Origin of the sequence: Arenimonas sp. MALMAid1274 (assembly GCF_049195245.1) — a bacterium.
Taxonomy (GTDB): domain Bacteria; phylum Pseudomonadota; class Gammaproteobacteria; order Xanthomonadales; family Xanthomonadaceae; genus Arenimonas.
In genome coordinates this window covers 113,958-170,320 of record NZ_JBMIRR010000021.1, presented here as the reverse complement: position 1 = coordinate 170,320, position 56,363 = coordinate 113,958, and the positions used below count along the sequence as shown (strand labels likewise).

48 protein-coding genes, 1 tRNA gene and 3 pseudogenes (2 of these 52 cut by a window edge) are annotated in these 56,363 nt (G+C 70.5%); 25 read left to right on the top strand and 27 right to left on the bottom strand.

The genetic code is table 11. The features are described 5' to 3' along the window. Positions 1-2,184: the 3' portion of a UvrD-helicase domain-containing protein gene (locus ACOQFR_RS02210; protein ID WP_421378043.1), read on the top strand. Its footprint begins 1,326 nt before the window's first position; only the last 2,184 of its 3,510 coding nucleotides appear in the window; the start codon falls outside the window, past its left edge; the stop codon is at positions 2,182-2,184. After that, positions 2,181-3,896: an exodeoxyribonuclease V subunit alpha gene (gene recD, locus ACOQFR_RS02205; RefSeq protein ID WP_421378041.1), complete on the top strand. Its 1,716-nt coding sequence runs from the start codon at positions 2,181-2,183 to the stop codon at positions 3,894-3,896. Before ACOQFR_RS02210 ends, recD begins: the two co-directional genes overlap by 4 nt. An 18-nt stretch (positions 3,897-3,914) precedes the next feature. Here the strand turns inward: recD and ACOQFR_RS02200 are convergent, their stop codons facing one another. After that, positions 3,915-4,310: a hypothetical protein gene (locus ACOQFR_RS02200; protein WP_421378039.1), complete on the bottom strand. Its 396-nt coding sequence runs from the start codon at positions 4,308-4,310 to the stop codon at positions 3,915-3,917. Between the two features lie 91 nt (positions 4,311-4,401). On the opposite strand from ACOQFR_RS02200, the gene ACOQFR_RS02195 reads away from it, so the two are divergent. From ACOQFR_RS02195 to ACOQFR_RS02180, 4 genes are all read left to right on the top strand, one after another. Continuing rightward, positions 4,402-5,028, top strand: coding sequence for a glutathione S-transferase family protein (locus ACOQFR_RS02195; RefSeq protein ID WP_421378037.1), 627 nt, complete (start codon positions 4,402-4,404; stop codon positions 5,026-5,028). Between the two features lie 96 nt (positions 5,029-5,124). Continuing rightward, positions 5,125-7,734: a Fe/S-dependent 2-methylisocitrate dehydratase AcnD gene (acnD, locus tag ACOQFR_RS02190; protein WP_421378035.1), complete on the top strand. Its 2,610-nt coding sequence runs from the start codon at positions 5,125-5,127 to the stop codon at positions 7,732-7,734. Between the two features lie 29 nt (positions 7,735-7,763). Continuing rightward, positions 7,764-8,948 (top strand): 2-methylaconitate cis-trans isomerase PrpF, encoded by a 1,185-nt coding sequence (prpF, locus tag ACOQFR_RS02185; RefSeq protein WP_421378033.1) that lies wholly within the window; start codon positions 7,764-7,766, stop codon positions 8,946-8,948. Beyond that, entirely contained in the window at positions 8,948-9,487 is a 540-nt protein-coding gene (locus ACOQFR_RS02180; protein WP_421378031.1) for a hypothetical protein, read from the top strand. Before prpF ends, ACOQFR_RS02180 begins: the two co-directional genes overlap by 1 nt. A 27-nt stretch (positions 9,488-9,514) precedes the next feature. Here ACOQFR_RS02180 and ACOQFR_RS02175 read toward each other — a convergent pair whose 3' ends face one another. Next, a complete protein-coding gene (locus tag ACOQFR_RS02175) occupies positions 9,515-10,396 on the bottom strand; it encodes an SDR family NAD(P)-dependent oxidoreductase (protein WP_421378029.1) in 882 nt (293 codons plus the stop codon). A 226-nt stretch (positions 10,397-10,622) separates the two neighbouring features. On the opposite strand from ACOQFR_RS02175, the gene ACOQFR_RS02170 reads away from it, so the two are divergent. The 6 genes from ACOQFR_RS02170 to ACOQFR_RS02145 all read left to right on the top strand — a co-directional run bounded on the left by ACOQFR_RS02170 (position 10,623) and on the right by ACOQFR_RS02145 (position 17,051). After that, positions 10,623-11,867: an HlyD family secretion protein gene (locus ACOQFR_RS02170; protein ID WP_421378026.1), complete on the top strand. Its 1,245-nt coding sequence runs from the start codon at positions 10,623-10,625 to the stop codon at positions 11,865-11,867. Further along, complete coding sequence (locus ACOQFR_RS02165) at positions 11,864-13,987, top strand: peptidase domain-containing ABC transporter (protein ID WP_421378024.1); 2,124 nt, start codon at positions 11,864-11,866, stop codon at positions 13,985-13,987. Before ACOQFR_RS02170 ends, ACOQFR_RS02165 begins: the two co-directional genes overlap by 4 nt. 167 nt (positions 13,988-14,154) lie before the next feature. Next, on the top strand, positions 14,155-14,577 hold the full coding sequence (locus ACOQFR_RS02160; protein ID WP_421378022.1) for a YciI family protein: 423 nt from the start codon (positions 14,155-14,157) through the stop codon (positions 14,575-14,577). Between the two features lie 13 nt (positions 14,578-14,590). After that, positions 14,591-15,853 (top strand): RNA polymerase sigma factor, encoded by a 1,263-nt coding sequence (locus ACOQFR_RS02155; protein WP_421378020.1) that lies wholly within the window; start codon positions 14,591-14,593, stop codon positions 15,851-15,853. A gap of 43 nt (positions 15,854-15,896) precedes the next feature. Then, positions 15,897-16,304, top strand: coding sequence for a VOC family protein (locus ACOQFR_RS02150; protein WP_421378018.1), 408 nt, complete (start codon positions 15,897-15,899; stop codon positions 16,302-16,304). Between the two features lie 57 nt (positions 16,305-16,361). Beyond that, entirely contained in the window at positions 16,362-17,051 is a 690-nt protein-coding gene (locus ACOQFR_RS02145) for an SDR family oxidoreductase (protein WP_421378016.1), read from the top strand. Between the two features lie 44 nt (positions 17,052-17,095). On the opposite strand, the gene ACOQFR_RS02140 is transcribed toward ACOQFR_RS02145, so the two are convergent. Then, positions 17,096-18,295, bottom strand: coding sequence for a hypothetical protein (locus ACOQFR_RS02140; RefSeq protein WP_421378014.1), 1,200 nt, complete (start codon positions 18,293-18,295; stop codon positions 17,096-17,098). A 119-nt stretch (positions 18,296-18,414) separates the two neighbouring features. After that, positions 18,415-18,491 (bottom strand) — tRNA-Met (locus tag ACOQFR_RS02135). A gap of 143 nt (positions 18,492-18,634) precedes the next feature. Here ACOQFR_RS02135 and ACOQFR_RS02130 point away from each other — a divergent pair. From ACOQFR_RS02130 to bfr, 3 genes are all read left to right on the top strand, one after another. Then, a complete protein-coding gene (locus tag ACOQFR_RS02130) occupies positions 18,635-19,192 on the top strand; it encodes an RNA pyrophosphohydrolase (protein WP_421378012.1) in 558 nt (185 codons plus the stop codon). A 95-nt stretch (positions 19,193-19,287) separates the two neighbouring features. Continuing rightward, a complete protein-coding gene (locus ACOQFR_RS02125) occupies positions 19,288-19,491 on the top strand; it encodes a (2Fe-2S)-binding protein (protein WP_421378010.1) in 204 nt (67 codons plus the stop codon). 129 nt (positions 19,492-19,620) lie between these two features. Next, on the top strand, positions 19,621-20,091 hold the full coding sequence (gene bfr, locus ACOQFR_RS02120) for a bacterioferritin (protein WP_421378008.1): 471 nt from the start codon (positions 19,621-19,623) through the stop codon (positions 20,089-20,091). A gap of 124 nt (positions 20,092-20,215) precedes the next feature. Here bfr and ACOQFR_RS02115 read toward each other — a convergent pair whose 3' ends face one another. The 3 genes from ACOQFR_RS02115 to ACOQFR_RS02105 all read right to left on the bottom strand — a co-directional run bounded on the left by ACOQFR_RS02115 (position 20,216) and on the right by ACOQFR_RS02105 (position 26,319). Next, positions 20,216-22,831 carry an ATP-binding protein gene (locus ACOQFR_RS02115; RefSeq protein ID WP_421378006.1) on the bottom strand — a complete coding sequence of 872 codons (2,616 nt, stop codon included), beginning with the start codon at positions 22,829-22,831 and terminating at the stop codon, positions 20,216-20,218. 1 nt (position 22,832) lies between these two features. After that, positions 22,833-25,601: an EAL domain-containing protein gene (locus tag ACOQFR_RS02110; RefSeq protein WP_421378004.1), complete on the bottom strand. Its 2,769-nt coding sequence runs from the start codon at positions 25,599-25,601 to the stop codon at positions 22,833-22,835. A gap of 118 nt (positions 25,602-25,719) precedes the next feature. Further along, a complete protein-coding gene (locus tag ACOQFR_RS02105) occupies positions 25,720-26,319 on the bottom strand; it encodes a DUF4126 domain-containing protein (RefSeq protein WP_421378002.1) in 600 nt (199 codons plus the stop codon). Positions 26,320-26,424: 105 nt separating this feature from the next. Between ACOQFR_RS02105 and ACOQFR_RS02100 the strand changes: the two genes are divergently transcribed. The 6 genes from ACOQFR_RS02100 to ACOQFR_RS02075 all read left to right on the top strand — a co-directional run bounded on the left by ACOQFR_RS02100 (position 26,425) and on the right by ACOQFR_RS02075 (position 30,270). Next, positions 26,425-27,156, top strand: coding sequence for a DUF6776 family protein (locus ACOQFR_RS02100; RefSeq protein ID WP_421377999.1), 732 nt, complete (start codon positions 26,425-26,427; stop codon positions 27,154-27,156). Position 27,157: 1 nt separating this feature from the next. After that, entirely contained in the window at positions 27,158-27,604 is a 447-nt protein-coding gene (locus ACOQFR_RS02095; protein WP_421377997.1) for a bactofilin family protein, read from the top strand. 32 nt (positions 27,605-27,636) lie between these two features. Beyond that, positions 27,637-27,996 (top strand): iron-sulfur cluster insertion protein ErpA, encoded by a 360-nt coding sequence (gene erpA / locus ACOQFR_RS02090; RefSeq protein WP_421377995.1) that lies wholly within the window; start codon positions 27,637-27,639, stop codon positions 27,994-27,996. Positions 27,997-28,006: 10 nt separating this feature from the next. After that, positions 28,007-28,918: an NAD(+) diphosphatase gene (gene nudC / locus ACOQFR_RS02085; RefSeq protein ID WP_421377993.1), complete on the top strand. Its 912-nt coding sequence runs from the start codon at positions 28,007-28,009 to the stop codon at positions 28,916-28,918. A 38-nt stretch (positions 28,919-28,956) separates the two neighbouring features. After that, positions 28,957-29,838, top strand: a complete 882-nt coding sequence (locus tag ACOQFR_RS02080; protein ID WP_421377991.1) for a hypothetical protein — start codon at positions 28,957-28,959, stop codon at positions 29,836-29,838. Positions 29,839-30,036: 198 nt separating this feature from the next. Continuing rightward, positions 30,037-30,270, top strand: a complete 234-nt coding sequence (locus ACOQFR_RS02075; protein ID WP_421377989.1) for a hypothetical protein — start codon at positions 30,037-30,039, stop codon at positions 30,268-30,270. Positions 30,271-30,434: 164 nt separating this feature from the next. On the opposite strand, the gene ACOQFR_RS02070 is transcribed toward ACOQFR_RS02075, so the two are convergent. From ACOQFR_RS02070 to ACOQFR_RS02055, 4 genes and pseudogenes are all read right to left on the bottom strand, one after another. Next, positions 30,435-32,324: an MFS transporter gene (locus ACOQFR_RS02070; RefSeq protein ID WP_421377987.1), complete on the bottom strand. Its 1,890-nt coding sequence runs from the start codon at positions 32,322-32,324 to the stop codon at positions 30,435-30,437. 159 nt (positions 32,325-32,483) lie between these two features. After that, positions 32,484-36,305: pseudogene (locus ACOQFR_RS02065) on the bottom strand (putative Ig domain-containing protein); the annotation flags it as partial. Between the two features lie 36 nt (positions 36,306-36,341). After that, positions 36,342-38,747: pseudogene (locus tag ACOQFR_RS02060) on the bottom strand (beta strand repeat-containing protein); the annotation flags it as partial. 33 nt (positions 38,748-38,780) lie between these two features. Beyond that, positions 38,781-39,029 (bottom strand): annotated as a pseudogene (locus tag ACOQFR_RS02055) (putative Ig domain-containing protein); the annotation flags it as partial. Between the two features lie 654 nt (positions 39,030-39,683). Here ACOQFR_RS02055 and ACOQFR_RS02050 point away from each other — a divergent pair. From ACOQFR_RS02050 to ACOQFR_RS02035, 4 genes are all read left to right on the top strand, one after another. Continuing rightward, a complete protein-coding gene (locus ACOQFR_RS02050) occupies positions 39,684-40,211 on the top strand; it encodes a phage tail protein (protein WP_421377985.1) in 528 nt (175 codons plus the stop codon). A 72-nt stretch (positions 40,212-40,283) separates the two neighbouring features. After that, the gene (locus tag ACOQFR_RS02045; protein ID WP_421377983.1) at positions 40,284-40,814 is read left to right on the top strand and encodes a phage tail protein; all 531 of its coding nucleotides are present in this window, start codon (positions 40,284-40,286) and stop codon (positions 40,812-40,814) included. A 71-nt stretch (positions 40,815-40,885) separates the two neighbouring features. Continuing rightward, on the top strand, positions 40,886-41,428 hold the full coding sequence (locus ACOQFR_RS02040; protein ID WP_421377981.1) for a phage tail protein: 543 nt from the start codon (positions 40,886-40,888) through the stop codon (positions 41,426-41,428). Beyond that, a complete protein-coding gene (locus tag ACOQFR_RS02035; protein ID WP_421377979.1) occupies positions 41,428-41,991 on the top strand; it encodes a GNAT family N-acetyltransferase in 564 nt (187 codons plus the stop codon). Before ACOQFR_RS02040 ends, ACOQFR_RS02035 begins: the two co-directional genes overlap by 1 nt. Here the strand turns inward: ACOQFR_RS02035 and ACOQFR_RS02030 are convergent. From ACOQFR_RS02030 to ACOQFR_RS01955, 16 genes are all read right to left on the bottom strand, one after another. Next, positions 41,984-42,274, bottom strand: coding sequence for a DUF6916 family protein (locus ACOQFR_RS02030; protein WP_421377977.1), 291 nt, complete (start codon positions 42,272-42,274; stop codon positions 41,984-41,986). The two genes, ACOQFR_RS02035 and ACOQFR_RS02030, sit on opposite strands and share 8 nt — an antisense overlap. A 10-nt stretch (positions 42,275-42,284) precedes the next feature. Continuing rightward, positions 42,285-43,910 (bottom strand): flavin monoamine oxidase family protein, encoded by a 1,626-nt coding sequence (locus tag ACOQFR_RS02025; RefSeq protein ID WP_421377975.1) that lies wholly within the window; start codon positions 43,908-43,910, stop codon positions 42,285-42,287. Between the two features lie 122 nt (positions 43,911-44,032). Beyond that, the gene (locus ACOQFR_RS02020) at positions 44,033-45,277 is read right to left on the bottom strand and encodes an Ig domain-containing protein (RefSeq protein ID WP_421377973.1); all 1,245 of its coding nucleotides are present in this window, start codon (positions 45,275-45,277) and stop codon (positions 44,033-44,035) included. Positions 45,278-45,293: 16 nt separating this feature from the next. Next, positions 45,294-45,788, bottom strand: a complete 495-nt coding sequence (locus tag ACOQFR_RS02015; RefSeq protein ID WP_421377971.1) for a hypothetical protein — start codon at positions 45,786-45,788, stop codon at positions 45,294-45,296. 22 nt (positions 45,789-45,810) lie between these two features. Next, on the bottom strand, positions 45,811-47,094 hold the full coding sequence (purD, locus tag ACOQFR_RS02010; RefSeq protein ID WP_421377969.1) for a phosphoribosylamine--glycine ligase: 1,284 nt from the start codon (positions 47,092-47,094) through the stop codon (positions 45,811-45,813). Between the two features lie 13 nt (positions 47,095-47,107). After that, positions 47,108-48,676, bottom strand: coding sequence for a bifunctional phosphoribosylaminoimidazolecarboxamide formyltransferase/IMP cyclohydrolase (gene purH / locus ACOQFR_RS02005; RefSeq protein WP_421377967.1), 1,569 nt, complete (start codon positions 48,674-48,676; stop codon positions 47,108-47,110). Between the two features lie 70 nt (positions 48,677-48,746). Then, positions 48,747-49,025, bottom strand: coding sequence for a DNA-binding transcriptional regulator Fis (gene fis / locus ACOQFR_RS02000; protein WP_421377965.1), 279 nt, complete (start codon positions 49,023-49,025; stop codon positions 48,747-48,749). A 120-nt stretch (positions 49,026-49,145) separates the two neighbouring features. Next, complete coding sequence (locus tag ACOQFR_RS01995) at positions 49,146-49,664, bottom strand: DUF3426 domain-containing protein (RefSeq protein ID WP_421377963.1); 519 nt, start codon at positions 49,662-49,664, stop codon at positions 49,146-49,148. Positions 49,665-49,715: 51 nt separating this feature from the next. Further along, positions 49,716-50,618: a 50S ribosomal protein L11 methyltransferase gene (gene prmA, locus ACOQFR_RS01990; protein WP_421377961.1), complete on the bottom strand. Its 903-nt coding sequence runs from the start codon at positions 50,616-50,618 to the stop codon at positions 49,716-49,718. 81 nt (positions 50,619-50,699) lie between these two features. Beyond that, positions 50,700-52,406 carry a phosphoethanolamine transferase gene (locus ACOQFR_RS01985; RefSeq protein ID WP_421377959.1) on the bottom strand — a complete coding sequence of 569 codons (1,707 nt, stop codon included), beginning with the start codon at positions 52,404-52,406 and terminating at the stop codon, positions 50,700-50,702. A gap of 60 nt (positions 52,407-52,466) precedes the next feature. Beyond that, entirely contained in the window at positions 52,467-53,273 is an 807-nt protein-coding gene (locus ACOQFR_RS01980; RefSeq protein WP_421377957.1) for an energy transducer TonB, read from the bottom strand. Further along, positions 53,260-54,627 carry an acetyl-CoA carboxylase biotin carboxylase subunit gene (gene accC / locus ACOQFR_RS01975; RefSeq protein WP_421377955.1) on the bottom strand — a complete coding sequence of 456 codons (1,368 nt, stop codon included), beginning with the start codon at positions 54,625-54,627 and terminating at the stop codon, positions 53,260-53,262. Before accC ends, ACOQFR_RS01980 begins: the two co-directional genes overlap by 14 nt. A 9-nt stretch (positions 54,628-54,636) precedes the next feature. Next, positions 54,637-55,110 (bottom strand): acetyl-CoA carboxylase biotin carboxyl carrier protein, encoded by a 474-nt coding sequence (gene accB, locus ACOQFR_RS01970; protein ID WP_421377953.1) that lies wholly within the window; start codon positions 55,108-55,110, stop codon positions 54,637-54,639. 44 nt (positions 55,111-55,154) lie between these two features. Continuing rightward, positions 55,155-55,616, bottom strand: a complete 462-nt coding sequence (gene aroQ, locus ACOQFR_RS01965) for a type II 3-dehydroquinate dehydratase (RefSeq protein ID WP_421377951.1) — start codon at positions 55,614-55,616, stop codon at positions 55,155-55,157. A gap of 119 nt (positions 55,617-55,735) precedes the next feature. After that, a complete protein-coding gene (locus ACOQFR_RS01960) occupies positions 55,736-56,290 on the bottom strand; it encodes a TlpA family protein disulfide reductase (protein WP_421377949.1) in 555 nt (184 codons plus the stop codon). Position 56,291: 1 nt separating this feature from the next. Then, a protein-coding gene (locus ACOQFR_RS01955; protein WP_421377947.1) for a protein-disulfide reductase DsbD family protein crosses the window boundary here: on the bottom strand, positions 56,292-56,363 show its 3' end. Its footprint extends 2,118 nt past the window's final position; the window shows 72 of its 2,190 coding nt (coding positions 2,119-2,190); the start codon falls outside the window, past its right edge; it ends in the stop codon at positions 56,292-56,294.

Genomic DNA, 56,363 nt, shown 5'->3' with positions numbered 1-56,363 from the left:
GGCTACGTGCAGGCCGTGAACCAGTGGTACGCGGCCGGCGGCGAAACGCTGGGGCGCTCGGGCAGCGAAGACGTGCGCTACCGGCCGGTGGCCGCCAGCGACCGTCGCGACAAGCAGCCCTACACCGTCGACGGCGTCGCGCTGGCGCAGCCGCTGCAGCTGCACTATCGCGCGCCGGCACCGGACGGACAGCCGCGGCGCCGGCGCGACGCACTGGTGGCCTGCGCCGACCAGATCGCCGGCATGCTGGCCGAGCGTCGCCACTGCATCGGCGCGCGCCCGCTGCGCCCCGGCGACATCGCCGTGCTGCTGCCCACCAACCGCGACATCGCCAGCCTGCGCGCCCTGCTGCAGGCGCGCCGCGTGCCCTGCGTCGGCGGTGCGCGCGACAGCGTGTTCGCCGGCGACATGGCCTTCGAGCTGCACCTGGTGCTGGCCGCAGTGCTGGACGCCGACAGCGAGCCCGCGCTGCGCGCCGCGCTGCTGACGCGCCTGTGGGGCGGCGACCTGGCGATGCTGGCGTCGCTGGATGCCCATTCCCCGCAGTGGCCGACGCTGTCGGCACGCCGCGCCGCGCTGCGCGAACGCTGGCAGCGCGACGGCGTGCTGGCGCTGTGCGGGCAGCTGGCGCGCGACGCCGCCCCGCGGCTGCTGGCGGCGCCGGGCGGCGAACGTGAGCTGGCCGACCTGCGGCAGCTGGGCGAGCTGCTGCAGCTGCGCGCCGAGCGCGGCGGCGGCCCGCGCGAGCTGCTGGCCTGGCTGGGGGCACAGCGCCGCGAGGAAGGCGATGCCGACAGCGCCGACGAACGCCAGCCGCGACTGGAGTCCGACGTGCGGCGCGTGCAGCTGATGACCCTGCACCGCAGCAAGGGCCTGGAGTTCAACGTGGTGTTGCTGCCGCTGATGTGGGCGCAGGTGGCCGGCAACCAGCCCACGCCTTACCTGGTGCCCTTGCCCGAAGGCGGGCGCCTGGCGGCGTTCGACGAAGCGGCGCGGCTGGCCGCGCGCTGGGAGCTGCAGGATGAACGCTTCCGCACGCTGTATGTCGCGCTCACCCGAGCGATCCACGCCTGCCATGTGTATGCCCTGGACCCGGAGCGCGGCACGGGCAACAGTTCCAAGCCCAAGGCCGACCCCGACCGCTCGCCGCTGGATGCGATGGTGGCGCGCGTACTGGCGGACGGCGCCGCGCCGGCGATGCCCCAGGTGGCCTGGCACGATGCGGGCTGGCCCGACGTGCCGGCCGCGATGCCGCTCGCGGCGGGCGATGCGTCGCCGCGGATCGCGCTGCCCGAGCCGACTGCCACCGCGCTGCGCCAGCGCCTGAGCTTCACCACGCTGGTGAGCGGCCATCGCCTGGCCGCCACCGAGGACGCGCCGGCACAGGACGAAGCCCTGGATGCCAGCGCCATCGAGGCTGTGCCGCCTGACGCAGAGCCGCATCCGGGGCTGCTGGCGCTGGCCAGCGTGCGCGGCGCCGCGTTCGGCAATGCGCTGCATGCGGCCTTCGAACACCGGCGCCACGACCTGCCGCTGGCGGAACAGCACCCGCTGCTGCGCCGCGAGCTGGAAGCTTCCGGCGTGCGCGCCGGCGAGGTTCCGCTGCCAATGCTGGTGCCGGTGCTGGCCCGGCGCATGGACGAGGCGCTGGCGGCGGAGCTGCTGCCCGGCTTGCGGCTCGGCGACGTGCCGGCGTCGCGCCAGCGTGCCGAAATGGCCTTCCACTTCCGTCTCGACGACGCCCGCCTGTCGCGGCTGCGCGAGGCCTGTGCCGCGCATGGCGACCCGGACCTGGTGCCGCCGCTGGCCGCCGAGCGCCTGCGCGGCCTGATGACCGGCAAGATCGACCTGGTGTTCGAACACGAAGGCCGCTTCCACGTGCTCGACTACAAGGGCAACTGGCTGGGCGAGCACACCGCCGACTACACCGGGCCGGCGCTGCGGGCGGCGATGGACCACAGCCACTACCGCCTGCAGGCCTTGCTTTACACCGTGGCCGTGCATCGTTTCCTGCGCCAGCGGCTGCCCGACTATTCGCCATCGCGGCACTTGGGCGACTACATCTACCTGTTCGTACGCGCGGCCGGCCTGGCCCCGGGTGCGGGCGTATACGCCGGCCGGTTCGATGATGCGCTGGTCGCGGCCGTGGATGCCGCGCTGTGCCAGGCCGGAGTGTCCGCATGAGCGCGCCCCGCTACGACGCCCGCGCGCCCGAGGCCGGCAGCGACGGCCCGCTGCACGAACGCGCGCTGGCGCGCGCGATCTCGCGCTGGGTGCTGGCCCATGGCGGCGGCGCACGGCTGGCGGAGCTGGCGGGCCGCGTCGCGGTGGCCGAGCTGTCCGGCGACACCGCCCTGGCGCCGCTGGATCCGCAGGCCTGCGACGCGCTGCGGCGCGAGCCGCTGGTCGGCGACGGCGGCACGCCTTCGTCCTTCGTGCTCGATGCCGACGGGCGCTTCTATCTCTGGCGCAACCACCAGCACGAGTCGGAAGTGGCGGCCGCCATCCGCGCGCGTCGTGCCGCGGGTGTCGCGCGGCCACTGGATCCGGACGTGCTGGCGACGCTGTTTCCCGACGGCGATCCCGCGCGCGACGGTGCGCAGCGGGCGGCCGTTGCGGCGGTGGGTGGCCGCCGTTTCTTCGTGCTCACCGGCGGCCCCGGCACCGGCAAGACCACCACGGTGCTGCGCATGCTGCTGCGCCTGCAGCGCGACGGCGCGGCGGGCGAGGGCATTGCCGTGGCCGCGCCCACCGGCAAGGCGGCGCAGCGGCTGGTGCAGTCGCTGCGGCAGGAATCGGCGCGCCTGCGCGCGCACCTGCCGGCCGACTGGCAGCCGGCGCTGGACGCGCTGCCGACGGGCGAGGCCCTCACCGTGCATCGCCTGCTCGGCTGGTCTCCCGCGCTCAACGCGTTCCGCCGCGGCCCGGCCTCGCCCATCGCCGCAGGCATCGTGGTGGTGGATGAAGCGTCCATGCTCGACCTGGCGCAGCTGCGCGCGCTGCTGCGCGCGCTGCGCGAAGACGCGGTGCTGGTGCTGGTGGGTGATGCCGACCAGCTCAACCCGGTCGGCGCGGGTTCGGTGTTGATGGACCTGGTGGCGGTGATGGAAGCCGAGGCCGCGCCCGACCTGGTGCGGCTGCAGCACAGCTTTCGCGCGCACGGTGCCCTGCAGCCTGTGAATCGCGCCGTGCGCGAGGGCGATGCGACGGCGCTGGCCGACGCGCTGGCGGCCGCGGGCGACCGCGCCCGGCTGCTGGCCCTGGAGTCCCCGGCCGCAGTGGCACGCGAGGCCCGGCGCTGGGCCGATGCCCTGGCCGATCGCGGCGCGCCGCCGGACGTGAGCGATGGCGAAAGTGCCGCGGCGGCGCTGCGCCTGCTGGCGCAGCATCAGCTGCTGTGCGCACTGCGCGACGGTCCTTACGGTGCCGACGCCCTCAACTCGATCATCGAGCGCCAGCTGCGCCAGCGCTGGCGCGTGCCCGGCGACCAGGACTGGTATCCGGGCCGCGTGGTGATGGTCACCCGCAACCACTACGGCGCGGGCCTGTTCAACGGCGACCTGGGCCTGTGCCTGCGCGACGGCGAGGGCCGGCTGCAGGTCTGGTTCGAGGACGAAGGCGGTGCACGCGCGTTCGCACCCGGGGCCCTGCCGGCGCATGACGCGGCCTGGGCCATCACCATCCACAAGAGCCAGGGCAGCGAGTACACGCACGCCACCGTGCTGCTGCCGCCGGATCCGGACCACCGCATCCTGTCGCGGCAGCTGCTGTACACGGCGCTGTCGCGCGCCAAGCAGTCGGTGGCGCTGTGGGCGCCGCGCGCCAGCGTGGACGCGGCGCTGTCGCGACCGGTGGCACGGTCGGGCGGGCTGGCATCGAAACTGCTGGCGCGCTGATGCGCGCCTGGCGAAGACTCAGGACGGACGTCGCGCGCGGGGGCCCAGCGCTTCGGCACCGACCGCGTACTGCAGCGCCAGCGACAGCCACGCACCCAGGGTGAACCAGGCCGGGAATTCGCCGGCCATGCCCTGCGTGGCCCACGCCATCGCCGCCACCATCAGCGCCAGCAGCAACCAGGCATGCGCGCGCGGCCAGCGTGGCGCCAGCCGCGTGAGCAGGGCGAAGGCGGTGATGCCCGCCAGCGTCAGCCAGGCCAGGTCCCAGGCCAGGCGGCCTGTGCCTCCGCGCGGCAGATCCAGCGCCGCGGCCAATTCTCCGCCCGCGACATTGCCGGCCCAGATCGCGGCGACGGCGCCGGCGAAAGCGAGCAGCGAGCGCAGCCACAGCAGGGGCAGGCGATACCAGGCCAAGGGCGGGAGTCCGGGCGGGTTGCCGCGATGCTAAACACGGTTGGCGGAACACGCCATTGCCCGGCCTCGACGCCGGCGGCAGACTCGTCGCATGGACGTGATCATCGGCCGCCAGGGGTCCCACTACACCCGCATGGTGCGCATGCTGGCGATCGAACTGGGCCTGGAAGTGGGCCTGGATCCGATCTACGACCTGCTCAGCGAAGACCCGTCGGTGTTCGGCGGCAATCCCGCGCTCAAGCTGCCGGCCCTGCGCCAGGGCCAGACCGTGGTGTGGGGCAGCCAGAATGCCTGCCGCGCGCTGGCCCGTTCCCTGCCCGAGGGCGAGGCGCGGGTGTTCTGGGCCGAGGACGCGCGCAGTGCGCTGCTGATGAATACGCACGAGATCGTCGCGCACACGATGGCCGTGCAGGTGGAAGTGGTCTTTCACGAAGTGGTGTCGCGACGGCCGCCGGATGCGGCCTCGCGCAAGCGCCGCGCCAGCCTGGAGAACTGCCTGGCCTGGCTGGAATCGCAGTGGCCGGCCATCCAGGCCGAACTGCCCGCCGACCGCATCCTCCTGGTCGAGCTAGGCCTGTTCGCGGTGCTGGAGCATTTTTCCTTCCGCAACCCGATGGACCTCACCGCGATGCCGCGGCTGCGGGCGTTCATGGCCAGCTTCGGGCAGCGGCCCTCGGCGCAGCGCACGCCCTACGTGGTGGACCAGCGCCCGGGCTGAGCCCGGCATGACCCGCGGCACGCGGGCTTGCGTGCGCGACATGACGGCCACCGCCCGGGTCCGGGATAATGGCGCATCCCCGCCACCGGTTGCCCCATGAACGCCGATTTCCGCACCCCGCTGCCCGGCACCTCGCTGGACCACTTCGATGCCCGCGCGGCGGTCAATGCCCTGCAGCCCGGCGCCTGGGACGGCCTGCCCTACGTGTCGCGCGTCTTGGCCGAAAACCTGGTGCGCCGCTGCGATCCCGCCACGCTGCAGGCCTCGCTGCGCCAGCTGGTCGAACGCCGCCGCGACCTCGACTTCCCGTGGTTCCCCGCGCGCGTGGTCTGCCACGACATCCTGGGCCAAACCGCGCTGGTGGACCTGGCCGGCCTGCGCGATGCCATCGCCGACCAGGGCGGCGACCCGGCCCAGGTGAACCCGGTGGTGCCGGTGCAGCTGATCGTGGACCACTCCCTGGCCGTGGAGTGCGGCGGCTTCGACCCCGATGCGTTCGCCAAGAACCGCGCCATCGAGGACCGCCGCAACGAAGACCGCTTCCACTTCATCGACTGGACCAAGCGCGCCTTCAAGAACGTGGACGTGATCCCGCCGGGCAACGGGATCATGCACCAGATCAACCTGGAGCGGATGAGCCCGGTGATCGGCGTCAGCGACGGCGTGGCGTATCCCGACACCTGCGTCGGCACCGACAGCCACACGCCGCACGTGGACGCGCTGGGCGTCATCGCCATCGGCGTGGGCGGCCTGGAGGCCGAGAACGTGATGCTGGGCCGCGCCTCGTGGATGCGCCTGCCCGACATCATCGGTGTCGAGCTCACCGGCAGGCCGCAGCCCGGCATCACCGCCACCGACATCGTGCTGGCGCTGACCGAATTCCTGCGCGCGGCCAAGGTGGTCGGCGCCTGGCTGGAGTTCCGCGGCGAAGGCGCCGCCGCGCTGACCCTGGGCGACCGCGCCACCATCTCCAACATGGCGCCCGAGTACGGCGCCACCGCAGCGATGTTCTACATCGACGGCAACACCATCGACTACCTGCGCCTCACCGGCCGCAGCGACGAGCAGGTGCGGCTGGTGGAAACCTACGCCCGGCACACCGGCCTGTGGGCCGACACCCTGGCCGGCGCGAAGTACGAGCGCACGCTGTCCTTCGACCTGGCCTCGGTGGGCCGCAACATGGCCGGCCCGTCCAATCCGCATGCGCGCGTGGCGACCGCCGACCTGGCCGCCAGGGGCATCGCCGGCAACCTCGACGCCGCCCGGGCGCAGGAAGTGCAGGGCCTGATGCCCGACGGCGCGGTGATCATCGCCGCCATCACCAGCTGCACCAACACCTCCAACCCGCGCAACGTGATCGCCGCCGGCCTGCTGGCGCGCAATGCCAACCGCGCGGGCCTCACGCGCAAGCCATGGGTGAAGAGCTCGCTGGCGCCCGGCTCAAAGACCGTGGCGCTGTACCTGGAAGCCGCGGGCCTGAAGCAGGAACTCGAGACGCTGGGCTTCGGCATCGTCGCCTTCGCCTGCACCACCTGCAACGGCATGAGCGGCGCGCTGGACCCGGCCATCCAGAAGGAAATCACCGACCGCGACCTGTACGCCACGGCCGTGCTCAGCGGCAACCGCAACTTCGACGGGCGCATCCATCCCTACGCGAAGCAGGCCTTCCTGGCCTCGCCGCCGCTGGTGGTGGCCTACGCCATCGCCGGCACCATCCGCTTCGACATCGAGAAGGACGTGCTGGGCCTGGATGCGGCCGGCAAGCCGGTGACGCTGAAGGACCTGTGGCCCAGCGACGAGGAAATCGACGCGATCGTGAAGGCCAGCGTCAAGCCCGAACAGTTCCGCAAGACGTATGAACCGATGTTCACCGTGGTGGTGGAAAGCGGCGACAAGGTGAGCCCGCTGTACGACTGGCGCCCGCAGAGCACCTACATCCGCCGCCCGCCGTACTGGGAAGGCGCGCTGGCCGGCGAGCGCACCCTGCGCGGCCTGCGGCCACTGGCGCTGCTGGGCGACAACATCACCACCGACCACCTGTCGCCGTCCAACGCCATCCTGCGCAACAGCGCGGCCGGCGAATACCTGGCGAAAATGGGCCTGCCCGAAGAGGACTTCAATTCCTACGCGACCCACCGCGGTGACCACCTGACCGCGCTGCGCGCCACCTTCGCCAACCCCACGCTCAGCAACGAGATGGCGGTGGTGGACGGCGCGGTGAAGAAGGGTTCGCTGGCCCGCGTCGAGCCGGAAGGGCAGGTGATGCGCATGTGGGAAGCGATCGAGACCTACCTCGACCGTGGCCAGCCGCTGATCATCGTGGCCGGCGCCGACTATGGCCAGGGCAGCTCGCGCGACTGGGCCGCCAAGGGCGTGCGCCTGGCCGGCGTGGAGGTGATCGCGGCCGAAGGCTTCGAGCGCATCCACCGCACCAACCTGATTGGCATGGGCGTGCTGCCGCTGGAGTTCCTGCCCGGCACCACCCGCAAGACCCTGGGCCTGGACGGCACCGAAACCTACGACGTGATCGGCGAACGCACGCCCGGCGCGACCCTCACGCTGGGCATCACGCGCCGCAACGGCGAGCGCCTGCAGGTGCCGATGACCTGCCGCCTGGATACCGCCGAGGAAGTCTCGATCTACGAGGCCGGCGGCGTGCTGCAGCGCTTCGCCCAGGACTTCCTGGCCTCCCACCGCGCGGCCTGACGGCCGCCCTGTCCCGACGGAACCCCACGATGACCCACGCGCCCCAGCTCCGCATCCCCGCCACCTACCTGCGCGGCGGCACGTCCAAGGGCGTGTTCTTCCGGCTGCAGGACCTGCCCGAGGCGGCGCGCGTGCCTGGCCCGGCGCGCGATGCGCTGCTGCTGCGCGTGATCGGCTCGCCCGATCCCTACGGCAAGCACACCGACGGCATGGGCGGCGCCACGTCCAGCACCAGCAAGTGCGTGATCATCTCGCCCAGCAGCCAACCCGGCCACGACGTGGATTACCTCTACGGCCAGGTTTCCATCGGCAGCGCCTTCGTGGACTGGAGCGGCAACTGCGGCAACCTCAGCACCGCGGTGGGGCCGTTCGCCATCGCCCAGGGTTTCATCGACCAGGCGCGGCTGCCGCGCGACGGCGTGTTCCCGGTGCGCGTGTGGCAGGCCAACATCGGCAAGACCATCATCGTGCATGTTCCGGTCACCGGCGGCGAGGTGCAGGAGACCGGCGACTTCGAGCTGGACGGCGTCACCTTCCCCGCGGCCGAGATCGTGATCGAGTTCGTGGATCCGGCCGAAGAGGGCGATGCGGAGGGCGGCGGCGCGATGTTCCCGACCGGCAACCTCGTGGACCGGCTGGACGTGCCGGACGTGGGCAGCTTCGACGTGACCATGATCAACGTCGGCGTGCCCACCATCTTCGTGGACGCCGAGGCCCTGGGCTACAGCGGCACCGAGCTGCAGGACGCCATCAACGGCGATGCCGCGGCGCTGGCGCGGTTCGAGGCCATCCGCGCGCACGGCGCGGTGCGCATGGGGCTGATCCAGGACATCGGGCAGGCGGTGCAGCGCCAGCACACGCCCAAGGTCGCCTTCGTGGCGCCGCCGGCCGCCTACACCGCCAGCAGCGGCAAGCGCGTGGAGGCGCGCGACATCGACCTGCTGGCGCGCGCGCTGTCCATGGGCAAGCTGCACCACGCGATGATGGGCACCTGCGCGGTCGCGATCGGCACCGCGGCGGCGATCCCCGGCACCCTGGTGAACAAGGCGGCGGGCGGCGGCGAACGCAACGCGGTGCGCTTTGGCCATCCCAGCGGCACGCTGCGCGTGGGCGCCGAGGCCAGCCAGGTGAACGGGCAGTGGGTCGTGCGCAAGGCGGTGATGAGCCGCAGCGCGCGTGTGCTGATGGAAGGTTTCGTGCGGGTGCCGGGCTGATGGTCCGCGCGCTGCTGGTCGCGCTGTGCCTGCTGCTGGCCGCATGTTCGGCCAAGCCCGAGCTGCGCGATTTCACGCCCCCCGGCCAGGCCTTCGTGGTCGGCATGCCGGGCGCGCCGCGGCACGAGCAGCAGACCGTGGACACGCCTGCCGGCAAGATCACCACCCACCTGCACGTCGCCGAATTCGACGACGTCGTGTACGCGGTGAACTACCTGCCGATGCCCGAGGCGGCCGTGCAGGCGATGCCGCGGATGGGTACGCCGGAGGCGCTGGCGCACGGGCGCGCCAGCCTGATGGCGTCCGCGCCGGGCGCGACCCTGCTGCGCGAAAGCTTCAACACCGCCCGCGTCGGCGCCAGCAACCTGGCCACCGGCAACGAGTACGCGCTGCAGATGCCGGGCGGGGCGACGATGACGGTGCGCCAGTTCGTGCACCGCGGCGTGTTCTACCAGGTGGCCACGACGGTGCCGGTGCGGCCCTCGTACAACCAGGAGCTGTACGCCGAACGTTTCCTGGATTCCTTCAGGCTCGACTGAGGCCGCGCACGCCGCCCCGTCGGGCAATCAGGCGGACGGGAATTCGAAGCCGCCCTTGCGCAGTTCGTGGCGCGCCTGGTCGAAGCCTTCCGCGGGCACCGTGTCGCCTTCGCGGTCCGACAGCGCCTGCCATTGCGCCAGCAGGTCCTCGGCGGTGGCGGGCGCATCGCCCAGGTGCAGGCCGCGGGTCAGCGTGACGTGCACCAGTTCGAAACTGCCCGCGCCGGCGGCGACGATGGCGCGGGTCGGGGCCTCGTCGCACACCAGGGCCAGCAGGGCAGGACTGACCAGCTCCGGCCGCAGCTTCGCCAGCTGGGCTTCCGGCAGGATGCCTTCCATCATCCGGGTCGCGGCGGTAGGCGCCAGGCAGTTGACCCGGATGCCGTACTTCGCGCCTTCCAGCGCCAGCGTCTGCGCCAGGCCGACCAGGCCCATCTTGGCGGCGGCGTAGTTGGCCTGGCCGAAGTTGCCGAACAGGCCCGAGGACGAGGTGGTCATCACGATGCGGCCGTAGGCCTGGGCGCGCATGGTCTCCCACACGGCCTTGCTGCAGATCGCGGCGCCCATCAAATGCACGTCCAGCACGGCCCGGAAGTCGGCCAGGTCCATCTTGGCGAAGGACTTGTCGCGCAGCATGCCGGCGTTGTTGACCAGGATGTCCACGCGGCCCCAGGCCTGCAGCGCATCGGCCACCATGGCCTGCACGAAGGCCTCGTCGCTGACCGAGCCGATGGCCGCGCGCGCCTGGCCGCCGGCGGCGACGATCTCCGCCACCACGGCCTCGGCGCCGGCGCCCAGGTCGTTCACCACCACGCGCGCGCCGCGTTCGGCCAGCAGCAGGGCATGGGCGCGGCCGAGGCCGCCGCCCGCGCCGGTGACGATGGCCACGCGGCCTGACAGGTCAATCATTGGGACGCTCCAGACGCTTCTGTTCCCGTCGATTCTGGCGGCCTGCCGCGTTTGCGTCCATGACCTCAGGCTGGCGGTGTTCGTCCTTTGCTGGCCGCAGCCGGGATCCACCTACGCACGGGACTGGCGGATTCGTACCTATTCCATGCCAGCTGCCACCTCTTCGATGAAGCGCAGCTGCTGATAGTTTCCAGCGAACGCTGATTCTTCTCCATGCGGAATCGCCATGACCCAGGACCTGTTCCGCAAGCAAGCGCTGCAGGCGCGCCAGCATCGCTGGCTCGGCGGCATCGTGCTGGCGCAGCCGCTGCGGCTGTGGTTTCTCACCGCGGGCGCCGCGCTGACCGCGGTTTCGGTGCTGCTGTTCCTGGTGCTGGCCAGCTATACCCGTCGTTCACACGTGGTGGGCCAGCTGGTGCCGGTGGCAGGCCTGTCCACGGTGCTGGCGCCGGCCACGGGCGTGGTAAGCCAACTGCCGGTGCGCGAAGGTGCGCGCGTGCAGGCCGGGCAGACGCTGGCCGTGTTGAATGTGCCGCGCGCCACCGTCGCGGGTGGCGACACGCAGTTGGCACTGGCCACGCAGCTGGCACGCCGACGTGCCGGTCTCGATCGCAACCGTGCAGCCCTCGAGCAGCGGCTGCAGGCCCAGGCCCGCGGCCTGGCCCGACAGCGGGCCGCGGCCCGCAACGAAGCCACGCAGCTGGACGACGAAATGCTCACGCGCCGCCGGCAGCTGCGCCTGGCGCAGGAAACCCTGGCGCGCCTGCGCGAGCTGCATGGCCGCCGCTACGTGACCGACCAGCAGCTGCGGCAGCAGGAAAGCGCCGCACTCGAACAACAGGCGGCGCTGCAGATCCTGCAGCGCCAGGCCGCGTCCTCGCGCCGGCTGCTCGCCCAGCTGCAGCAGGCCAGCGACGAACTGCCGGGGCAGCGCGAAGCGGGCGCCGCCGCCTTCCAGCGCGACCTCGCCCTGCTGGAGCAGGAGGCGCTGGAGATGCAGGCCCGCGGCGAGCTCGCCATCACCGCGCCGATCAGCGGTGTCGTCGCCACCACGCTGCTCAAGCCGGGCCAGGCCGTGCAGGTGGGACAAGCGCTGGTGAGCGTGCTGCCCGGCGACGGAAAACTCGAGGCCGAACTGCTGGTGCCCAGCCGCGCCATCGGCTTCATTTCGCCGGGCGACGCGGTGCTGCTGCGCTACCAGGCGTTTCCCTACCAGAAGTTCGGCCACCATCGCGGCCACGTGGCGCGCATCAGCCGCAGCACCGTGCAGTCCGGCACGCCCGCCGCGGGCGAACCCTACTACCGGGTCAACGTCACCCTGCAGCGCCAGGACATCACGGCCTACGGCCAGCCCGAGCCCTTGCGACCCGGCATGCTGCTCGACGCCGACGTGCTGGGCGAACAACGCCGCCTGATCGAGTGGGTGCTGGAACCGCTGTACTCGCTGCAGGGCAGGGTGGACGTACGATGAAACCGGTGCTGCAGTCGGAAGCGGCCGAATGTGGACTGGCCGCGCTGGCGATGGTGATGGAGGCGCACGGGCTGGCCCTGGGCCTGCCGGAAATGCGTCGGCGTTTCCCGCTGTCGCTCAAGGGCGCCCGGCTGGGCCAGCTGATCCAGGTGGCGCAGCAGCTGGGATTCAGCGCGCGCCCGCTGCGGCTGGAGCTGGACGAGCTGGGCCAGCTCAAGCGGCCCTGCGTGCTGCACTGGGACCTCAATCATTTCGTGGTGCTGGCGGCGGTGGGCAAGGCAAAGGTGACCGTGCTCGACCCGGCCTTCGGCGAGCGGCGGCTGACCATGGCCGAGGTCTCCCGGCATTTCACCGGCGTGGCGCTCGAGCTCGAGCCCACGGCTGCGTTCAAGCCGCAGAAGGTCGCGCCGCACGTGCCGATGCGCCAGCTCACCGGCCCGGTCCGTGGGCTGTGGCGCGCACTGGGCCAGGTGCTGCTGCTGTCGCTGGCGCTGCAGGTGTTCGTGGTGCTGGCGCCGTTCTTCCTGCAGACCGTGGTGGACCAGGTGCTGGTGTCGGCCGACCGCAGTCTGCTTGCCGTGCTGGCGCTGGGCTTCGGCCTGGCCATGCTGCTGCAGGTGGCGGTGGCGATGCTGCGCGGTTGGTCGGTGCTGTACCTGTCGTCGCGGCTGGGCCTGCAGTGGATGGGCAACGTATTTGCGCACCTGCTGCGACTGCCGCTGGACTACTTCGAGAAGCGCCATCTGGGCGACATCACCTCGCGCCTGGGGTCGGTGCAGGCGATCAAGCGCACGCTGACCACCAGCTTCGTCGAAGCCATCATCGATGGTCTGATGGCGCTGGTGACGCTGGGCATGATGCTGCTCTACAGCGCAGAGCTGGCGGGCGTGACCCTGCTGGCGGTGGCGCTGTACCTGGGCATCCGCGCGCTGGCGTTCCGGCCACTGCGCGACGGCACCGAGCGGCAGCTGGTCGGCGCCGCGCGCCAGCAATCCCACCTGCTGGAATCGCTCCGCGGCATGCAGAGCCTGAAGGTGGCCGGCCAGGAGCCGCTGCGGCGCGCCACCTACGAAAACCTGATGACCGACACCGTCAATGAGGAAGTGCGGCTGGGCCGCCTGGGCCTGGGCTTCAGCGGCGCCAGCCAGCTGGTGTTCGGCGTCGAGCGCATCGCGGTGATCTGGATCGGCGCGCTGCTGGCGCTGCAGAACGTGTTCTCGGTCGGCATGCTGATCGCGTTCCTGGCCTACAAGGACCAGTTCGCCCAGCGCATGGCCGGGCTGATCGACAAGGGGATCGAATTTCGCATGCTGCGCCTGCACGGCGAGCGCCTGGCCGACATCGTGCTGAGTGAACCCGAGGACGATGCGCCGCGGCCGGAGGTCGCGCCACCGTCGTCGCCGCGCATCGTGGTCGCAGGCCTGGGCTTCCGCTACGCCGAGGGCGAGCCCTGGGTGATCCGGGACTGCAGTTTCACCGTCGAGGCGGGGGAATCGGTAGCGCTGGTCGGTGCCTCCGGCTGCGGCAAGACCACGCTGGTGAAGCTGATGCTCGGGCTGCTCAAGCCGACGCAGGGCCACGTCAGCATCGGCGGGCTGGACCTGCAGCAGGCCGGGCCGCAGGCCGTGCGCCGCATCGTCGGCGCGGTGATGCAGGACGACCCGCTGTTCGCCGGCAGCCTGGCCGACAACATCGCCTTCTTCGATCCGGACCCGGACCCGGTGCGGATGGAGGCGGCCGCGCGGCTGGCCGCCGTGCACGACGAGATCCAGGCGATGCCGATGGCCTACCACAGCCTGATCGGCGACATGGGCAGTTCGCTGTCGGGCGGGCAGAAGCAGCGCGTGCTGCTGGCGCGCGCGCTATACCGGTCGCCGAAGCTGCTGTTCCTGGACGAGGCCACCAGCCACCTGGACGTGAGGCGCGAGCGCGAGGTCAACGAGGCGGTGAAGCGCCTGCGGCTGACGAAAGTGATCGTGGCGCACCGGCCCGAGACCATCCGCAGCGCCGACCGCGTGCTGGTGGTGGACGGCGGCCGGGTGGTGCGCGAACTGCGGCCGGACGGGGCTCCCGCCGCCCCGGCCGCGCCGGACGCGGCCGCGAACGTCGCCTCCGCCTGAACCCCAGCCCGCGTCTCCGGGCTGCGGTAGGCTTGTCAATCAACCCCTTGGCCCCGGCCCGGAAAAAATCCAGGAAATTTCCACCGTCCGTGTCGAAACGGCGCCCGCCCGTTCGTCGACTTCAGTACAGGGCGATGCGGCCCTGCCCACCCGACCAGGAGAATCCCATGCGCGTCATCGTTTTCGTCAAAGCCACCGCCGACAGTGAAGCCGGGCGCATGCCCCCGTCCGAGTTGATGGAGCAGATGGGCAAGTTCAACGAAGAGCTGGTGGACGCCGGCATCCTACTTGCCGGCGACGGCCTCAAGCCCACCGCACAGGCCAAGCGTGTGCATTTCGACGGCAACACCCGCACCGTCACCGACGGCCCCTTCACCGAGACCCGCGAACTCGTGGCTGGCTACTGGCTGTGGGAAGTGAAGGACATGGACGAAGCCGTGGCCTGGGTGAAGCGCTGTCCGAATCCGATGTTCGGCCCGAGCGACATCGACATCCGGCCGCTTTACGAGATGGCGGATTTCGAGTCGATCATGACGCCGGAAGCCGAGGCCGTGCACCTGCGCGTCAACGACAAGATGGCTGGCCTCTGAGCGCGAGCCGCGCGTGACCGAAGCCGCCACCCGCCAGGCCGTCGAGGCCGTGTTCCGCATCGAGCGACCGAAGCTGATCGCCGGCCTGGCGCGCCTGCTGCGTGACCTGGACGCGGCCGAGGAACTGGCGCAGGACGCCTTCCTGGCCGCGCTCACCGACTGGCCGCAGGGCGGCATGCCGGACAACCCGGGCGCGTGGCTGATGACCACCGCCCGGCGCCGGGCCATCGATGCCCTGCGCCGGCGCAAGCTGCAGGCCGAAAAACTCGCCGAACTGGGCGCCGAACCGGAACCCGCGGCGCCCTTCGCCAGCATCGACGACATCGAGGCCGCCATGGACCATCCCGTCGGCGACGAGCGCCTGGGCCTGATCTTCACCGCCTGCCATCCGGTGCTGTCGCCCGACGCGCGCGCCGCGCTCACCCTGCGCCTGCTCTGCGGCCTGGCCACGGCGGAAATCGGCAGAGCGTTCCTGGTGCCCGAGGCCACCATCGCCCAGCGCATCGTGCGCGCCAAGCGCACGCTGGGCGAGTCGGGGCTGGCCTTCGCCCTGCCGGTGGCCAGCGAGCTGCCGCAGCGCCTGGGCTCGGTGCTGGAAGTGGTCTACCTGATCTTCAACGAAGGCTATGCCGCCACCGCCGGCGACGACCTGGTGCGGCCCGCGCTGTGCCAGGAAGCGCAGCGCCTGGGCCGCGTGCTGGCGCGGCTGATGCCCGACCAGCCCGAAGTGTTCGGCCTGCTGGCGCTGATGGAGCTGCAGGCCTCGCGCCTGGCCGCGCGCGCGGACGCCGACGGCAGCCTGGTGCCGATCTCGAGGCAGAACCGCGCACGCTGGGACCACCTGCTGATCCATCGTGGCCTGGCGGCGCTGGCGAAAGCCGAAGCGCTGGGCGGCGAGCGCGGTGCCTACGCGCTGCAGGCGCGCATTGCCGCCTGCCACGCCAGCGCGCGGCGCTTCGAGGACACCGACTGGCCGCGCATCGCGCGCAGCTACGACACGCTGGCGCAGGTGCTGCCTTCGCCCATCGTCGAACTCAACCGCGCCGTGGCCCACAGCCTGGCCTACGGCCCCGAGGCCGGGCTGCGGCTGCTCGATGCCATCGCCGAAACGCCGGCGCTGCAGGCCTATGCACCGCTGCCGGCGGCACGCGGCGATTGCCTGCTGCGCGCCGGCCGCGTGCTCGAGGCACGGGCCCAGTTCGAACGCGCCGCGTCGCTGGCGCAGAATGCCCGCGAACGCGACTTCCTCAGCGAGCGCGCACGCCAGTGCCACTGAGTTCCGACACGCCCACCCCCGCCATCACGCCCAGGAGCACCGCATGAGCCGCATGATCTTCGTCAACCTGCCCGTCGCCGACCTCAAGGCGGCCATCGCCTTCTACGCCGCGATGGGCTACACCCAGAACCTGCACTTCAGCGACGAAACCGCCGCCTGCATGGTGTGGAGCGAGGCCATCCACGTGATGCTGCTCACCCACGACAAGTGGCGCAGCTTCACCTCGCGCCCGATCCCGCCGGCCAGTTCCAGCGAAGTGCTGCTGGCGGTGTCGCTGGACAGCCGCGAGGACGTGGACCGGCTGGCCGGCGTGGCCGCGCAGCACGGCGGCACCGCCGACATCAATCCGCCGCAGGACCACGGCTTCATGTACAGCCGCGCCGTGACCGACACCGATGGCCATGTGTGGGAACTGTTCTGGATGGATCCGGCGGCCGTTCCGCAGGACTGAGCCCGGCGCACGCGGGGGCCTGCGATACTATCGGCATCGATAGTCCGGGAGACCGCCATGCAGCTCAAGGGAAAGACCATCGCCGTCACCGGCGCGTTCGGCATCCTCGGTACCGCCGTGGTGCGCGAACTGCTGGCGCAGGGGGCGGCCGTGGCCGCCATCGACCGCGCCGACGCGCCGCGCGATCCGGGCGCGCTGGGCGCCGCCACGCGGCACGGCGGCGTGGACCTGGGCGATGCCGCCGCGGCCGCCGCGTGCTTCGACGCGATCGTGGCCGCACATGGCGGCCTGCACGGCGTGGTGAACATCGCCGGTGGTTTCCGCTGGGAGAAGGTGCCCGGCGGTTCGCTCGACACCTGGGACACGATGTACCAGCTCAACCTGCGCACCGCCGTGGCCGCCTGCCAGGCCGCGCTGTCGCATCTGCCCGACGGCGGCCGCATCGTCAACATCGGCGCCAACGGTGCGGTGAAGGCGGGGGCCGGCATGGGCGCCTACGCCGCGTCCAAGGCCGGCGTGGCCCGCCTGACCGAGGCGCTGGCCGAAGAGCTGAAGGACCGCGGCATCACCGTCAATGCACTGCTGCCCAGCATCATCGACACGCCGGCCAACCGCGCGGACATGCCCGATGCCGATGCCTCGCGATGGGTGCAGCCGGCGCAGCTGGCCGATGCGATCGTGTTCCTGCTTTCCGATCGCGCCAGTGCCATCACCGGCGCGCTGATTCCGGTGGTTGGCCGGGTCTGAGCGGGGCCGCGTGTCCGGACGGTCCTGGCGGGAACGCGCCGGCGCTAACCGGCCGGTGAAGCCGTAGCCGGCGGCATCGTGCCGGTCGCTTCGCCCGTGGCCGCATCCTGCTGTTCGTCGGGCAGTTGGTCGGGTTCATCGTCCGCGGCAGGCTCGGCCTGCGCCAGGTCGAATTCGGACAGCGGGCTTTCGGCCGGGCAGTCGGCATCGGGGAAGCCGAAGTCGCCGCGCAGCGCCAGGCCGCAGCTGTTGAGCTGGTCCAGGTCGCTGTCGTGTTCGCGGCATTTGCGGTCGAAGGCGCGGGCGAAGGCGTCGCGCCGCGACACGAAGTCCATGCCGCATTCGCGCTGCAGGCGCAGGCGGTCCAGGTCGTCCTGGGCCGCGTTGACGCCGTCCAGGCCGTAGCGCATGAGCTCGTCGTCCGACAGCATGCGCAGGCTGCGGTTGGGCACGGCCATCATCAGGTCGGCCACGTCCACGCTGGAGCCGTTGCGTTCCAGGTAGTCGCGCACGCGCTCGTGCACCACGCGGAGCTCGGCGTTGAGTTCGGCGCGCGTGGTGGCGGTGGAGCTCATGCGGATCAGGCGGTGGATGCCCACCTGGCCGGTAATGCGGCGCACGTCGCCGGCGCTGAGCACGAACACGCAGGCGCTGTGGCACATCGAGTCCTCGCGCACCCACAGCGTCCAGCGCGAGGCGGCGATGAAGTCGCCGGCGCGGATGGCGTCTTCCACCAGGCCGCCGGTGGAGTCCAGGTCGAGCACGCGCTTGCGGATGCCCAGGGCGTCGGCGACGCGGGTGACGCGTTCCACCAGCGCCGCGAAGTCGGAGGTGACGCGGCCGTCGTAGCGCAGGCGCAGCACGCCGCGCTCGGCGCAGCCGGCCAGCGCCGCGTCCAGCGAGTCGCGGTCGAGCGACTGCAGCGGGTCGCCGTCGCCGTGCTGCGAATAGTCCAGCGTGCAGCTGAGCCAGGCGACGTCGGGCGCAAGTGCGACCGGCGACCAGTCGATCGGGTCGGTGCGCGGATCCTTGTTCGCGGCTGGAGCGGGCTTGGCCGGCTCCGGCGCGGGCGGCTCGGGGGCCATGGGCGCGACGCTGATGGCGCCGCTTTCATCGGCGACGGGTTCCACCTTTGGCGGCGGCTCTGCGGCCGTGGCGGGCGCGGTGTCGGGCTGGCAGCCCGCGGTCGCGAGGACGAGCACCAACACGCAAGGGAGGGTTGACCAACGAGTGAGCGAACGCATGACCGAAGCCTAGCATCGCCGTCCGAACACCCTCTGAATGGGCGCGTACGGGTCGGCAGGACGTCACTGGATGGCGAGGCGCGCGGAGTGGCGGAAGGCCAGGCGCGTTGCTGTGCGAATGGTGGCTATGGGTGGACTCGAACCACCGACCTCAGCATTATGAGTGCCGCGCTCTAACCGGCTGAGCTACATAGCCACTTGGCGAAACGGCCTGTCCATTGCAGACAGGGCCGCGAATTTTGGGCCGTCGCGCCCCGGCTGTCAATCCGGCTCCGCCCCGCTTGTGGGCGTCCTCGGCGCTGTGGCAGTCTGGCTCCAGTAGATTTTTGGAGTCCGATCGTGGTCGATCCGGACGGGTACCGCCCCAACGTGGGCATCGTCCTCATGCATGCGGACGGACGGCTGTTCTGGGCCAGGCGGGTCAACCGGGACGGTTGGCAGTTTCCGCAGGGCGGCATGAACACCGACGAGACGCCGCTGGAGGCGATGTTCCGCGAGCTGCGCGAGGAGACCGGGCTGCTGCCCGAGCACGTGGACGTGCTGGGCTCGACGCCAGGCTGGCTGCGCTACCGCCTGCCGCGCCGCTGCGTGCGCCGGGGCAACCGGCCGGTGTGCATCGGCCAGAAGCAGGTGTGGTTCCTGCTGCGCATGACCTGCGAAGAGCACGAGGTCCGTCTGGACCTGACCGACAAGCCCGAGTTCGACAGCTGGCGCTGGGTGGATTTCTGGTACCCGGCCGAGCACGTGGTCAGCTTCAAGCGCGAGGTCTACGTGCGCGCCCTGCAGCACCTGGCCCCGCATGCCCGGGCCGTGGCCGGCGATACCGCCGTGCCGCCCTGCGGGGAAGGGGTTCAGGCCCTGCTGCCGCCGGTCGCCGTGAGTCGCGGGCGCCGCTGAGACGGGCCCGCCGCCGGGTCTTCGGGCCGGGGCGAGTTGACAATCATTCGCATTCAGGGTGAAATGCGAACCGTTCCCATTACGAACGGGCTGCCATGTACGTCTGCATCTGCCACGGAGTCACCGACCAGGACATTCGCCAGGCGGCGGATGCCGGCTGTGCGTCCGTGACCGAGCTGACCATGCGTACCGGCCTGGGCAGCGGCTGCGGCACCTGCAGCGAGATGGCCGGCGACATCCTGGCCGAAAGCCGCGCGGCGCGGGTGTTCCCGCTGGCGGTCTACGCGGTCGCGGCCTGACGGCCAGCGGTCTGCAAGCACCCTGCGCGGGCTCACGCCGCGGGGATGCAAACGAAAGCAATTCCTGTTTCCGCATCGATCCTTCGATGGGGCTAGGCTGGCATTCCATTCCACCCAGCGGAGGCCGCCATGAAAGGTGACGCCAAGGTCATTGCCCACCTCAACAAGGCGCTCTACAACGAGCTGATCGCGATCAACCAGTACTTCCTGCATGCCCGCATGTTCAACAACTGGGGCCTGAAGGAGCTCGGCGAGCACGAGTACAAGGAATCGATCGACGAGATGAAGCACGCCGACAAGCTGATCGAGCGCATCCTCTTTCTCGACGGCCTGCCGAACCTGCAGAACCTGGGCAAGCTCTTCATCGGCCAGTCGCCGAAGGAAGCCTTGGAGTGCGACCTGAAGCTGGAGATGCAGGCGGTGCCCGACCTCAAGGCCGGCATCATCGACTGCGAGTCGGTGCACGACTACGTGTCGCGCAAGCTGCTGGCCGACATCCTGGAGTCCGAGGAAGAGCACATCGACTGGCTGGAAACCCAGCTGGCGCTGATCGAGCGCGTGGGCGAGCAGAACTACCTGCAGTCCAAGATGGGCAGCTGACCCGCGGCCCGGAGAAGAAGAAGGAAGAAAACATACCAGGTATGTTTTTGTGGAAGGCCAGGTCTTCGCCCGGTTTCCCATAAAAACATACCTGGTATGTTTTCTTCCTTCTTCTTCTCCGGGTTCAGGCCTTTAGCAGGGCCTGCAGGGCCACGGACGCGCGGCGGAATTCGGATTCGAGTACGGCCACGGCCACGGCGGGGCGGGGCAGCACGCCCTGGCGGGCACCCAGCTCGATGCGCTTGGCGGCGGCGGACAGGGCCATGGCGCCTAGGTTGGCCGCGGCTGACTTCAGCGTGTGGGCCGGGTTGACCATCTGCGACATGTCGCCCGCGGTGGCGGCGGCTTCCAGCGCGCGCACGTGCGTGGGCGCGTCCTCCAGGAACAGGCGCACCAGGCTCAGGTATTCGTTGCCCATCACGGCACGCAGTTCTTCCACCACTTCATTGGCCAGCACCGGCGGCGGCGCCACCGGGGCATCGGCGCGGTGCTCGGCGGAGTAGGGCTCGGGAGCGGCGGGAGTCGCGAAGGCGGCCGGCGCGGGCGGCATCGCCGCGGCCGGACGCAACAGCGGGCTGGGTGCGGGCGCCGGCGCCGGGGCAGTTGGACGCGGCGGGAACGGCACCGTGGGTCGCGGCGCCATCGCCGGCGGCAGCGTGGGGCGCGGCTCCTGCACCGGCGGTGCCGGACGTGGCGCGGGTGAAGGTGCCGGGGCGGCGGGTCGTGCCAACGGCGCGGGCGAAGCCGGCTGCAGCGATGGCGTGGCCGCCACGCGCGGTGGCGACACGCCCGCGGACGGCGCTGCGGCGATGCCCGCGTCCGCGGTGGCCTTGTTCTGCAGCCAGCGCGCAATGGTCGCCTCGAGCAGGCGGCGATCCACCGGCTTGGAGAGGTAATCGTCCATGCCCGCATCCAGGCACTTCTGCCGGTCGCCGGCCATCGCATTGGCGGTCATCGCGATGATCGGCAGCCGCGGCAGGTTGTGCGCCAGTTCGTGCTGGCGCCACTCCAGCGACGCAGTGTAACCGTCTTTCACCGGCATCTGGCAGTCCATCAGCACCAGGTCCAGGTTGCCCTGCACCATGCGCTCGAGCGCCTTCTCGCCGTTGTCGGCGGTTTCGCATTGCAGGCCCAGCAGGCCGACCAGGCGCTGCGCCACCATCAGGTTCACCGGGTTGTCCTCGACCAGCAGCACGCGGCCGCGCAGGCGTCCCGCGCGCGCGGTGTTGCCATCGGCAGCGACATCGTCCATCAGCACGCGCTCGGGCATGGCGGGCTCGGTTTCTTCGATCTTCGGCGTGTTGGGCGTGGCCAGGAAGGTGCTGAGCGAACTGCGCAGTTCGTTGCCGCCGATGGTGCGCGACAGCAGCAGCGCGTTCGGGCCCTGGGTGAGCTCGGCGGCCACGGCTTCCTCGCCCTGCAGGTAGGCCACGCGCAGGTCTTCCAGCTCGGGGGTGCGGCGCAGGTTGCGGTGCAGGGCGATGGCGGTGCTGCGCACGCTGTTGAGGTCCACCAGCAGCAGGTCGAAGCTCCAGGAGCTGCCGCGGTTGAGGGTGGCGCGCAGCTTGGTCAGCGCGTCCTGGGTGGTTTCGGTCTGGCTGAGCGTGGCGCCCCAGCCCGGCGCCGACTGGCCCAGGCGCTGGCGCAGGCCGGCGTCGGTGCTCAGCAGCAGGATGCGGGCGCCGTTGAGGTCGCTGCGCTGGCCCTGGATGTCGCCGGCCGCCTTGGTCAGCGGCACCTCGAACCAGAAGGTCGAGCCGCGGCCGGGCTCGGACTCCACGCCGATGCTGCCGCCCATCAGGTCCACGATGCGCTTGCAGATCACCAGGCCCAGGCCGGTGCCGCCGTACAGCCGCGTGGTCGAGGCGTCGGCCTGGCTGAAGGCGCGGAACAGCAGCGCGTCCTTGGCAATGCCGATGCCGGTGTCGACCACTTCGAAGCGCAGCTCGTGCTGCGCGCGCGATTCGCCGCGCCGGGTGACGTTGAGCTGCACCGAGCCGCGCTCGGTGAACTTCACCGCGTTGCTGAGCAGGTTGGTCAGGATCTGGCGCAGGCGCACCGGGTCGCCGCGCACCGCCAGGCGCACGGCCGGATCCACGCTCAGGGTGAGGCGCAGTCCCTTGCTCTCGGCCGGCTTTTCCATCAGGCGGATCACCGAGTCCAGCAGTTCGCGCAGGTTGAAGCTGGTGGTCTCCAGCGCGACCTTGTTGGCCTCGAGTTTGGAATAGTCGAGGATGTCGTCGACGATGCGCTGCATCTGCCGCGCCGACGTGTACGCCGTGCGCACGATGTCGAGCTGATCGGGCTGCAGGCGCGAGCTCATCAGCAGGTCCAGCATCGGGATGATGCCGTTGAGCGGCGTGCGGATCTCGTGGCTCATCGTGGCCAGGAACTCGCCCTTGGCCATCATCGCCGACTCGGCGGCCTGCTTGGCCTCGGTCAGCTCGCGCTCCAGGCGCCGGTGCAGGGCCAGCTCTTCCTGCAGCGCGTTCACCTCGCGGGTCTGTTCGCCGGTCTGCTGCGCAGCGTGCTGCAGCGCGCGGTTTCGCAGGTGGAAGGCGCGCCAGAAGCCGGCAATGCCGGCCACCGCCAGCAGCGCCGCGATCAGCGCCAGCGACTGCCAAAGCCAGTTGTCGCTGAAATGTCCCATCGCCGCGGCGGCAGCGGCACCCGCGGCGCCGGCGATGGCCAGCCACCGGACGATCAGCGCGTCGTTGGGCTTGGGCATCTCCGGCAGCATGTCAGAGCACCGCCTGCTGGAAGTCGAACTCCATGTCACGCTCGGCCTGTTGCACCAGGTTGCCCTGGATGAAGTCGATGCCGCTCATCCACAGCGTGGCCGCGGCCTGCGCGTCCTCCACGCCGTGGCCGATCACTTCCAGGCCGCGGCGGTGCGCGCGGTCGATCAGCACCTTGAGCTCGTCGCGCAGCGCGGGTGTGAGCGAGTTGGTGGTGTACTTGCGCGCCAGCTTCACGAAGCCCAGCGGCAGCTGGTCGAGCAGGTTCTCGGCATGCTGGCCTGCCTCGAACTGGCTCAGGCAGAACTGCACGCCATCGGCCACCATCGCGTCGCAGAACTGGCGCACGGTGCCGGCATGGATGGCGGCATCTTCCAGCCGCAGCTCCATCACCACGGCGGTGCCCGGCACGTCGTGCGCCACCAGTTCGGACTTGAGCCAGGTGGCCTGGCCCGGGTCGGCCAGCGTGAGCGCACTCTGGGTGATGAACAGGCGCAGCGGCCGGCCGTCGGCGCGGCGGTCGCGGATCAGCTTCAGCGAGGCCTGCAGCACCCAGCGGTCGATGTCGAGGATGAAGTCGCCGCGCTCGGCAAGCGGGATCACCTCGGCGGCCGGGATCAGCTTGCCGCTGGCGTCGCGCAGGCGCAGCAGCACCTGGTACTGCGAGTCGTCGCTGCCGGCCACCGCCACCACCGGCTGGTAGAGCAGCTCCAGGCTGTTGAGCGCGATCGCCTCGCGGATGCTGTTGACCAGCGCGGCCTCGCGCACGGCTTCGGTCGGCTTGACCGGCTCGTAGCGCTTGATGCCCTTCTCGCTGGTGCGCGCCTCGCGCGCCATGCGCTCGGCGGCGTTGAGCAGGTCGCCGGCCTCGCCGAAGGGATGCCGTAGCGAGCAGATGCCCACCGACACGCGCAGCCGCAGCGGATGCCCCTGCACGTTGAACGGATGCTGCACCAGGGCGCCGCGCAGCTGCGCCGCCAGCGCTTCCAGGCCGGCCTCGTCGCGCTCGCGGTCCAGGATCAGGTAGCTGCCGTCGCCGAAGCGCGCGGCCGGCGTCGGTTCGGCGCGTTCGCCCAGCAGTTTGCCCACGCCGGCCAGCAGCTGCTCCAGCGCGGTCAGGCCCAGGCGGTCGCGCAGCAGGTTCACGCTTTCGATTTCCAGGAACAGCACGCCGCCGGCGCTGCGCTCGGCCGAATCGGCCAGCAGGTACTCGAGGTTTTCCAGCAGCTCGCTGCGCGGATACAGGCCGGTCTGCGCGTTCTTGCCGCCGCGGCGCGCGCGCCGGGCCTCCAGCGCACGATGGCGGGTGACGCGATTCTGCACCGCGGCGATCAGGTGCTTGGGCCGCACCGGCTTGGAAATGAAGTCGTCGCCGCCGGCCTCGAGCGCGTCGAAGTGGCGGTCCTGGTCCACTTCGCCCGACAGGAACACAATGGGCGTGTGCAGGAAGGGCTCCTGGTCGCGGATCAGCACGGTCAGCTCGATGCCGTTGGCGTGCGGCATGTGCAGGTCCATCAGGATCAGGTCGGGCAGGAACTGGTGCAGGGACTGCAGCACGTCCAGCGCCTCGAGCACCACGCGGGTTTCCATGCCGGCGTTGCGCAGGATGCTTTCGGCGAACATGGCCTGGTTGCGGTCGTCCTCGACGATCAGCACGCGGTAGGGCGCATCGCTGCCGGGATTGAGCAGCAGCGACAGGCGCTTGAGCACGTCGGCGGCGCCGTTGGGTTCCACCACCAGGGCATCCACGCCGGCGCGGCGCGCGGTGAGGCGCAGGTTGATGTCGTCGGCCTGCGACAGCGCCACCAGCAGCAGGGCCTGCTGGCTGCGCTCGCGCGCCTCGCGCACGGTCTGGCCGATGGCTTCGAGCTGGTCGCTGAAATGCGCGTCCACCAGCGTGAGGTGTGCGGGAATCGCGCCCAGCAGTTCGGTCAGTTCCTCGGCCGATTCCAGCAGCTCCACCTCGTAGCCCAGGGCTTCCATGCGCTGGTCGAGTTCCAGCGACAGCGGATCGTGGTGGGTGAGGTGGTAAACCCGGATGCCGGCGACCACCGGCGGCGGATTGGGCGTGGACTCGTTCATGGCGGTAACCCTGGGGCGGGGCGTGGCCGGCGGTGCCGCAGCCGGTGCCAGCGACGGAGCAGGTGCAGGCGGGGAAGGGGGTGCGGGAGCGGGCCGCGGCGGTTCGGCGATGCGGGCCGGCACGGTGTCGCGCGGAACGTAGGGATCCAGCGCGGCCGGGGCCTCGTCGAACACCATCGGCGCGTAGCTGCCCGCTTCACCGGCATAGGCCACTTCGGCCTCGGGCGCGGGAGCCGCGGCCACGCGGTCGGCCACGGGCGCGTCATCGCCCCAGCGGCGCCAGTAATTGGCGGGCGGTGTTTCGGCGCGGCCGCCGTGGTCCACCTGGCGGGTGACCGGCGCATCGGGCGCGGCGGCGTCGGAGTTCATCGGCACGGCCGCGCCGATGTCCTCGACCAGGTGCCACAGGCGTTCGCCCAGGCCCGGATCGGGCAGGGCCTGCTGTTCCAGGGTGTCGCCCAGCAGCGTCTGCATCAGTGCGAAGTGGCCGCTGGCCGCGTCCAGGCCGTGGCGGCCGCAGGCGTCGCCAAGGAAACGCGCGTCGTCGTGCATCAGCGACAGGCCGTTGATGTCCCAGCCATCCTGCAGGAAACGGTGCAGCCGGCGGCCGATCACTTCCACCCGGCGCGGCAGCAGGCGCAGGAATGCGTGGCGGTGTTCGGCGAGTCTGGACTCGTCGTGCGGATTCATCGCGGGGCCCCCGGTTGGCCTTGGATTATGCCCCCCGGGGCGGCGGCTGTCAGGGTGCCGCACGGCAGGGGCCACGGCGAGCGCCGCGGCGCGTGTGCAGCCGACAGCGAGGACGCGGTCAGGCGGGCTTCGCGCCGGCCGGCAGGCGCAGCGCGGCCGCGCGGCGGAACAGCCAGCGCGCCACCACGAACACCACTAGCGCGATCAGCGCCAGCATGCCCAGCAGCACGCCCAGCGCGATGAAGGGATGCGTGAACACCAGGGCCATCGCGCCGACGGCGGCCGCGTCCTCGCCCGCCGAGGCGGTCCAGTTCGACATCGGCTCGGGCGAGGCATTGATCATCGCCCGCGTGCCCGACTTCACCAGGTGCGTGGCCAGGGCTGCGCCCGCGCCAAGGGTGAGCGCACCTGCGCCCAGCTGGCCGTCGTCGGACAGCGTGGCCGCGGCCAGGAAGGCGCCGGCCGGCACCCGGGCCAGCGTCTGCAGCAGGTCCCAGCCCGAGTCCACGCCGGGAATCTTGTCGGCCGAGAACTCGACCAGGGCCAGCGCGCCCGCAGTTCCCAGCACCCAGGGCGAGGTCGTGACGGCCAGCGCCGAAGGCAGCTCGACCCAGCCCATCAGGCCGGCCAGGCCGACCCCGAACACCGTGAAATAGGCCCGCACGCCGGCCAGGCAGGCCAGGGCAAGTCCCAGGGCGAAAACGTGGGCTTCGGTCATCTTGCACTCCCGGAGGGTGACGCAGTTCACAGTATAGTGACGCCGCGCCTTGACGCTGGCTGAGCATCGGGGCCTGATGCCTATCCCCCCGATGCACCCCATCTTATGAGTTCGCCCGCGCCCGACAAGCCCCGCTTCGTCATCGTCCCGCACCGCCCGCATGTGCGGGTGCTGCTGGCGCTGGGCCTGGGGCTGTGGCTGCTGAGCCTGGTGGCCGTGGGCTACTGGGCCTCGAGCCGGGCCGCGCCGGGCCTGGCCAAGGCGCGCGCCGAACTGGCGCTCACGGCCAAGCGGGCCACCGAGGCCGAAGCCCTGGTCAAGCAGCTCAAGCAGCGCGTCGCTACCCTGGGCCGCAGCGACCAGATCAGCCGCAGCGCCAACACCGAACTGCAGGCCAGCCTGGCCGAGCGCGAAGAGGAAGTGTCCGGCCTGCGCGCCGACGTCGCCTTCTACGAGCGCCTGGTCGGCGCCACCGGCCAGCGTCGCGGCCTGAGCGTGCACGAGGCCTTCTTCACGCCGGAAGAAGGCGGCACGTGGCGCTACACGATCACCCTGACCCAGAACCTCAACCGCGGCGCCATCAGCAAGGGCGAAGCGCGGGTGTCGGTGGAGGGCGTGAGTGGAGGTCGCCTGCGCAGCCTGCGCTGGGACGACCTGGTGCAGAAGCCGGGCGCACCCGGCCAGCCGTTTTCGTTCCGCTATTTCCAGCAGCTCGAAGGCAGCGTGGTGCTGCCCGAGGGCTTCACCCCCCAACGCGTCCGGGTGCAGCTGCGCTCGGACGGCAGCACCGTGGACCAGGCCTTTCCCTGGCAGGCCGAAGCGCCACGAGGAGAATGAGATGTTCGGCAACGACAAGCACAAATCCCCCCGCGGCGGCCATGCCGTCGAAACCCTGATCGGCCCGCACGCGGTGATCCGCGGCGACATCGCCTTCTCCGGCGGCCTGTACGTGGAAGGCACCATCCACGGCAAGGTCACCGCCGAAGACGGCACGGCGGCAGTGATCACCATCGCCGACAATGGCCATATCGAAGGTGAGGTTCGCGCGCCGGTGGTGGTGATCAATGGCCGCATGACCGGCGACGTGCATGCCGGCGAGCGCATCGAGCTGGCCGCGCATGCGCGGGTGTCGGGCAACGTGCACTACAAGGTGGTCGAGATGGCCGCGGGTGCGGTCATCACCGGCCGCCTGATCCATGCCGATGCGCCGATGGCCCAGCTCACCGGGCCCGAACCGGCCGTGGTGGCCCGGCTCAAGACCAAGGCCGAGGCGCAGGAAGCTTGAATACGGCCGCGCCAGCGCCCATCTTGGCAGGCATGGATCCCACGCCCAGCTACCAGACCCTCGATGCCCCGCTCGAGTTCACCGCCGCCGCGGCCGCCAAGGTCGCGTCCCTGATCGCCGAAGAGGGCAATCCGGGGCTGAAGCTTCGTGTCTACATCAGCGGTGGCGGCTGCTCGGGCTTCCAGTACGGCTTCGAGTTCGACGAGCAGCAGGGCGAGGACGACCTGGCCCTGCAGCGCGACGGCGTCACCCTGCTGGTGGATCCGCTGAGCCTGCAGTACCTGATGGGTGCCGAGGTGGACTACCGCGAAAGCCTGCAGGGCGCGCAGTTCGTGATCCGCAACCCCAACGCCAAGACCACCTGCGGCTGCGGCAGCAGCTTCTCGGCCTGAGCCCCCGCGCTTGGGCGCCACGCCTCCCGGCTACGCTTTCCGCGGTCCGGGCCTGGACCGGTCCGAGCTGCTGCGCGAACGCCCCGACGACCTGCGCGCGCGTTGGGCCAACGCCCGCGTGATGGTGGTGGACGCCGACGGCCACGCCCGCTTCGGCGGCACGGCCGACGCCCCCGAATTCCCCACCGGGGCCCAGCTGCTGTCCGAGCTGCCCGAGGCGGCGAGTTTCCTGGGCATGTCCGACGACGGAGCCTGGTTCGCGCTGGCGCACGAAGCGGTTCCCGATGCGCTGCCCGGCAAGCTCGACCTGCGCAGCGCCGCCCACCAGTGGCCGGCGCTGGAGGCCGCGGCCCTGGCCGAGGCGCGCTCGCTGCTGTTCTGGCAGCAGCGCAATCGCTTCTGCGGCGGCTGCGGCCATGCGCTGGGCCTGTGCAAGGGCGGCTGGTGCTGCCGCTGCGGCAACTGCGGCCTGGAACATTACCCGCGCACCGACCCGGCCATCATCGTCGCGGTCAGCGATGGCCCGCGCCTGCTGCTGGGCCGCCAGGCGAGCTGGCCCGCGAAACGTTTCTCGGTGCTGGCGGGCTTCGTCGAGCCGGGCGAGTCGCTGGAGCAGGCGGTCTCGCGCGAGGTGATGGAGGAGGCCGGCGTGCCGGTGCTCGAATGCACCTACGCCGCGTCGCAGCCCTGGCCGTTTCCGGCCGCGCTGATGATCGGCTTCCATGCCCAGGGCCTGCCGCTGGATCCGGTGGTGGGCGACGAACTGGAGCAGGCGCGCTGGTTCACGCTGGGCCAGATCGAGGCAGAAATCGCCGCCGGCACGCTGCTGCTGTCGCCCAGGCTGTCGATCGCACGCTGGCTGATCGACGACTGGATGGAACGCACCCGCGCCGCGCAGGACGCGCCCCCGCCCGGACTGTGAGCTTCTGGCCGCGGCGGATTCGGGGATAGAATCGGGCCATGTCCGCCGCGCTCATCGCCGTCGTCGTTTCACTGTTGCTGGGGCACCTGGTGCCGTCGCTGCCGCTGCTGCGGCGCTACGACTGGTTCATCGGCTGGCTGCACTGGCTGGGTCGTCAGACCGTCGGCGGTGAATGGCCCAACCGCATCGGCCTGCTGATCGCCGTCGGCCTGCCGCTGCTGGCCGTGGGCGCGGCGCAGTACCTGATCGACGACCTCTGGTACGGGCTGCCGGCCTTCTTGTTCGCACTGCTGGTGCTGCTCTACACCTGGGGCCCGCGCGACCTCAACCTGGACGTGGAAGCGGTGATCGACGCGCGTGACCCCGAGGCGCGCCGCGCCGCCGCGGTGGCGCTGTTCCCCGAAGGCGGCGAGCCGGTGGTGGAAGGCCCGACCCTGGTGGCGTCGGTGTTCCGCTGTGCACTGTGGCGCTGGTTCGGCGTGCTGTTCTGGTTCCTGGTGGCGGGCGCCGTGGGCGCGCTGGGCTACCGCCTGATCGCGCTGTGCGCGCAGGGCGAGGCGCGCCGCAGCCTGCCGGCGGGCCAGCAGGGCATCGCGCGCACGGCGCTGGCCGTGCTGAACTGGCCGGTGGCGCAGCTGATGACCTTCGCGCTGGCCCTGGCCGCCGACTTCGACCGCGTGCTTAGCGCCTGGCGCGACTGGCACGCGCAGGGCATGCGCCTGGACCTGGGTTTCCTCGACGCCGCCGCCCGCGCGTCGGTCGCCAGCGAACTGGCCGAAGAAGACGCCTACGCCGTCGATGGCCCCGCGCAGGCGCCGGACCTGCTGGAACTGCGCGACGCCATGAGCCTGGTGTGGCGCATCCTGCTGCTGTGGCTCGGCGTGCTGGCGCTGTTCGTGCTGGCGGGCTGGGCGACCTGAGGACTCAGAGCTTTTCTGCCGCGGATAAAATCTGAAGACGAGCAATCAACGTGGATAAAGCATCAGGAGAAATTTTTGCGGGTTGCCCGCAGCATCCCCATCTTTCTGTTGCGCTACTGCTCTATCCGCGTGTTTTTGATTTCAGATCAGATTTTATCCGCGTCAAAAATCACCCACTCCACCCACCCCGGAGCCCCCATGTCCACGAGTTCGTCCACCTGCCCGGAATGCCAGGGCCAGCGCGTCTACCGCCAGGGCGGCATCAGCGCCGGCGGCGGCTACGCGCCCAACTACCTGGCCAAGCTGGGCTCGATGTGGCGCGCCCCGAAGTTCACCATCGCCGTCTGCGCCGACTGCGGGCTCACCCGTTTCTACGCCTCGCCCGAAGCGCGCGCGAAACTCGGCGACAATTCGGCGTGGCGGCGGGGGTGAAAAGCGGTTGGACGCGGATAAAATCTGAAAGGCACGCGGATAAAGCAAAAACAGGAAGGGGTGCCGTGGCTCCCCAGGTGGGGTAACGCACTGTCGCCTGACTGACCTTCTTTGCTCTATCCGCGTGTCTTTTAGATTTTATCCGCGTCAAAAAAACACCCCGATCAGGCCCGGTCCCCGCGCAGCTGCCGCACGGTGGCCTCAAGCGCCTCGGCGGTGGCGGTGGCGCCGGGCACGGGCGGGGCGGCGACGACTTCGATGTGGGCGCGGAAGCGTCGCGGCAGGCGCAGGCGGCGCATGCGCGAGCCCTGGCGGCTCCACATGCTGTCCCACATGCCCTTGAGCGCCATCGGCACCACTGGCACGGCGCGGCGTTCCAAGATCTTTTCGACGCCGCCCTTGAAGGCCGCGATCTGGCCGTCCTTGGTCAGGGCGCCCTCCGGGAAGATGCACACCAGCTCGCCGTCGGCCAGCGCCGCGTCAACCTCGTCGAAGGCCTTCTGCATCAGCTCGGGGTCTTCGCGCGCGCCGGCGATGGGAATGGCCTTGGCAGTCCGGAAGATCCAGCTCATCACCGGGATCTGGAAAATCTTGTAGTACATGACGAAGCGGATCGGGCGCGGCACCGAGGCGCTGATGATCAGCGCGTCCATGTAGCTGACGTGGTTGCACACCAGCAGGGCCGGGCCGTCGTCGGGCACGTGCTCCTCGACGCCTTCGGTGCGCACGCGGTAGAGCGTGCGCACGTACAGCCAGGCCAGGAAACGCATGAAGAATTCGGGAACGATGCTGAAGATCCACAGCGTGACCAGCGCGTTCGCTACGGCAAGCGCCAGGAACACCTCCGGGATGGACCAGCCCAGGAATCGCTGCACCGCGATGCCAACGCCGGCCGCCAGAACGATGAACAAAGCATTCTGGATGTTGACGCCAGCGATCACCCGCGAAAGTTCGCCGCGCGGCGTGCGGCTCTGAACCAGCGCGAACAGCGGCACGATGAAGAGACCGGCGAACAGGCCGATCAAGGTGAGGTCCGCCATGATCCGGAAGCTGCCGGCGCTGGCGACGAACGCGCCGATGTCCAGACCGGAGACCGGCGCGGCGCCTGGCCTTGCGAAGTAGAGATCGGCGCAGAATACGGTGATGCCCAGGGCACCCATCGGCACCAGCCCGATCTCCACCGTGCGGCCCGAGAGTTTTTCGCACAGCAGCGAGCCGATACCGGTGCCGATCGAGAACAAAACAAAGGCGAACAGGTACAGCGACTGCGAACCGCCGAGGTTCACCACGGCATAGGTCGGTAGCTGCGCGGTAAGTACCGTGCCGACGAACCAGAACCACGATATGCCGAGGATGGCATTGCGAACCGCGGGCTGCTTGCGCGACAGGCGGATGACGTTGATCGACTCCGGGATCGGATTCCAGCGCACCTTCAGCTCGGGCACCGTCGACGGCACTGGAGGCACGGCGCGGCTGACCAGGTTGCCAAGCACGGCCAACGCAATCACGGTACCGCCCGCGACCCATAGTGCCGAAGGCGCCGACGTTTCCTGAATCAACAGCCCGCCGCAGATCATGCCCAGGAGGATGAACATGGACGTTCCCGTCTCGACCAGGCCGTTGCCGCCCGTGAGCTCCTCGGGCTTGAGAACGTGCGGCAGGATCGAATACTTCACGGGTCCGAACAGCGTGGACTGCACGCCAGTGGCGAACAGTGCGACCAGCAGGATGGTCAGGTTCTGCGTCACGAACCCGACCGCCGCCACGGACATGATCACGATCTCCATCATCGTTGTGATGCGGATCAGGCGCGCCTTGTCGAGCTTCTCGGCAATCTGCCCCGCCGTCGCCGAGAACAGGAAGTAGGGAAGGATGAACAGCGCCGGCGCGAGGTTCGCATACAGCGTGCGCTCTTCCTGGCTGGCGCCCATGTAGAACAGCAGGCCGATGATGGCCTGCCGGTAGACGTTGTCGTTGAACGCGCCCAGCGATTGCGTCGCGAAGTAGGGCAGGAAGCGGCGCTGCCTGAGCAGGTCGAACTGGTTGTGGGCCATGGATCCCCCGGAAGCGATGCCCGGAGCCTACCAGCGGGCACTTGCTCCGACTAGCGCGGGTGGCGGCTTGGCGTCATGCGTGACGCCAGCGCCGGCCGCGAAGGCAAAAAAAGAGGGGCCGGTCACCCGGCCCCTCCGATAGTCCAACGTGGCCGCAGATCAGAACTGCTTCTGCACGTTCACCCCGAAGCCGTTGTCGGTCTGCCCGCTGTCGCCGACCTGGCCGCGGTACTCCACGCCCCAGCTCCAGCCGCTGTCGAGGTCGAACAGGGCGCCGAGGCCCACCACGAAGCGGTTGTTGTCGAAGTCCGTCGCCGACAGCCCGAACACCGGGCCACCGATCAGGTCGGCGTAGCGCACCAGGGCGTCGGACCGACCGCTGAAGTCGTGCTGGTACTCCATGCGCAGCTGCGGCGTGAAGCGGCCCCAGTCACGCTCGAGCTGCCAGTCGATGCGCAGGCCGAGGTTGCCGGTGGTGGTGTCCACGTCCATCGCGCCGTAGCTGAGCGCGTAGATCGGATCGCCGGTCTCGGTGTACGGATCGAGCTCGGCCTTGGCCACCTCGAAGCGGGCGTAGGGCGTGAACAGCATCGTGTCGCGCACGATGTCCATGCCCACCGACACCGAGGCGAACCACTGGTCGCCGTCGCGCTGGCCGTTGACCAGGTTGCCGTTGGCCGTCACGTAGCGGCGCAGGTCGTAGTCGATCTGCTGGAAGCCCAGCAGCGAGTCCACGAACACGCGGCCCGGGTGGTAGCTCGAGTACAGCGCCACCGTGCGGGCATCGCCATCCACGCGGCTGCCGCGGTCGCCGACGGCGTTTTCGTCCTTGCCGTAGCCGATGCCGCCGCCGATCACCCAGTCCGCGCTGAGGCGGTAGTCGAGGCCGGCGCTGAGGCCATCGGTCTCGAAGTCGATGTCGGCACCGCCGTTGCGGCCGTCCTGGCTGCCCGAGCGGATCATGCCGCCGATCCAGCTGCCCATCGGGCCGCCTTCGCCGGCGTCACCGGTGGCCTGGTTGGTCATGGACGAACCCGCCGCCCCGTTGCCGCCCCGGAAGCCGTTGGTCTGCGGGTTGCACGGATCCACGCTGCGGCCCACCAGCGGCTCGATGCACGGGCGGTCGAGCGCGAAGCTCAGCCCGTTCGCGAACCCGCCCTGGCCGCCGTCGTGCAGCTGCTCGAGCCGGCGCTGGAAGTTGTTGATCTGGCCGGTGGCAAAGCGGCGGGTCGACTCGACCTGCGCGTCCACCAGGCCACGCACTTCCTCGTCCTGCGACGGATCCGGGCGCGGCTGCACGGTGATGGTCACCGTGGCCTCGGCCGAGGTGGTGAAGGCGTTGGACAGCGTGTAGCGCACCACCGCGGTTCCGGCGAAGGCCGGGGCCGGGGTGAAGGTGAGCACGTAGCTGCCGCCCGCGCCCGCGGCCACCGAGGTCGTGCCCGAGCCCGCCGGGCTCAGCGCCACCACGTTGGCACCGGTGAACGGACCACCTGCGGCGCCGCTGGTCAGCACCACCTGCACCGGCGTGGCCGGCAGCGTGGTCGCCGTCAGGTTGGTCGGCACCGGCAGCGGGTTCACCGTCACCGTCACCGTGGCCGGGGCCGAGCTGCCGCCCGGGCCGGACGCGATGTAGGTGAAGCTGACGGTCGGCGAGGCGACGGTCGGCGCCGTGTAGGTGATGTCCAGCCCCGACACCACCGCCGTGCCCTGTGCCGGCGGCGTGGCGATGCTTATGCTGGTGATGGGCGCGATGCTGACATCGTTGGCCGTCACCGGGATGGTCACCGACTGGCCGGCCAGCACCACCGCGGTGTCGTTGCTCGCCACCGGCGGCGCGAACACGATCTCGAGGGTGTAGGCCTGCGAAACGGTGGCGGCGGTGCCGGCCGTGCTGTCGGTGGCGGTGATGGTGGCGTTGAACGTGCCCTGCGTGGTCGGCGTGCCGCTGAGCGTGCCGGTGGCCGAGAGGCTCAGGCCGCCCGGCAGTGCGCCGGCGGTGACCGCGTAGCTGTAGGGCGCGATGCCGCCGCTGGTGGACAGCGTCTGGCTGTAGGCCACGCCCACCGTGCCCGAGGGCAGGGTGGCCGGAGTCAGCGTCAGCGCCGGCACCGCGATCACCACGGTGTAGGCGCGGGTGCCGCTCTGGCCGTTGGCATCGGTGGCGGTGACGCTGAAGCCGAAGCTGCCGCTTTCGGTCGGCGTACCGCTGAGCGCACCGCCCGTCGACAGGCTCAGGCCGGTCGGCAGGGTGCCCGCGCTGACCGCGAACGTGTACGGGCCTACGGCGCCGCTGGCCGAGATCGTTTCCGCGTAGGCCTGGCCGGCGGTGCCGTCGGGCAGCGCGGTCGGCGCGACCACGATGCTCGGGGCCGGCACGTCCAGCGTGTAGTTCTGCGCGATCGAGAACGGCGCACCTGCGCCGGTGAGTCCGGTGTCGGTGGCGGTGACGGTGATCGCGTAGCTGCCCGGCACGGTCGGCGTGCCCGACAGCGTGTTGCCGCTGAAGCTCACGCCCGCCGGCAGCGTGCCGGTGAGCGCGTAGCTGTACGGACCCGGGCTGCCGCCGGCGGTGAAGGCCTGCGAGTAGGCCGCACCATAAGGCGCGGTCAGCGTGCCGGCCGCCGGCGTCAGCGTCAGCACCGGCGCATCCACCACCAGGGTGTAGGCGCGGGCACCGGTCTGGCCATTGGCGTCGGTGGCGGTGATCGTCACGTTGAAGGTGCCGACCTGGGTAGCCGTGCCCGAAATCGTGTCACCGCTGAAGCTCAAGCCCGTCGGCAGGCTGCCTGCCGTGATCGCGAAGCCATACGGGCCCACGCCGCCGCTGGCGCTGACGGTCTGCGAGTAGGCAGTGCCTGCCACCGGATCCGGCAGCGTGGCCGGATCGACCACGATGGTCGGTGCCGGCACGTCCAGCGTGTAGTTCTGCGCGATCGAGAACGGCGCGCCGACACCCGTGAGCCCGGTATCGGTGGCGGTGACGGTGATCGCGTAGCTGCCCGGTACGGTCGGCGTGCCCGACAGCGTGTTGCCGCTGAAGCTCACGCCCGCCGGCAGCGTGCCGGTGAGCGCATAGCTGTACGGACCCGGGCTGCCGCCGGCGGTGAAGGCCTGCGAGTAGGCCGCACCATAAGGCGCGGTCAGCGTGCCGGCCGCCGGCGTCAGCGTCAGCACTGGCGCATCCACCACCAGGGTGTAGGCGCGGGCACCGGTCTGGCCATTGGCATCGGTGGCGGTGATCGTCACGTTGAAGGTGCCGACCTGGGTGGCCGTGCCCGAAACCGTATCGCCGCTGAAACTCAGACCCGCGGGCAGACTGCCTGCCGTGATCGCGAAGCCATACGGGCCCACGCCGCCGCTGGCGCTGACGGTCTGCGAGTAGGCAGTGCCGGCCACCGGATCCGGCAGCGTGGCCGGATTGACCACGATGGTCGGGGCCGGCACGTTGATGGTGTAGTTCTGCGCGACGGTGAACGGCGCGCCGGCACCGGTGGAACCGGTGTCGGTAGCGGTGATCGTGAAGCTGTAGCTGCCCGGCGCCGTCGGCGTGCCCGACACCGTGTTGCCGCTGAATGCCACGCCCGGAGGCAGCGAGCCGGTCTGCACATACGTGTAGGGACCGATGCCACCGCTGGCGGTGAAGGCCTGCGAGTACGCCGCGCCGTAGGGCGCGGTGAAGGTGCCGGACGCCGGCGCCAGCGACAGGCCCGGACCCGCGACCGTCAGCGTGAACGGCTGGCCGACGGTGAACGGACCATTGCCCGTGCTGCTGTCGGTGGCCGAGGCGTTGAGGTTGAAGCTGCCCGCCTGGGTCGGCGTGCCCGACACGGTGACGCTGGTGGCGGTGGTGCCCGAGATGGACACGCCCGCCGGCAGGTTGGTGACCTGGAAGCCGCTGTACGGCGCCGCGCCACCCGACCAGGTAAAGGTCTGCGTGTACGGCGTGCCCACCGTGGCCGCGAAGCCGCCGCTGGCCGTGACCGTGATCACCGGGTCGCTCACCGTCACCGACACCAGGGCCGAGCCCGATGCGCCGCCGGAGTTGGTGGCGATGTAGGTGAAGCTGTCGGCGCCGGCGTAGCCCGGATTGGGCTGATAGGTGATGGTGGTGCCGGCGGTGACCGCGCTGCCGTTGCTGGCCGCCGAGCCGATCACCGACGTTGCCGCGCCGCCGCTGAGGTTGAGCGGCACCGGCGTCGGGCCGGCGTTGTAGGGCACGGTGATGGACACCGGTCCGGCGATCGGGGGCACGTCAACGATCTCGATCGTGTAGGCCTGCGTGGCCGTGTACGGCCCGGTGCCCGTGCTGCTGTCGGTGGCGGTGAGACTGAAGTTGAAGGTACCCAGCGCCGACGGCGTCCCGGAGATCAGGCCCGAGGCGGGATTGACCGAGAGGCCGCCCGGCAGCGCACCCGCGGTGACCGCATAGGAATACGGCGACGTGCCGCCGGAGGCCGCCGTGACCGGCGCCGAATACGCCGCGCCGAGCGTGCCGTCGGCCAGCGTGGTGGCCGGCAGCGAAACGGTCGGCGGTGCGATGACCACCGTGTAGGCGCGGCTGCCCGCGAACGGACCCGGGGCCCCGCTGCTGTCGGTGGCGGTGACGGTGAAGTTGAACGTGCCGCCCGCGGTGGGCGTTCCGGACAGCGTGCCGCCCGGTGCCAGCGTCAGTCCGGCCGGCACTGCGCCGGCGGTCACCGCGAAGGTATAGGGTGCGGTTCCGCCCGCGGCGGTGAACACCTGCGAATACGCGGCCGCGACCGTGCCGTTGGACGCGGTGACCGGATTGACGGTGACCGGCACGTCGTCATTGGTGATGGTGCCTACGCCGCGGGTGTCGGCGATGCTGGCGTTGCTGGCGCCGCTGAGGTCGACGTTGAAGGTTTCGTTCGCCTCGGGCACGGTATCGCCGGTCACGAAGACGGAGACGGCCAGCGCCGTCTGGCCGGCGGTGAACAGCAGCCCGCCGCTGAGGGAGGTGTAATCCCCCGGCGCCACCGCGGTGCCATCGGAGGTGGCGTAGTTCACGGTGACGTTCTGGCCGCTGGGCGCGCTGAGCGTGACCGTGAAGTTGGCGTTGACCGTGCCCGCGTTGCCTTCGGTGACGGTGACGTCGTTGATGCTCAGCGACGGCTGCGGATCGTCATTGACGATCGTGCCCACGCCCTGGCCGTCGGAGACCAGCGCGCCGACCACGTTGGTGACATTGGCGAAGAAGGACTCGTTGTTCTCGTTGAGCGTGTCGCCGTTCACCAGCACGGTGAAGCTGTAGGTGCTGCTGCCGGCCGGGATGGTCTGGCCGGTGAGGCTGTTGGCCACGTAGTCGATGCCTGCGGTGGCGGTGCCGTTGGCGGTGGCGATGTCGAACGTGACGCCGCCGGCGCCGGCCGGGGCCGTCAGGCTGACGGTAAAGGTGGCGTTGCTGGTGCCGGCATTGCCTTCGCTGATCGAGACGTCGTTGATGTTCAGCGAGGGCAGGTCGTCGTTGGTGATCGTGCCGGTCGCCGAGGCCGGCGCGCCGACGACGTAGTTGGCGCCTGCCGCCAGGGTCAGGATCACGGTCTCGTCGGGTTCGGTGGTGGAGTCCGCGGTTGGATTCACCGTCACGGTGGCGGTGGTGTTGCCGGCGGCGATGTTCACCGGCGAGGTCACGGCGGCATAGTCGGTGCCGGAGGTGGCGGTGCCGCCGACGGTGTAGTTGACCGACAGGGCCACCGGGGACGGCTGGTCGAGGGTGAAGGTGTAGACCAGGTTGGGCGCGCCGTCCTCATTGACGCTGGCCGGGGCCACGGCCACCGATACCACCGGCACGTCGTCGTTGGCGATGGTGCCGGTGGCGCTGGACGTGGCGCCGATCGTGTAACCGCTGCCCGAGGCCAGGGTGACGGTGGCCGTTTCATTCGGCTCGACCGTGGTGTCGCCGGTGGGGTCCAGGGTGAGCGTGCCGGTGGTCGCACCGGCCAGGATCGTCACCGAAGCGGCGGCGCCGGTGTAATCGACGCCGGACGTGGCGGTGCCCGACAGGGTGAGGTTCACCGTGGTGTTGGCCGCCACGGGCGTGCTGCTGGTGACGGTGTAGACCAGGTTGTCGGGGCCATTCTCGGCAACGCTGGCCGGATTCACCGCAATGGTCATGCTGGGCAGTGCGGTGACATTGATGGTCAGCGGCACCAGGGTGAAGAAGTTGCAGCCCGGGCAGGTCGGGTCGGTGGTGCTGTCATCCACCACCAGCACGACGTTGGAGCTGCCGGAAGTCGCCGGCGTACCGGTCAGCAGGCCCGAGGAAGACAGCGAGACGCCGCCCGGCAGGGCGCCGCTGCTGATGGAGAAACTGTAGGGCGCCGTGCCGCCCAGGCCGGTGAGCTGCTGGTTGGCAGGCACGCCGACGCCCAGGGTGGTGGGCGAGGGGCTGACGGTCATCACCGGCGCCGCGATCGTGCCGCCGTAGGTCTTGAGGGTGAAGGCGCCGGTCGAATCTTCGGCGCGGACGGTGAAGGTGAAGGGGGTGCGCTGGGTGGGCGTGCCGGAGATCGTCGCGCCGGCCAGGGTCAGGCCCGCCGGCAGCGTGCCGGAGTCCAGGGTGAAGGTGTAGGGCGCGGTACCGCCGCTGGCGCTGAGCGTCTGGCTGAAGGGCACGCCGACCTGCAGGGCGATGGCCGCCGGCGCCACCACGATCGGGGACGTGGGCGCCGAGATCGTCATCACCACGCGCACGCGGCCGCCGTTCTCGTCGAAGAATTCGAAGAAGTCGCTGGTGGTGGCCGACCCGTCGTGGGTGTAGGTCACGAAGATGTCGTAGTCCGCCGGCGGCGTGAACAGCTCGCCCAGCACGGCGGTGCCGTTGGCCGGCGGGAAGGGCACGGGGCCCACGCCGGGGCCGAAGAAATCCAGGCAGTCGTTGAGGTCGATTTGCACCGAGCCGCCATTGGCCACGGTGGCGCTCTGCTGGGGGCAGAGCAGCGACGTGTGCTGGGCGGAGGCGGGGCTGGTCCAACCCAGGCCGGCGATGATCAGCAGGACGAGGGCGACGACGTGCATCAGCCCGCCACGGACGATGGATTGAGCTTGCATGGTGCGATTTCCCCTGGAGACGACGGCGAGAGGCCACGGACCTTCAGGACGCGGCCGGCAACGGGGTCAACGCAGTCCCCCCCGTCCAGCGGCCAGATTAATCTCGGGCTGGGGGCCGCGCCAGCGGCAGCGCAGCAATGCCGCGCGTGGCCGGGTTCGCGTGCCCATCCCGTTGCGCCATCGGATGCTTGAATTGGCCCGGCCGTGCCGGCAAAGTGCCCGGAGGGGCGACAGGGCATTCAGGCCGGTCCGCGCAACGCGGCAGCAGGCACAGGGGAACGCAGGATGAGCGAACATTTTCTTGCCCAGATCATGATGGTCGGCTTCACCTTTGCGCCAAAAGGGTTCGCGCTATGCAACGGCCAGCTGCTGCCGATCGCCCAGAACCAGGCGCTGTTTTCCCTGCTCGGCACCCAGTTCGGCGGCAACGGCGTGACGAATTTCGCCCTGCCCGACCTGCGCAGCCGCACGCCGCTGGGGGCGGTGTCATCGACCGACGCGGTCTGGCAGCCGGTTCCGCCCACGATTGGCGAGCGCGGCGGCACCGAGAATGTCACGCTGCTGACCACCCAGATTCCGAGTCACACGCACTCGGTCGCGGCGTCGACGGTGGCCGGGACGACGCGGAATCCAAGCAATGCCATCTTCGGCAGCACCGGCGAGGCGCTGCATGCCGCGCCCGGCGGCCTGGTGCCGCTGGCCAACAACACCATCGGTTTCGGGGGCGGCAGCCAGCCGCATCCCAACCTGCAGCCCTACACGGCCATCAACTTCTGCATCGCCCTGACGGGCATCTTCCCGTCGCGCAACTGAGCACCCGCAGATGCACGGCTGCGCCAGCGGCATGATTCGGCACGGCAACCCTGACCTTCGGAGCCTGGTCCCATGAGCACCCCCTATATCGGCGAGATCCGGATGTTCGGCTTCAGCCGCGTGCCCACCGGCTGGGTACCCTGCGATGGCAGGCTGCTGTCCATCGCCGAGTACGAAGTGCTGTTCGTGCTGATCGGCACCACCTACGGCGGCGACGGCCAGAACACGTTCGCGGTGCCCGACCTGCGCGGACGCGTGCCGGTGCATACCGGCCAGGGTCCGGGGCTGTCCGTTTACGTGCTGGGTCAGCAGGCCGGCACCGAGACCGTGACCCTGACCGCCGCGCAGATGCCGCTGCACCAGCATCCCGCCTCCGCCACGTCCGCGGCGGCCAGCACCGGCACGCCGGGCAACAGCGTGGTGCCCGGCACGGTGGCCAACCAGACCATGTACGCCACCAACCTCACCGGCGCGACGCCCTTCACCCAGTCGGCCTCGGCCATCACGCCGTCGGGCGGGTCGCAGCCGCACGAGAACTGCATGCCCACCCTCACGGTGCAGTACTGCATTGCCTGGGCCGGCATCTTCCCCAGCCAGAACTGACCCCATGCCAGGCTCGGGCCCGTGCCCCGGCCCAACCCACGCCAAGCCCGCAGCCCGGGAGGAAATGCTCCATGTCCAGCCCCTACATCGGTGAGATCCAGCTCTTCGGATTCAACTTTGCTCCCCGCAGCTGGGCCTTCTGCAGCGGCGCCGCGATTCCCATCGTCCAGAACACCGCGCTGTTTGCGCTGCTGGGCACCCAGTACGGCGGCAACGGCACCACCACCTTCCGCTTGCCCAACTTCAGCGCACGGGCCGCCAGCCAGCAGGGCCAGGGGCCTGGCCTGACGCCGCGGACCATCGGCGAGACGTTTGGCCAGGCCGCGGTCACGCTCACGGCGAACGAGATTCCGTCGCACACCCATCCCTTCGTGCTGTATGCGCAGAACGATGCCAGCAAGCGCGCCGGCGCGCCGGCCAGCGGCAGCGGCCTGTCGGTGTCGTCGCTGGCCACGGCCCGCAGCTTCCTGCCCGGCGGCGCACCCAACACCAGCTTCGCGCCGGGCATGGTGTCGCCGTTCTTCGGCGGCTCCCAGCCCCATTCCAACCAGCAGCCCTACCTGGGCGTGAACTTCTGCATCGCGCTGCAGGGCGTCTTCCCGTCGTTCAACTGATGCCGCCAGCGGGACTGGCCGCGTTCCCACCGTGGCGGCGCGACCCGCCGACGGCGCCGGCGCGGCTCGCGGAACTGGGCTACCGACTGCGTCCCGCCCGTGACGAAGACCTGCCCCGGCTGGCCGAGCTCTACGCCGACAGCCGCGCCGACGAACTGGCCGTGATGCCCTGGCCCGAAGCGGCCAAGCGCAGCTTCCTGGCGCAGCAGTTCGCGCTGCAGCACAGCCACTACCTGCAGCACTACGCCGATGCCGACTTCCTGGTGATCCAGCACGGCGGCGAAGTGCAGGGCCGCTATTACCTGCAGCGTGCGGCGCCCGACCATCTGGTGGTGGACATCTCGCTGTTTGCCGCGCATCGCGGGCGGGGGCTGGGCCAGGCGCTGCTGGCCGCCTCGCAGCACGAGGCAGGCGCGCTGGGTCGCGGCATGGCGCTGCACGTGTACCGCGGCAATCCGCGCGCGCAGGCGCTTTACGAAAGGCTGGGCTTTGTCGTGTGCGACAGCACCGACACCCACCACCGCATGCACTGGTCCGGCGAGCCAGTGCCTGCGGTCAGTTGAAGATCGCCTGGTAGAGGAAGCCCTCGCGCTCGCGCGCGACCGGCACCAGGAACAGGTCGAAATGGCCCACGCGGTCATGCCGCATGCGATAGATCTGCTGCGGGAACAGCAGCGCCGAGCCATTGCGGAACAGCAGCGAGAACGGCGCGCGCGCCGCCTTAGGCGGGCCGGGCGGCAGCGGCCGGGCATCGACCAGCACGAACTCGATCTCGCCCTCGCGCAGGGCCGCGTGGAAGGTTTCGTTCACGCAGCCGGAAAAGTGGTCAAGCGTCAGCAGCTCCATGCGCGGTCGGTCAGATCCGCGCCAGGGCCATGACCTCGCCCGCCGCGCGCAGGCCGGACAGCGCCGCGCCTTCCATGAAACCCTGCCACTCGTAGAAGCTGCTGGTGTGCTCGCCCGCGAACAGCAGGTTGTCGACCGCCTTGGCTTCGTTGTCGGCCGTGGTGGTGAAGTAACCCGGGCGGTTGAAGGTGTGCGTGCCCTTGCTGAAGGGATTGGCGGCCCAGTTCTCGGCGTAGGCCAGCACGGCGCCCTGGCCGTTGCGCGAGGCGGCGGCGGTGGCGCCGGGCATCACGGCTTCCAGGCCCGACAGGAAGCTTGCGGTATCGGTGGCCAGCGTGGCCGGCGACAGGGCACGTCCCGCCTGTCCGCCGATGTGGGCGGCCAGCACGCCGCGGGTGGCGTCGGAGCGGCCGGGGCTGGCTTCCCAGGTGGACTGGGCAAAGGCGCGGTCGCTGTAGCCGCTGCCGTTCGAGCCGTGGCGGGTCTGCCAGACGCGCTCGCCGAAGCCGACCATCAGCTTGCCCTGGCGGCCCAGGTCGGCCGAAGCGATGGCCTGGCGCTTCCAGTCGGGCAGCTCGAGGCTGGGGTGCAGCTCCACGTCGCGCAGCACGGTGAACGGAAGCGTCAGCACCACCGCGTCGTACTCGCCGTGCACGGTGCTGCCGCCGACATCGAAGCCCAGGCGCAGCTTGCCGCCGGCCAGCTTGCGCACCGACACCAGGCGGTGGCCGAACGACACCGGCGTGGGCAGCTGCTGCGCCAGGCGGGTGGTGATCTGGTCGTTGCCGTCCACCACGCGCAGGAACTCGCCCGCGTTGCGGCCGACCGGCATCTGCTTGGTGCGGCGGTCGCCGTACACGAAGCGCAGGAAGGAAATGGCGCTGAGCTCGTCGAGGGTAGCGCCGAACTCGGCCAGGTAGGCGCCGCCGATCACGCCGCGCAGCAGCGGTCCGGCCTTGTGCAGGCTCAGGTAGTCATCCAGGCTCATGTAGTCGAGCACGGCATCGTGCTCGGTGAACTGGTCGGCCGTGGGGCGCTGCAGCGTGGCGAGGTCTTCGCGGATGGACGCGGTGAATTCGCCGTACTCGCTGGCCACCTGGGCCTCGGTGTAGCGGCTGCCGCCCAGCGCGTAGTAGGTGGCGCCCGGCAGGCTGGCGCTGATCTCGAGCCTGAGCCCGAAGCGGCGCGCATAGCCCAGCATCGTGTGGTGCGAGGAGCTGATGTATTCGCCGCCGCGTTCGACCACCTGGCCCGGGAACACGTCGCGCAGGCTGGCGCAGCGGCCGCCGACGCGGTCGCTGGCTTCGAACACGCTGGGACGGAATTTCAGGCGGGCCAGTTCGCTGGCGCAGCTCAGGCCGGCCAGGCCGGCGCCGATGACGGCCACCTGGCCGCCGCGCACGTAGTCGAAGCCGTCGCGCGGCGCCTTGGCGATGGCGTCGAAGGCCAGCGGCGACACCGACCAGGCCGCGGCCGTACCGGTGGCGGCGACCACGCCCTTGGAAAACTTGCGGCGGCTTTCGCTGCAGTCCCGGGCCTGGCCCAGGGCTTCGTCGGCGCTTTCGCCGGTGCGCTCGCAGCGCTCTGCCAGACGGGCCAGCCGAAGCAGCCTCGCCATCGTGTCACTGCGGCCCATGGATCACCCCGCCCCTGAGGAATACTGCTAGGTATAACGCGTCGAAGTCACTGCTTCAAGCTGGAAAACGCCGTGGCGACGCCGCAGCGGCCAGGGCCCGGCGCGCGGGCCGGCCAGGCGGCTCAGGGCAGGTCGTCGTCCACCAGGATGCCCTGCGCGCTGGACGGCGATCCGACCTGGTAGCCCTCGCCGGGCGCGATGCCCAGCACCACGGTTTCGTCGGCCTCGGGCCGGTCGTCGGCGAGCGGCGTCACGCGGAATGTGGCCGAGGCCTGGCCGGCCGGAATGCGCACGCGGCCCAGCCCCTGCAGGCGGGCGGAACCGCCGACCGACAGCGTGACAACGGTCGGCTCGGGCAGCACCCGGCTGCGCGTGACCGTGTAAACCAGGGCGGCGCCTTCGTCCTCGGCCACGGCGACAGGCGCCAGCGCGATCGATAGCCGCGGCTGCCCGTCGACCTGCGGCACCACGGACAGGCTCAGCGCTTCGACTTCGAAATGACGGCCGCTGCCGCCGCTGGCATCGGTGACGCGAACGCGCACGGTGTAACGCGCGGGCGAGCCTTCGGGCGTGCCTTCCAGCACCCCGGCGGGCGACAGCGACAGGCCCGGCGGCAGACTGGCGCCGGGCTCGAGCGCGAACTGGTGCGGCGCCACGCCGCCCCGCGCCTGCAGCGGTTGCCGGAAGGGCGCGCCCTGCACCGCCGTGAGTCCGCGCGGCGTGACCGACAGCGGTGCCGGCAGCACGGCCGCGCTGTAGCTGCGCAGCGCCGAGGCGCCCGCGGCGTCCTGCACCCTCAGGCTGAAGGAATAGGGGCCGCGCTGCGTGGGCGTGCCGGTGATCAGGCCGTCGGCCAGGGCCAGGCCCGCGGGCAATGCGCCCGTCGCCAGCTGGTAACGATAGGGCGCGGTGCCGCCCTCGGCCTGCAGACGCTGGTGGAAGGCCAGGCCCGCGTACATGGCGGGCAGCGTGGCGGGTATCGCGACCAGCGGAGAGGCGGTACCGCCGAGCGCAACGTTGACCACGATGTAGTCGCTGTTGTCGTCCAGCACCACGAAGCGGTCGCTGGCCGCGCCCGGCGCACCCGTGTGCGTATAGACGTAGCTGTCCACCGGATCGCCGTCGCCCGGCGTCGCGGTGCCGTGTTCGGGCGGCGTGGCCACTTCACCCAGGCCGAAAGCGTGGCAGCGCGACAGGTCCACGCGCACCGTGCCGCCGGGTGCCACGCTCACCTGCCGCGAGGCGCAGCCGGGATAGGACGAGGGCTGGTCCACCGCGTGCGCAGGCAAGGCCAGCGCCAGCAGGGCCAACGACAGCGCGCGCCACCGCGGCGCGAAGGGGATCGGCAGGGCGGGGGACGGGCTCATCGCGGGTCGCTCCGGATCAGGAAGGCGTGCGCAGGTTGCGACGGCGGCAGTCCTCGGCGGTGAGTCCTACCTCGAAGAACAGCCGGTCCTGCAGGTCCAGGTAGCGCCGCACGAACACCACGCCGGTGGACAGCACCTGCTTCACGCTGGGGTTGTCGCAGTAGCCCAGCATCACCTGCTGTTCGATGGTGCGTGCAATTTCCAGCGAGCGCAGGTCGCGCGAGGCGGTATCGAGCGAGCGGCGGGTGCTGCGCACGACCATCAGCACGCGGCCGGGCTCGGCGCGCACCGACTCCAGCACCAGGCCGTCGCCGTAGGCCTTGGGCAGGTCTTTGGAAAGGTCCTCCACCACGCCCTGGGTGATGCCGAGCAGCGAGGCCTCGCGCCAGTGTCGCTGCGCAGCCCACACCGCCAGGCCGATCAGGCCCAGGCAGACCACGATCAGGGCGATGGCCAGCCGCACGCGCGGCAGGCGGGAGTCGGGCTGGGGAGTCGTGGGGGCTGGGCGCATCGGGGACTCCACAGGGCGGGGGCTAGGCCGGTCGAGAGATCGCGCGCCAACCGATGTCGTGGCGATGGAACTCGCCCGCCCAGTCTATGTTGGCCACGGCCAGGTAGGCACGCTGCTGTGCATCGGCCACGGTGTCGCCCAGGGCGCAGGCGCAGAGCACGCGGCCGCCGGCGGTCAGGACCTTGCCGTCCACCAGGCGCGTGCCGGCATGGAAGATCTTGGCGCCGTAGCCGGGGTTGATGTCCAGGCCGCTGATCGCGTCGCCGGTGCGGGGCGTGTCGGGATAGTGTTCGGCCGCCATCACCACGCCCAGGCTGGGGCGCGCGTCCCAGTCGGCGCTGACCTGGTCCAGGCGGCCGTCGATCGCGGCCTCGACCAGGCCCAGCAGGTCGCTGCGCAGGCGCAGCATCACCGGCTGGGTTTCCGGGTCGCCGAAGCGCACGTTGTACTCGATCACCTTGGGCGCGCCGTCGGGCGAGATCATCAGGCCCGCGTAGAGGAAACCGGTGAAGGGAATGCCGTCTTCGATCATGCCGCGCACGGTGGGTTCGACCACTTCGCGCATCACGCGTTCATGCACCTCGGGCGTGACCACCGGCGCCGGCGAGTACGCGCCCATGCCGCCGGTGTTGGGACCGGTGTCGCCGTCGCCCACGCGCTTGTGGTCCTGCGAGGTGGCCATCGGCAGCGCGGTGCGGCCGTCCACCATCGAGATGAAGCTGGCTTCCTCGCCCTCCAGGAATTCCTCGATCACCACGCGCGCGCCGGCCTCGCCGAAGGCTTCGCCCTCGAGCATCCAGGTGATCGCGGCCTCGGCCTCTTCCAGCGTCATCGCCACCACCACGCCCTTGCCGGCGGCCAGGCCGTCGGCCTTGATCACGATGGGCGCGCCGTGGTCGCGCACGTGCTGCAGCGCCAGGTCCACGTCCTCGTAGACGGCGTAGTAGGCGGTCGGAATCTTGTGGCGCGCCAGGAAATCCTTGGCGTAGGCCTTGCTGCCCTCGAGCTGGGCGGCGGCCGCGGTGGGCCCGAAGATGCGTCGGCCCTCGGCGCGGAAGCGGTCCACCACGCCCTTGACCAGCGGCAGTTCGGGGCCGACCACCGTGAGCTCGATGTTTTCCTCGGCGGCCAGCTTCAGCAGGCCGTCGATGTCTGTGGCCGCGATGGCCACGTTTCGGCAGCGGGCCTCGGTGGCCGTGCCGGCGTTGCCGGGCGCGACCAGCACTTCGTCCACGCGCGCGGACTGCGCCAGCTTCCAGGCCAGGGCGTGCTCACGGCCGCCGGATCCGATCACCAGGATTTTCATGCGTCGGCTCCGGTCAGTGGCGGAAGTGGCGGCGGCCGGTGAACACCATCGCCATGCCGGCTTCGTCGGCGGCAGCGATGACTTCGGCGTCGCGCATCGAACCGCCCGGCTGGATCACCGCGGCGATGCCGGCCTTCGCGGCGGCATCGATGCCGTCGCGGAACGGGAAGAAGGCGTCGGAGGCCATCACCGAGCCGGGCACGACCAGGCCCGCTTCCTCGGCCTTGAGGCCGGCGATCTTGGCGCTGACCACGCGGCTCATCTGGCCCGCGCCGATGCCGATGGTCTGAAGGTCGCGCGCGTAGACGATGGCGTTGGACTTCACGTACATCGCCACTTTCCAGGCGAACAGCAGGTCGCGCATCTGGTCCGCAGTGGGGGCGAGTTTCGAGACCACCTTGAGGTCGGCCGCAGTGAGCGTGTCGGTGTCGGCGTCCTGCACCAGCAGGCCGCCGGCGATGCGCTTGTATTCCATGCCGGTGGCGGGCTTGAGCGCGCCGGTGGCCAGCACGCGCACGTTGGCCTTCTTCGCGAAGTGCGGCAGCGCATCGGCGGCGATGGAGGGCGCCAGCACCACTTCGACGAACTGGCGCTTGAGGATCTCGGCCGCGGTGGCGGCGTCGAGCTCGCGGTTGAAGGCGATGATGCCGCCGAAGGCCGAGGTCGGGTCGACCGCGTAGGCGCGGTCGTAGGCGGTCATCAGGTCGGCCGCCACCGCCACGCCGCAGGGGTTGGCGTGCTTGACGATGACGCAGGCGGGCGCGTCGAAAGCCTTGACGCATTCCAGCGCCGCGTCGGCGTCGGCCAGGTTGTTGTAGCTCAGCTCCTTGCCCTGCAGGAAGCGTGCGGTGGCGACGATGCCCTGCGGCGCGTTCTTCTCCACGTACAGCGCGCCGCGCTGGTGCGGGTTCTCGCCGTAACGCAGCGACGAGGCCAGGCCCAGCGACAGGTTGAAGGTGTGCGGCCAGGCCTCCGGGGCGTCCGGCTCGGCGGCGCGCGGCGACAGCCACTGCGTGATCTGCCCGTCGTAATGGCTGGTGTGGGCGTAGGCCTTGGCGGCGTAGGTGCGGCGCATCGCCGCGGTGCTGCCGCCGGCCTTCAGGGCCTCGAGCATCGCGTCGTAGTCGGCCGGATCCACGACCACGCTGACGCGCGCATGGTTCTTCGCGGCGGCGCGCAGCATGGCCGGGCCGCCGATGTCGATGTTCTCCACCGCATCGTCGTAGCTGCAGTCGGGCCTGGCCACGGTGGCCTCGAACGGATACAGATTGACCACCAGCAGGTCGATCGGCGCGATGCCGTGCTGCGCCATCAGCGCATCGTCGGTGCCGCTGCGGCCGAGCAGGCCGCCGTGGATGGCCGGGTGCAGGGTCTTGACCCGGCCGTCCATGATTTCGGGGAAGCCGGTGACGTCGCTGACATCGGTGACCGCAATGCCCGCCTCGCGCAGCGCCTTCGCGGTGCCGCCGGTGGACAGCAGCTGCACGCCCAGCGCGGCCAGTCCCTGCGCCAGTTCGACCACGCCGGTCTTGTCGGAAACGGACAGCAGCGCACGGCGGACGGGTTGGCGTTCGGCGGTCATCGGGCACCTCATGGGGAAGGCGCGATTATACCGGGGCTTGCCGAGCTTTTTGCCGCGTCGGAAGGACGCTTCAGGCCAGGCCGTAGGACTTCAGCTTCTTGCGCAGGGTGGCGCGGTTGATGCCCAGGCAGGCCGCGGCGCGGCTCTGGTTGTTGTCGCAGTGGCGCAGCACTTCGGCGAACAGGGGCGCCTCGATCTCGCGCAGCACCACCTCGTAGAGGTCGTCGATGTCGCAGCCGTTGAGGTCCTGCAGGTAACGCCGCACCGACCGGGAAACATGGTCGCGCAGCGGGGTGTGGCCGGGGGCATGGCTGGCGGAATCGGCACGCGCCGCGTGTTGGGCATTCACGTCGGAGAAGCTCCGGGAAAGTGGTGACCGCTTCCTTGCGGGTGCCCGCCGGATTCGACGGGGGAGGCAGTCTACGTGAAAGCTTTCCGGGGTGCGAATGTCCCGGGGGTACGGCGTGCGTTAGTGGAAGTCGAAGGTGAATGCGACCGCGCGCTTGCCCGGGTCCAGGATCTCCAGGGTGGCGCTGGCCGACTGCCCCGGCGCGATCAGGGGCGAGGACGGCGGGCTGCCCAGGTATTCCAGCGGCGCGAACCGGCGCAGGCCCAGGGCCTGCCCATCGATGTCGTGCAGCGCCACTTCCATCACCGGCCAGGCCTGGGCCCAGCGGGCATCGTTGCGGAAACTGGTGGTCACCAGCAGGGCACCGGGCGCCGTGGGATGCGGACGCACCTCGCGGTTGGTGACCCGGAACGCATCGGGCTCGTGCCAGGCGGGCAGCGAACAGCGCAGCAGCCCGCATACCGTCTCCAGCCGCGGCCGCCAGCCGGCATCACCGGCCAGCCGTGCGCGGTCGGCCAGGATCAGCTGCAGCACCAGCGCCAGCGCGAGCACCGCCGCGGCCAGCCACCAGCGCCAGGGCAGCGGTGCGGCGGGCGCCGGGGTGTCGGAGGTGGCGAAGCGGGGGGTGCGGGGGGGCATGAGGCGATGATAGCGGGTGGAGGGCCGGAATCAGGAACCAGGAACTGGTTCCTATTCTTTTCTCACGCCGGTAATCCGCATCCAGTCCCCATCCTGCATCGCCTCGAGCTGGTCGAACCACGCGCCGTAGCGCTCGATCAGCGCGTGCTCCTGCCCCGCCAGGATGCCGGACATCGCGATGACGCCGCCGGGCGCGACGCGCGCGGCCAGGGTTTCGGCCAGGGCGTCCAGCGCCGACGCCAGGATGTTGGCCACCACCACCGGGTAGGTCGCCGGCGGTTCCGTTTCCGGCGCGTAGACGCTGAGCAGGTCGCCGACGCCGTTGCGCTCGGCGTTGTCGGCGCTGGCGGCCAGCGCCTGCGGGTCGTTGTCGACGCCGACCGCGCGCTCGGCGCCCAGCTTCAAGGCGGCCAGCGCCAGGATGCCGCTGCCGCAGCCGAAATCGAGCACGGTCTTGCCGCGCAGCACGAGCGAGTCGAGCCAGCGCAGGCACAGCGCGGTGGTCGGGTGCGTGCCCGAGCCGAAGGCCAGCCCCGGATCGAGCCGGACGATGACGCCGTCCCTGGCCTCGGGCGGCGCTTCCATGTTCCAGGGCACGATCCAGGTGCGGCGGCCGAACGACAGCGGCACGTACTGGTCCATCCACGCGCGCTCCCAGTCCTGGTCGGCCACTTCGCGGAAATCGGCCTGCGACAGGTCGATGCCGTCGTCGAAGGACTCCAGCGCGTGCAGCACCAGTTCGGCCAGCGTGTCGCCCGGGAACAGCGCGATCATCGTGATCTCGGGCCACAGCGGCGTCTCGCCCACGCCGGGCTCCAGCACGGCCTGCTCGTTCGGCGTGGCGGCGTCGGCATCCATCAACGTGACGGACAGGGCGCCAAGATCATTCAGCGCGTTCTCGACGCGGTGTTCGTCGTCGGCGCGGCAGCGCAGGGAAAGTTCGAGGAAGGGCATGGCGGGCGGCAGCAGGGTGAGGCCGCCATTGTCGCATCGTCGGGCCGGCGTCGCAGCGCCTGTCGGATGACCGTTGCACCCTCACACCGGGGCGCAGCCCGCCAGGGCGTCGAAGTCCGCGCGATAGGCGGTGGTCTGCAGGTCCAGCAGCCCCAGCACGGTGTGGAAGAAGTGGTCGTGGCTCAGCGGCGCCGAGGCGCGCGACTGCGCGCAGTCCGCGTCCAGCCCGCGCCACTGGCGGAACGGCGCCGACGTCCACAGCAGCATCGGCACCCGCGTCTGTTCGTCCGGGGCGATCAGGTACGGCGCGCCATGCAGGTACATGCCGTTCTCGCCCGTCGACTCGCCGTGGTCGGACACATACAGCAGAGCCGAAGGGCGCCGGTCGGCGTTGTCCTGCAGCAGCCGCACCAGCCGGGCCAGGATGTGGTCGGTGTAGGCGATGGTGTTGTCGTAGCTGTTGCGGATCTGCTCCTGGGTGCAGGCCTGCAGCGCGACGCTGTCGCAGGTTGGGGTGAAGCGCGCGAACGACTTGGGATAGCGCCTGAAGTAGGCCGGCCCGTGGCTGCCGATCATGTGCAGCACGTAGACCTTGTCGCGCATGGCGTCCGCGTCGCCGGGCCGCAGCTCCTGGCGCAGGTGGCGCACCAGCAGTTCGTCCAGGCAGCCTTCCGCGTCGCACAGATCGCTGGCGCCCAGTGCACCCATGTCCTCTTCCTGGCTGCGCAGGGCGATGCGCTTGCTGCCGGTGTTGTTGTCTTCCCACTCCACCGCGAAGCCGGCGTGGCCAATCACGTCCAGCAGGTTCTCGGACGATTTGGCCCTGGCCTCGCTGTAGTGACCGCGCCCGAGGTTGGAGAACATGCAGGGCAGCGAGGTGGCGGTGTTGGTGCCGCAGCTGCGCACGTCCTTGAAATAGACCAGGTCGAGTTTTGCCAGCTCGGGCGTGGTCGGGCGCGGATAGCCGCCGAGGCCAAAGCTCGATGCCCGCGCAGATTCACCGATGACGATCACCAGCAGCCGAGGTGGCCCGCCGGTGGCCCGTGCGCCGGCCCGCGCATCGGCGCCCAGCGGTGCAACTGCCGTCGGGACCGCCGGGGCGCTGTGTTTGAGGTAGCCACGCACGGCGTTGAACAGGTTGGCCGGCGTGGCCAGGTGCCGCAGCTGCGCATGGTTGCGCGCAGTGGACGCCATCTCGCGCGAAAACGGCAGCACCGCCAGCGCCATCAGCGCCAGTGCGGCGAGCATCATCAGTACCCGCGAAGGCAGCTCGCGCGTCCAGGGGCGGTAGTCCACACGCACCCAGGCCAGCGCCAGCACGGGCAGCAGGCCCAGCAGCCCGAGGTAGCCCAACATTCTCCAAGACACCCACTGCGCACCCTCGCGCGCGTTGGTTTCCAGCACGCTCTGCAGCGCGTGGCGGTCCACCACCACGCCGTAGCTGTCGATGAAGTAGGCCGCCGCCGCGGACAGCACGATCACCAGTGCCAGCACGGGCTTCTGCACGAAGCGCCAGGCCGCCAGCGACAGCATCAACATGTTGACACCCGCCAGCAGCACGCCGCACGCGACCAGGAACAGCACGCCGCGCGCGCCGGTCGGCACGTCCGCCGCCAGCAGCTGCTTCCAGAAGCCGCCGCTGTAGGCCAGCACGAACAGGATCGACACTCCGGCCGTCAGCTGGTTGGCCGACAGCCTCATGCGCCTGCGCGAGGGATCCGCGCCGAACTTGCCGCCAGCCACGATGTTCGCTTCCCGATGCCGCACCCGATGCGGGCGATGCGACATGCTGCGCGACCGGCATTAACTCAGCCTTAGGCGGATGTTCGCAGGGCGTTAACGGCAGCGTCAGTCGGCCGGCGCGGCATCGGCGGCAATTTCGAACCGGACGGGCACCACGGCTTGCCCCGGTCCGGCATGGCCGTCGGGCAGCGGCAGTCGCCAGGAGCGCGCCGCCTGCACGGCGGCGCGATCAAGGTGGTGATTGCCCGCGCTGCTGAACAGCGAGGCGTAGCGGACCTGCCCGCAGGCATTGAACGCCACGCGCACGCGCACCGTGCCGCTGGCCTCTGTCCGCATCGCCGCGGGCGGGAAGCGCGGTGCCGGCGTGCGCGCTGGGCCCGGTTCGCAGGGGCCGTCGGTGACGATGCGCAGCCACTCCCGTGCCGCGGCTTCATTGCGCGGCGGCGGTGCCGGCAGCCAGGCCAGGCTTTCGTGCAGCGCGCGGCAGCCGCCCGATGGTTCGTCGCAATAAAGCCGGGCTGTCACCCGGTAAGGCGCGTGGTCGGAGACCACCAGCTGCCAGGCGGCCTGCGGCGGCTGCTGTTCCCGGCGTGCGAAGAAGCGCCAGAGGCCCGCGTGGGGTCCGTCGCTGGCCTGCAGTTCGACATGGGGAGGCTGTGGTGAGCTGGACGAGGGGGAAGCGGAAAGGCGTGGATACGGAATCACGTCCTGCGAGACGGCTTTCCACGCATCGGGGATGCCGGCAGGCGGAAGCACCTGTTCCACCACCAGCCAGGCCGGCAGCGGAACGGGTGATGCGGCCGCTGGTCCTGCATCCTGCGCCAAGGCCCGGGGCGCGAAGGCAGCCGCCAGCAGCAGGACGCACCCCGCGCGCGCCGCGTGGCGCGCGTGCAGGCCTTCAGCCGAGCCCAATCGCCTTTTCCTTGCGCTCCGCCAGCCGCTTCTCGAGGTAATGGATGTTGGTGCCGCCCTGCTGGAAACCGATGTCGGCCATGATCCGGATCTGCAGCGGCACGTTGGTCTTGATGCCGTCCACCACCATCTCGCTCAGCGCCACCCGCATGCGGGCGATGGCCTGGGCACGCGTCGCCCCGTGCACGATCAGCTTGCCGATCATGGAGTCGTAGTTCGGCGGCACCTTGTAGCCTTCGTAGATGTGCGAATCCACGCGCACGCCCGGGCCGCCCGGTGCATGGAAGTGCTTGATCAGGCCCGGGCTGGGCAGGAAGGTTTCCGGGTCCTCGGCATTGATGCGGCACTCGATGGCGTGGCCGCGGATGACGATGTCGGATTGCTTGATGCTCAGCTTCTGGCCGCTGGCGATCAGCAGCTGCTCGCGCACCAGGTCCACGCCGGTCACCAGTTCGGTGACGGGGTGTTCGACCTGGATGCGGGTGTTCATCTCGATGAAATAGAAGCGGCCGTCCTCGAACAGGAACTCGAAGGTGCCGGCGCCGCGGTAGCCGATGCGCACGCAGGCCTCGGTGCAGATGCGGCCGATCTCGGCGCGCTGCTCGTCGGTGATTCCCGGCGCCGGCGCCTCTTCCACCACCTTCTGGTGGCGGCGCTGCATGGAGCAGTCGCGCTCGCCCAGGTGGATGGCATTGCCCTGGCCGTCGGACAGCACCTGGATCTCCACGTGGCGCGGGTTCTCCAGGAACTTCTCCATGTACACCATGTCGTTGCCGAAGGCGGCCTTGGCCTCCTGCTTGGTCGCGGCGATGGCATTGAGCAGCGCGGCCTCGGTGTGCACCACGCGCATGCCGCGGCCGCCGCCGCCGCCGGCCGCCTTGATGATCACCGGGTAGCCGATGGACTTGCCGAACTTCAGGCACACCGCGTCATCGTCGGGCAGCGGGCCGCCCGAGCCCGGCACGCAGGGCACGCCGGCGTCCTTCATCGCGCGGATGGCCTCGACCTTGTCGCCCATCATGCGGATCACGTTGGCGGTGGGCCCGATGAAGACGAAGCCCGACTTCTCGACGCGCTCGGCGAAGTCGGCGTTTTCGCTCAGGAAGCCGTAGCCGGGATGGATGCCCTTGGCGTCGGTCACCTCGGCCGCGGCGATGATGGCCGGGATGTTGAGGTAGCTTTCCGAGGACGGCGCCGGTCCGATGCACACCGACTCGTCGGCCATGGCCACGTGCTTGAGGTTGCGGTCCACGGTGGAATGCACGGCCACGGTCTTGATGCCGAGCGCGTGGCAGGCGCGCAGGATGCGCAGCGCGATCTCGCCGCGGTTGGCGATGACGATCTTGTCCAGCATGGGCATTCCTCAGCTGATGACGAACATGGGCTCGTCGAACTCGATCGGCTGGCCGTTCTGGACCAGGATGGCGCGCACCGTGCCGGACACGTCGGCCTCGATGGGATTGAACATCTTCATCGCCTCGATGATGCCCAGCGTGTCGCCGGCCTTCACCGCCTGGCCCACCTTCACGAACGGCGGCTTGTCGGGGCTCTGGGCCTCGTAGTACGTGCCGACCATCGGCGAGCGCACGGTGTGGCCATCGGGCATGTCCTTGGTGGACTTGCCCACGGCCTCGGGCGACAGCGCCGGCGCCGGGCCGGCGGGCGCGGCGGGACGCGCGGGTTCGGGCTGCGCGACCGGGGCGGCGGGCGCCGCGGCATAGCCGCCGCGCGGCACGCGGGCCAGGCGCACGGACTCCTCGCCCTCCTTGATCTCGATTTCGGCGAGGTTGGATTCCTCGAGCAGGTCGATGAGTTTCTTGATCTTGCGAAGGTCCATGCCGGCCTCGTCTTTGTGTTGTGGATAGGGGTGGGCGACCGGGCTTACGTGCCGGCCGGGGTGCCGCCGGCGGCCAGGCGCTTGAGCGCGGCCTCCAGCGCGTAGGCGTAGCTGTCGGCCCCGAAGCCGCTGACCACGCCCAGCGCCAGGCTGGAGAAGTAGCTGTGCTGGCGGAAGGGCTCGCGGGCGTGCGGATTGGACAGGTGCACTTCGATGAAGGGCAGGCCGATGGCCGCCAGCGCATCGCGCAGGGCCACGCTGGTGTGGGTGTAGGCGGCCGGGTTGATCAGGATGAAGGCGGTGCCGTCGCGGCGCGCGGCCTGCACCCGGTCCACCAGCACGTGCTCGGCGTTGGACTGGAAGCTTTCCAGCGTGTGGCCGGCGGCCTGGGCGCGGGTGGCCAGGGCAGTGTCGATCTGGGCCAGGGTGGCGTGGCCATAGATGCCCGGCTCGCGTTCGCCGAGCAGGTTGAGGTTGGGGCCATGCAACACCAGGATCTTCGCCACGCCAGCCTCCGCAAGGGAGGCACAGTCTGCCGGCAAGCCCGGGCGCCTGTCCAGACGATGCCCGCGACTTGCCGGATTTTAACGGGCGTTTGAAAACAGCTTGCCGGCAGCGCGCCGGCTCAGTCCAAGGCCCAGTCCTGCACCTGGGCCACGTCGGCGAAGGCGCCGTAGTGGGTTTTCACCAGCCGGCCCTGCGCGTCCACCAGCGCGGTGAAGGGCAGCACGCCGCGGGCATTGCCCAGCTGCACCGAACTATCGCGTGGTCCGGGCGTTTCCACCAGCAGCGTGAACGACACCGGCACCTGGGCCAGGAAGGCGCGCGCGTCCTCCGGCGTATCCAGCGCAATGCCGACCACTTCGACGCCGTGGCTCGGGCGTTGCGCGGCGAAGGCGTCCAGCACCGGCATCTCTTCGCGGCAGGGGCCGCACCAGCTGGCCCAGTAGTTCACCAGCCGCACCGGGCCGGGGCCCGAGAGCCGGTGGGCCTGGCCATCGCGCAGGTCGGGCAGCTGCAGCTCGGGCAGGGCCTGGCCGGGCGCCACCACGACCAGGCCGGGCGGCGGCGGGTTTTCCGGCGGCAGCAGGACGCGTTTGGCCAGCCAGGCGCCCAGCACCGCGCTGGTCGCGCCAAGCACGATGATCGCCACCCAGGTCAGCACGCCCTGCCGCGTCATCTCAGTGGGCGGCCTCGGCCAGGGCGTCTTCGACCACGCCCTGGGTGAGCACGGTGGGCAGCACCACCGGCTC

Bases quoted from the DNA above. Each gene is read 5' to 3' on its own strand.
- ACOQFR_RS02160 (WP_421378022.1), top strand. From the start codon at position 14,155: ATGCGCGTCATCGTTTTCGTCAAAGCCACCGCCGACAGTGAAGCCGGG.
- purH (WP_421377967.1), bottom strand. From the start codon at position 48,676: ATGACCGCCGAACGCCAACCCGTCCGCCGTGCGCTGCTGTCCGTTTCC.
- accC (WP_421377955.1), bottom strand. From the start codon at position 54,627: ATGCTGGACAAGATCGTCATCGCCAACCGCGGCGAGATCGCGCTGCGC.
- ACOQFR_RS02100 (WP_421377999.1), top strand. From the start codon at position 26,425: ATGAGTTCGCCCGCGCCCGACAAGCCCCGCTTCGTCATCGTCCCGCAC.
- ACOQFR_RS01960 (WP_421377949.1), bottom strand. From the start codon at position 56,290: ATGACGCGGCAGGGCGTGCTGACCTGGGTGGCGATCATCGTGCTTGGC.
- ACOQFR_RS02080 (WP_421377991.1), top strand. From the start codon at position 28,957: ATGTCCGCCGCGCTCATCGCCGTCGTCGTTTCACTGTTGCTGGGGCAC.
- ACOQFR_RS02170 (WP_421378026.1), top strand. From the start codon at position 10,623: ATGACCCAGGACCTGTTCCGCAAGCAAGCGCTGCAGGCGCGCCAGCAT.
- ACOQFR_RS02095 (WP_421377997.1), top strand. From the start codon at position 27,158: ATGTTCGGCAACGACAAGCACAAATCCCCCCGCGGCGGCCATGCCGTC.
- ACOQFR_RS02140 (WP_421378014.1), bottom strand. From the start codon at position 18,295: ATGCGTTCGCTCACTCGTTGGTCAACCCTCCCTTGCGTGTTGGTGCTC.
- ACOQFR_RS02015 (WP_421377971.1), bottom strand. From the start codon at position 45,788: ATGCGCCCAGCCCCCACGACTCCCCAGCCCGACTCCCGCCTGCCGCGC.
- acnD (WP_421378035.1), top strand. From the start codon at position 5,125: ATGAACGCCGATTTCCGCACCCCGCTGCCCGGCACCTCGCTGGACCAC.
- ACOQFR_RS01995 (WP_421377963.1), bottom strand. From the start codon at position 49,664: ATGCCCCCCCGCACCCCCCGCTTCGCCACCTCCGACACCCCGGCGCCC.
- ACOQFR_RS02030 (WP_421377977.1), bottom strand. From the start codon at position 42,274: ATGGAGCTGCTGACGCTTGACCACTTTTCCGGCTGCGTGAACGAAACC.
- ACOQFR_RS02070 (WP_421377987.1), bottom strand. From the start codon at position 32,324: ATGGCCCACAACCAGTTCGACCTGCTCAGGCAGCGCCGCTTCCTGCCC.
- purD (WP_421377969.1), bottom strand. From the start codon at position 47,094: ATGAAAATCCTGGTGATCGGATCCGGCGGCCGTGAGCACGCCCTGGCC.
- prmA (WP_421377961.1), bottom strand. From the start codon at position 50,618: ATGCCCTTCCTCGAACTTTCCCTGCGCTGCCGCGCCGACGACGAACAC.
- erpA (WP_421377995.1), top strand. From the start codon at position 27,637: ATGGATCCCACGCCCAGCTACCAGACCCTCGATGCCCCGCTCGAGTTC.
- ACOQFR_RS02105 (WP_421378002.1), bottom strand. From the start codon at position 26,319: ATGACCGAAGCCCACGTTTTCGCCCTGGGACTTGCCCTGGCCTGCCTG.
- ACOQFR_RS02165 (WP_421378024.1), top strand. From the start codon at position 11,864: ATGAAACCGGTGCTGCAGTCGGAAGCGGCCGAATGTGGACTGGCCGCG.
- recD (WP_421378041.1), top strand. From the start codon at position 2,181: ATGAGCGCGCCCCGCTACGACGCCCGCGCGCCCGAGGCCGGCAGCGAC.
- ACOQFR_RS02175 (WP_421378029.1), bottom strand. From the start codon at position 10,396: ATGATTGACCTGTCAGGCCGCGTGGCCATCGTCACCGGCGCGGGCGGC.
- prpF (WP_421378033.1), top strand. From the start codon at position 7,764: ATGACCCACGCGCCCCAGCTCCGCATCCCCGCCACCTACCTGCGCGGC.
- ACOQFR_RS02145 (WP_421378016.1), top strand. From the start codon at position 16,362: ATGCAGCTCAAGGGAAAGACCATCGCCGTCACCGGCGCGTTCGGCATC.
- ACOQFR_RS02195 (WP_421378037.1), top strand. From the start codon at position 4,402: ATGGACGTGATCATCGGCCGCCAGGGGTCCCACTACACCCGCATGGTG.
- ACOQFR_RS02045 (WP_421377983.1), top strand. From the start codon at position 40,284: ATGAGCACCCCCTATATCGGCGAGATCCGGATGTTCGGCTTCAGCCGC.
- ACOQFR_RS01985 (WP_421377959.1), bottom strand. From the start codon at position 52,406: ATGTCGCATCGCCCGCATCGGGTGCGGCATCGGGAAGCGAACATCGTG.
- bfr (WP_421378008.1), top strand. From the start codon at position 19,621: ATGAAAGGTGACGCCAAGGTCATTGCCCACCTCAACAAGGCGCTCTAC.
- ACOQFR_RS02150 (WP_421378018.1), top strand. From the start codon at position 15,897: ATGAGCCGCATGATCTTCGTCAACCTGCCCGTCGCCGACCTCAAGGCG.
- ACOQFR_RS02025 (WP_421377975.1), bottom strand. From the start codon at position 43,910: ATGGGCCGCAGTGACACGATGGCGAGGCTGCTTCGGCTGGCCCGTCTG.
- ACOQFR_RS02050 (WP_421377985.1), top strand. From the start codon at position 39,684: ATGAGCGAACATTTTCTTGCCCAGATCATGATGGTCGGCTTCACCTTT.
- ACOQFR_RS02110 (WP_421378004.1), bottom strand. From the start codon at position 25,601: ATGAATCCGCACGACGAGTCCAGACTCGCCGAACACCGCCACGCATTC.
- ACOQFR_RS02180 (WP_421378031.1), top strand. From the start codon at position 8,948: ATGGTCCGCGCGCTGCTGGTCGCGCTGTGCCTGCTGCTGGCCGCATGT.
- ACOQFR_RS02125 (WP_421378010.1), top strand. From the start codon at position 19,288: ATGTACGTCTGCATCTGCCACGGAGTCACCGACCAGGACATTCGCCAG.
- accB (WP_421377953.1), bottom strand. From the start codon at position 55,110: ATGGACCTTCGCAAGATCAAGAAACTCATCGACCTGCTCGAGGAATCC.
- ACOQFR_RS02020 (WP_421377973.1), bottom strand. From the start codon at position 45,277: ATGAGCCCGTCCCCCGCCCTGCCGATCCCCTTCGCGCCGCGGTGGCGC.
- ACOQFR_RS02040 (WP_421377981.1), top strand. From the start codon at position 40,886: ATGTCCAGCCCCTACATCGGTGAGATCCAGCTCTTCGGATTCAACTTT.
- ACOQFR_RS02075 (WP_421377989.1), top strand. From the start codon at position 30,037: ATGTCCACGAGTTCGTCCACCTGCCCGGAATGCCAGGGCCAGCGCGTC.
- ACOQFR_RS02035 (WP_421377979.1), top strand. From the start codon at position 41,428: ATGCCGCCAGCGGGACTGGCCGCGTTCCCACCGTGGCGGCGCGACCCG.
- ACOQFR_RS02115 (WP_421378006.1), bottom strand. From the start codon at position 22,831: ATGCTGCCGGAGATGCCCAAGCCCAACGACGCGCTGATCGTCCGGTGG.